Annotated in this window: 43 protein-coding genes, 1 tRNA gene, 1 pseudogene and 2 other annotated features (1 of these 47 running past the window's edge); of the genes and pseudogenes, 18 read left to right on the forward strand and 27 right to left on the reverse strand. The window is 41.7% G+C overall.

Annotation, left to right across the window (positions count from 1 at the left end; genetic code table 11):
• The 5 genes from AAEY80_RS09995 to AAEY80_RS10015 all read right to left on the reverse strand — a co-directional run.
• Nucleotides 1-209: helix-turn-helix domain-containing protein (locus AAEY80_RS09995; RefSeq protein ID WP_350542242.1), on the reverse strand; the 209-nt coding region annotated here is incomplete at its 3' end.
• Between the two features lie 520 nt (nt 210-729).
• The gene (locus AAEY80_RS10000; protein ID WP_156915677.1) at nt 730-1,473 is read right to left on the reverse strand and encodes a hypothetical protein; all 744 of its coding nucleotides are present in this window, start codon (nt 1,471-1,473) and stop codon (nt 730-732) included.
• The gene (locus AAEY80_RS10005) at nt 1,430-3,955 is read right to left on the reverse strand and encodes a M15 family metallopeptidase domain-containing protein (RefSeq protein ID WP_025653317.1); all 2,526 of its coding nucleotides are present in this window, start codon (nt 3,953-3,955) and stop codon (nt 1,430-1,432) included. Before AAEY80_RS10005 ends, AAEY80_RS10000 begins: the two co-directional genes overlap by 44 nt.
• A gap of 1 nt (nt 3,956) precedes the next feature.
• Nucleotides 3,957-4,703 (reverse strand): hypothetical protein, encoded by a 747-nt coding sequence (locus AAEY80_RS10010; protein WP_025653316.1) that lies wholly within the window; start codon nt 4,701-4,703, stop codon nt 3,957-3,959.
• A gap of 32 nt (nt 4,704-4,735) precedes the next feature.
• Nucleotides 4,736-7,732: a contractile injection system protein, VgrG/Pvc8 family gene (locus tag AAEY80_RS10015; RefSeq protein WP_350588259.1), complete on the reverse strand. Its 2,997-nt coding sequence runs from the start codon at nt 7,730-7,732 to the stop codon at nt 4,736-4,738.
• A gap of 219 nt (nt 7,733-7,951) precedes the next feature.
• Here AAEY80_RS10015 and AAEY80_RS10020 point away from each other — a divergent pair, with 219 nt between their 5' ends.
• Nucleotides 7,952-12,607: a PDDEXK-like endonuclease domain-containing protein gene (locus AAEY80_RS10020; RefSeq protein WP_201576555.1), complete on the forward strand. Its 4,656-nt coding sequence runs from the start codon at nt 7,952-7,954 to the stop codon at nt 12,605-12,607.
• 118 nt (nt 12,608-12,725) lie between these two features.
• Here the strand turns inward: AAEY80_RS10020 and AAEY80_RS10025 are convergent, their stop codons facing one another.
• On the reverse strand, nt 12,726-13,682 hold the full coding sequence (locus AAEY80_RS10025) for a WG repeat-containing protein (protein WP_201576554.1): 957 nt from the start codon (nt 13,680-13,682) through the stop codon (nt 12,726-12,728).
• 44 nt (nt 13,683-13,726) lie between these two features.
• The gene (locus tag AAEY80_RS10030; RefSeq protein ID WP_350588260.1) at nt 13,727-15,907 is read right to left on the reverse strand and encodes an ATP-dependent helicase; all 2,181 of its coding nucleotides are present in this window, start codon (nt 15,905-15,907) and stop codon (nt 13,727-13,729) included.
• Between the two features lie 372 nt (nt 15,908-16,279).
• Between AAEY80_RS10030 and ychF the strand changes: the two genes are divergently transcribed.
• The 3 genes from ychF (at nt 16,280) to AAEY80_RS10045 (ending at nt 19,766) form a co-directional block, all read left to right on the forward strand.
• Entirely contained in the window at nt 16,280-17,371 is a 1,092-nt protein-coding gene (gene ychF / locus AAEY80_RS10035) for a redox-regulated ATPase YchF (RefSeq protein WP_101210872.1), read from the forward strand.
• 172 nt (nt 17,372-17,543) lie between these two features.
• Complete coding sequence (locus AAEY80_RS10040) at nt 17,544-18,965, forward strand: deoxyguanosinetriphosphate triphosphohydrolase (protein ID WP_350588261.1); 1,422 nt, start codon at nt 17,544-17,546, stop codon at nt 18,963-18,965.
• Between the two features lie 117 nt (nt 18,966-19,082).
• On the forward strand, nt 19,083-19,766 hold the full coding sequence (locus AAEY80_RS10045) for a TetR/AcrR family transcriptional regulator (protein ID WP_025650818.1): 684 nt from the start codon (nt 19,083-19,085) through the stop codon (nt 19,764-19,766).
• Between the two features lie 149 nt (nt 19,767-19,915).
• On the opposite strand, the gene gspK is transcribed toward AAEY80_RS10045, so the two are convergent.
• The 6 genes from gspK to AAEY80_RS10075 form a co-directional block, all read right to left on the reverse strand.
• The gene (gene gspK, locus AAEY80_RS10050) at nt 19,916-21,007 is read right to left on the reverse strand and encodes a type II secretion system minor pseudopilin GspK (protein WP_101210893.1); all 1,092 of its coding nucleotides are present in this window, start codon (nt 21,005-21,007) and stop codon (nt 19,916-19,918) included.
• Between the two features lie 18 nt (nt 21,008-21,025).
• Nucleotides 21,026-21,901, reverse strand: a complete 876-nt coding sequence (gspJ, locus tag AAEY80_RS10055) for a type II secretion system minor pseudopilin GspJ (protein WP_101210874.1) — start codon at nt 21,899-21,901, stop codon at nt 21,026-21,028.
• Entirely contained in the window at nt 21,898-22,413 is a 516-nt protein-coding gene (gspI, locus tag AAEY80_RS10060; RefSeq protein WP_101210875.1) for a type II secretion system minor pseudopilin GspI, read from the reverse strand. The genes gspJ and gspI overlap by 4 nt, the downstream gene beginning before the upstream one ends.
• Before the next feature lie 3 nt (nt 22,414-22,416).
• Nucleotides 22,417-23,124: a prepilin-type N-terminal cleavage/methylation domain-containing protein gene (locus AAEY80_RS10065; protein WP_101210876.1), complete on the reverse strand. Its 708-nt coding sequence runs from the start codon at nt 23,122-23,124 to the stop codon at nt 22,417-22,419.
• A 204-nt stretch (nt 23,125-23,328) separates the two neighbouring features.
• The gene (locus AAEY80_RS10070) at nt 23,329-24,012 is read right to left on the reverse strand and encodes a TetR/AcrR family transcriptional regulator (RefSeq protein WP_025650823.1); all 684 of its coding nucleotides are present in this window, start codon (nt 24,010-24,012) and stop codon (nt 23,329-23,331) included.
• Nucleotides 24,013-24,245: 233 nt separating this feature from the next.
• On the reverse strand, nt 24,246-25,034 hold the full coding sequence (locus tag AAEY80_RS10075; RefSeq protein WP_025650824.1) for a TatD family hydrolase: 789 nt from the start codon (nt 25,032-25,034) through the stop codon (nt 24,246-24,248).
• Between the two features lie 189 nt (nt 25,035-25,223).
• Here AAEY80_RS10075 and AAEY80_RS10080 point away from each other — a divergent pair, with 189 nt between their 5' ends.
• The gene (locus AAEY80_RS10080; protein ID WP_101210877.1) at nt 25,224-25,889 is read left to right on the forward strand and encodes an acyltransferase; all 666 of its coding nucleotides are present in this window, start codon (nt 25,224-25,226) and stop codon (nt 25,887-25,889) included.
• Between the two features lie 51 nt (nt 25,890-25,940).
• On the opposite strand, the gene tfpB is transcribed toward AAEY80_RS10080, so the two are convergent.
• Nucleotides 25,941-27,743 carry a type IV pilus assembly ATPase TfpB gene (tfpB, locus tag AAEY80_RS10085; protein ID WP_101210878.1) on the reverse strand — a complete coding sequence of 601 codons (1,803 nt, stop codon included), beginning with the start codon at nt 27,741-27,743 and terminating at the stop codon, nt 25,941-25,943.
• A 104-nt stretch (nt 27,744-27,847) separates the two neighbouring features.
• Entirely contained in the window at nt 27,848-28,732 is an 885-nt protein-coding gene (locus AAEY80_RS10090; protein WP_101210879.1) for a tRNA (N6-threonylcarbamoyladenosine(37)-N6)-methyltransferase TrmO, read from the reverse strand.
• Between the two features lie 456 nt (nt 28,733-29,188).
• Between AAEY80_RS10090 and AAEY80_RS10095 the strand changes: the two genes are divergently transcribed.
• The 3 genes from AAEY80_RS10095 to AAEY80_RS10105 all read left to right on the forward strand — a co-directional run bounded on the left by AAEY80_RS10095 (nt 29,189) and on the right by AAEY80_RS10105 (nt 31,648).
• Complete coding sequence (locus AAEY80_RS10095; protein ID WP_201567614.1) at nt 29,189-29,962, forward strand: ferredoxin--NADP reductase; 774 nt, start codon at nt 29,189-29,191, stop codon at nt 29,960-29,962.
• Nucleotides 29,963-30,101: 139 nt separating this feature from the next.
• Nucleotides 30,102-30,188 (forward strand) — tRNA-Leu (locus AAEY80_RS10100).
• 182 nt (nt 30,189-30,370) lie between these two features.
• Nucleotides 30,371-31,648: a site-specific integrase gene (locus AAEY80_RS10105; RefSeq protein WP_025645715.1), complete on the forward strand. Its 1,278-nt coding sequence runs from the start codon at nt 30,371-30,373 to the stop codon at nt 31,646-31,648.
• A 491-nt stretch (nt 31,649-32,139) separates the two neighbouring features.
• On the opposite strand, the gene AAEY80_RS10110 is transcribed toward AAEY80_RS10105, so the two are convergent.
• Both AAEY80_RS10110 and AAEY80_RS10115 read right to left on the reverse strand, forming a co-directional pair.
• Complete coding sequence (locus AAEY80_RS10110; RefSeq protein ID WP_025650830.1) at nt 32,140-33,354, reverse strand: competence protein CoiA; 1,215 nt, start codon at nt 33,352-33,354, stop codon at nt 32,140-32,142.
• A gap of 191 nt (nt 33,355-33,545) precedes the next feature.
• Nucleotides 33,546-34,765, reverse strand: a protein-coding gene (locus AAEY80_RS10115) for an IS3 family transposase (protein ID WP_413771506.1) whose coding sequence is annotated in 2 segments (ribosomal slippage) — nt 33,546-34,480 and nt 34,480-34,765 — 1,221 coding nt in all. Because the reading frame shifts where the segments join, the coding sequence is not laid out codon by codon here.
• Nucleotides 34,374-34,490 (reverse strand) — a sequence feature (AL1L pseudoknot). (Overlaps the previous gene by 117 nt.)
• A 358-nt stretch (nt 34,766-35,123) precedes the next feature.
• On the opposite strand from AAEY80_RS10115, the gene AAEY80_RS10120 reads away from it, so the two are divergent.
• Nucleotides 35,124-37,379 carry a DUF262 domain-containing protein gene (locus tag AAEY80_RS10120; RefSeq protein ID WP_025653067.1) on the forward strand — a complete coding sequence of 752 codons (2,256 nt, stop codon included), beginning with the start codon at nt 35,124-35,126 and terminating at the stop codon, nt 37,377-37,379.
• Between the two features lie 327 nt (nt 37,380-37,706).
• Here the strand turns inward: AAEY80_RS10120 and AAEY80_RS10125 are convergent.
• Nucleotides 37,707-38,926, reverse strand: a protein-coding gene (locus tag AAEY80_RS10125; RefSeq protein ID WP_392397033.1) for an IS3 family transposase whose coding sequence is annotated in 2 segments (ribosomal slippage) — nt 37,707-38,650 and nt 38,650-38,926 — 1,221 coding nt in all. Because the reading frame shifts where the segments join, the coding sequence is not laid out codon by codon here.
• Nucleotides 38,535-38,651 (reverse strand) — a sequence feature (AL1L pseudoknot). Its footprint overlaps the gene before it by 117 nt.
• A gap of 82 nt (nt 38,927-39,008) precedes the next feature.
• Here AAEY80_RS10125 and AAEY80_RS10130 point away from each other — a divergent pair.
• The 5 genes from AAEY80_RS10130 to AAEY80_RS10150 all read left to right on the forward strand — a co-directional run bounded on the left by AAEY80_RS10130 (nt 39,009) and on the right by AAEY80_RS10150 (nt 44,251).
• Nucleotides 39,009-39,095: a DUF45 domain-containing protein gene (locus AAEY80_RS10130; RefSeq protein ID WP_240990549.1), complete on the forward strand. Its 87-nt coding sequence runs from the start codon at nt 39,009-39,011 to the stop codon at nt 39,093-39,095.
• Between the two features lie 526 nt (nt 39,096-39,621).
• Entirely contained in the window at nt 39,622-40,473 is an 852-nt protein-coding gene (locus AAEY80_RS10135) for a thermostable hemolysin (protein ID WP_025653052.1), read from the forward strand.
• Nucleotides 40,474-40,536: 63 nt separating this feature from the next.
• Nucleotides 40,537-42,189: an AMP-binding protein gene (locus tag AAEY80_RS10140; RefSeq protein ID WP_025653053.1), complete on the forward strand. Its 1,653-nt coding sequence runs from the start codon at nt 40,537-40,539 to the stop codon at nt 42,187-42,189.
• A 173-nt stretch (nt 42,190-42,362) separates the two neighbouring features.
• Entirely contained in the window at nt 42,363-43,319 is a 957-nt protein-coding gene (locus AAEY80_RS10145; RefSeq protein WP_025653054.1) for a TauD/TfdA family dioxygenase, read from the forward strand.
• 77 nt (nt 43,320-43,396) lie between these two features.
• The gene (locus AAEY80_RS10150) at nt 43,397-44,251 is read left to right on the forward strand and encodes an SDR family oxidoreductase (protein ID WP_025653055.1); all 855 of its coding nucleotides are present in this window, start codon (nt 43,397-43,399) and stop codon (nt 44,249-44,251) included.
• A gap of 31 nt (nt 44,252-44,282) precedes the next feature.
• Here AAEY80_RS10150 and AAEY80_RS10155 read toward each other — a convergent pair whose 3' ends face one another.
• The 8 genes from AAEY80_RS10155 to AAEY80_RS10190 form a co-directional block, all read right to left on the reverse strand.
• Nucleotides 44,283-44,984 (reverse strand): VIT1/CCC1 transporter family protein, encoded by a 702-nt coding sequence (locus tag AAEY80_RS10155; protein WP_025653056.1) that lies wholly within the window; start codon nt 44,982-44,984, stop codon nt 44,283-44,285.
• A 136-nt stretch (nt 44,985-45,120) separates the two neighbouring features.
• The gene (locus AAEY80_RS10160) at nt 45,121-45,804 is read right to left on the reverse strand and encodes a DUF8596 domain-containing protein (RefSeq protein ID WP_025653057.1); all 684 of its coding nucleotides are present in this window, start codon (nt 45,802-45,804) and stop codon (nt 45,121-45,123) included.
• 63 nt (nt 45,805-45,867) lie between these two features.
• Nucleotides 45,868-46,977: an FAD:protein FMN transferase gene (locus AAEY80_RS10165; protein ID WP_084212341.1), complete on the reverse strand. Its 1,110-nt coding sequence runs from the start codon at nt 46,975-46,977 to the stop codon at nt 45,868-45,870.
• Between the two features lie 74 nt (nt 46,978-47,051).
• Nucleotides 47,052-47,381 (reverse strand): hypothetical protein, encoded by a 330-nt coding sequence (locus AAEY80_RS10170; RefSeq protein WP_227502415.1) that lies wholly within the window; start codon nt 47,379-47,381, stop codon nt 47,052-47,054.
• Nucleotides 47,371-47,928, reverse strand: a complete 558-nt coding sequence (locus AAEY80_RS10175) for a PepSY domain-containing protein (RefSeq protein ID WP_160022935.1) — start codon at nt 47,926-47,928, stop codon at nt 47,371-47,373. The genes AAEY80_RS10170 and AAEY80_RS10175 overlap by 11 nt, the downstream gene beginning before the upstream one ends.
• A gap of 89 nt (nt 47,929-48,017) precedes the next feature.
• Nucleotides 48,018-49,559 (reverse strand): ATP-binding protein, encoded by a 1,542-nt coding sequence (locus AAEY80_RS10180; RefSeq protein ID WP_298980016.1) that lies wholly within the window; start codon nt 49,557-49,559, stop codon nt 48,018-48,020.
• 49 nt (nt 49,560-49,608) lie between these two features.
• Nucleotides 49,609-50,280 carry a response regulator gene (locus AAEY80_RS10185; RefSeq protein ID WP_025653062.1) on the reverse strand — a complete coding sequence of 224 codons (672 nt, stop codon included), beginning with the start codon at nt 50,278-50,280 and terminating at the stop codon, nt 49,609-49,611.
• 24 nt (nt 50,281-50,304) lie between these two features.
• Complete coding sequence (locus AAEY80_RS10190) at nt 50,305-50,907, reverse strand: cytochrome b/b6 domain-containing protein (protein ID WP_160022933.1); 603 nt, start codon at nt 50,905-50,907, stop codon at nt 50,305-50,307.
• A gap of 541 nt (nt 50,908-51,448) precedes the next feature.
• On the opposite strand from AAEY80_RS10190, the gene AAEY80_RS10195 reads away from it, so the two are divergent.
• A protein-coding gene (locus AAEY80_RS10195; RefSeq protein WP_167514317.1) for an integrase core domain-containing protein occupies nt 51,449-52,479 on the forward strand; the annotation gives its coding sequence in 2 pieces (nt 51,449-51,701 and nt 51,701-52,479; 1,032 coding nt in all).
• A 494-nt stretch (nt 52,480-52,973) separates the two neighbouring features.
• Here the strand turns inward: AAEY80_RS10195 and AAEY80_RS10200 are convergent.
• Nucleotides 52,974-53,162 (reverse strand): annotated as a pseudogene (locus AAEY80_RS10200) (IS3 family transposase); the annotation flags it as partial.
• A gap of 728 nt (nt 53,163-53,890) precedes the next feature.
• Between AAEY80_RS10200 and AAEY80_RS10205 the strand changes: the two are divergent.
• The 3 genes from AAEY80_RS10205 to AAEY80_RS10215 form a co-directional block, all read left to right on the forward strand.
• A complete protein-coding gene (locus AAEY80_RS10205; RefSeq protein WP_201567588.1) occupies nt 53,891-55,573 on the forward strand; it encodes a phosphoethanolamine transferase in 1,683 nt (560 codons plus the stop codon).
• A gap of 44 nt (nt 55,574-55,617) precedes the next feature.
• Nucleotides 55,618-56,304: a response regulator transcription factor gene (locus AAEY80_RS10210; RefSeq protein WP_025651489.1), complete on the forward strand. Its 687-nt coding sequence runs from the start codon at nt 55,618-55,620 to the stop codon at nt 56,302-56,304.
• A 98-nt stretch (nt 56,305-56,402) separates the two neighbouring features.
• On the forward strand, nt 56,403-57,671 hold the 5' portion of the coding sequence (locus AAEY80_RS10215) for a sensor histidine kinase (RefSeq protein ID WP_025651488.1). The gene runs 78 nt beyond the window's last position; the window shows 1,269 of its 1,347 coding nt (coding positions 1-1,269); its start codon is at nt 56,403-56,405; its stop codon lies off the right edge, out of view.

Genomic DNA, 57,671 nt, shown 5'->3' on the forward strand with positions numbered 1-57,671 from the left:
TCATCAGGATGTTCTTTGACATCATTAAGTAGCACATCATCTGGTATTTTATAGGGTTTGGTTTGCCTGGTTGTTTTACTATGAACACGCCGCTTCCAGTTTTGTATGGTGGTTGGGCTCAGATTATAAAACTCAGCTGCCTCGGCAAAGGTCATACCCTCGTCTAAGCTTTTTAGTACTTGTTTGCGAAAATCTAGCGAGTAAGTCATGGTCTTTATAATAACAATTGAATTTGATAATTAGTTTATAACACTTTTAGGTGGGATTGACTATATATTAATTAATCTAAGCTCTACACTTTCTGTAACATCAGAATTTACTTCAAAGTAGGCATTTTCGTACGATCGATTGGTAGGATCCGACTTTTTTATATTCTCGATTGAAGAGCTAACGATATCGTAAGTGAAAGATATTAACAACATGAAACCTAATAAAAGGATAACTCTCATAGTCATAAAGTCAGTTCCTTTTATTATGGATTGACTATATCTGTATCTGCTTTTAACGATGATTGAGTAGTATTCGTCCCTAACTTTGAGTTTATGTCATTGCCATTATGGACATCAGTTACAGGAAGTTGAACAGTAGGATCGCTACAAGCTTGTAGAGCCAATATAACTAGTATTTTTTTCATAAAATATAAATTTCTATCCAATATAATCTTCCAAGGCTTTAAAACGAAGCCCTATGCTTACTTATAATAGGCATAGTACTAATTTTAATAAAAAATCACTCTATATCAAGATAATCAATATCTTCACATGTTTCGATAAGATCTGCATCTATGCGTCGATACGCATAAGCTAATCTAGCCTGCTTTAACTCATTATCCCAAATACTTAGATGCTCAGACTCTATGCTTGAACAAGTATTTAAATAATCAGATTTGTTATCAGAATTTAGATCTAATCCAATCATTTTGCCGTTTTCAGTAAAAATCTTGATATCTTCATTTTTAAACACATAACCGTTTACCGTATATTGAAAATTCTCTGAAAATACCGCTGTATGCGTGTATTCTTGAGTATTAAAATATTCATTACATAAATTTATCTGATCTGGATTAACTTCAATACTTTGAAGTTTGATTATAGGCACTTCTGATGTATCTAAATCTAGAAAAAATCCTTTTTTTATATTTTCAGGATAGTTAATGCAAGCAAGCGTTTTATCATTCTCTTCTATTCCTATAGTATTGAAGCTCCCACCAATTGCATAGCTTTCACTATCTTTAAGTACAATAGTTTCCTTATTCAAGTTTTCTGGTAATACAGCAGTTTCTTCATTTACTTCTTCTTTTAACAATAAATCTGACTCCTTATCTACTGCTTCTAGTGTAATAGTTTCCTTATCTACTTCTTCTAACTGTGTGCAACCTATTATTAGACTTAATAACAATAATTTAACTACTACATATTTAAGCTTCATATTATCTTCCAGTTTGTGACCAATGCGGCTTGTCTTTACTTCCATACCAAATAACGGATACTTTCTTCCCAGCAGCAACTAAATCATTAAATTCATTTATCTTATATTTGTTACCATTTAAACTAATTGTCTTACCTGAATAGTTAGTGACTGTCATATCTACTGCAAGGCCTACATTATGGTTAGAATTAGATGGTTTTCCAACAGGGTTGCCTCCAATACCATAAGAAGCATGCATAGCTCTAGCAGCTTCAACAGCTTTACTCTTATTTCCACCATGAGTCCAATCAATATTGACACCAGGCCATGGAGGAACTTTTTCTGGACTAATTTTGCCTCTTTTTATATTAGTTGAATAGTACATTAGATAAGATCTTGCATCAGGACGATATGTAGTAGAAATACGAACTGAGATGTTAGCAGCTTTCAATGCACTAATAAATTTCTTAGCATTAGATTTAAACGGTTCTGATAAATCATCTAAACTTGTACTTGCTTTAAACCTGCTATGCCAATGTGCACCACTTGGATCTAACTTAGGCTTTTTAGCCTTATAAACATAAGCAACACCGTTTTTATCACTATTAGCGATGATAGTACCTTTCTTAATTTCCTTACCATTCTCGTTAACTATCACCGCAATGCTGATACCCACATCTGAATCATGCGTACGACCTCTTGTGCCATCACTACCAGTAGTAGAAGCATTTTTGCCATACTTAGTAGATTGAGTCCAATAAGTTAATCCTGATAAAGGCTTATCTGTTGCTTCATCTAAAAACTTAATCGTGATCTTTGCTTGTTTCGTCCTAACTTCATGTGTTGGGCCTTGTTGTGTTACTTTGTCATCGCGTATGACAGTGCCTTTATTAACTTCACTTGAAGTACTAGGTTTTGTAGAGCTGGGCTTTTGAGAGGGCGGCGTAGTTGAGGGCGCATTACTAGTGGAAGCAGAGCCTGTTGAACTGCTATTATTTTCAATCAGTTTATCAGTGCTGTATGTCCATTCAGTTGAGCCATCAGTGACAATATTACTGGTAAATTTATTTGCGGCTACATGAATGACTTTTAGTTGCTGTCCCGCCAGTGCTTTAACAGTGGCTATGCCTCTTGCATTGGCTTTTCTAATCTCAGAGGTACGCCCACGGTAGACGGTTTTAAACTCGTAATTAGGTACAGGCTTTTTGTTTTTATCAATGAATATAAGTTGTAGGGTTACGACAGGAACTTTAAGTACTTTGGTCTGTCCGTTCAAGTCTCCTGTCACTGGAAATGCCATGCTGTAGATTGATTGCTTTTTACCGCCGTCATCATCAAGATAAACACTGATAGATTGGCTAATATCAGCTTTTATACCTGACTCAATACCTGAGCTGTCAGTTCGATGCGGTTTGATATTGTTTTTATACTCAAGGTGGTAGGTTGCTTTTGGCAATGGTTTGCCCGTGTCTGCTTCTACTAGTTTTATGTTAAAGGTGACTTCATCAATTTTCTCATTATTATCGCTACCTTCACTGTGTTGATTTGATCCAATTGGTTCAACGCTATTGGTACTGCTATCGGTATCTTTACTTTCTTTAGTAGTTTGTAATTTTTCATGTTTTGATAGTTTGGAAGAATACTTGCTTTCACCTAGATATAATATCTCATAACCTTGTAGCTGATCTGCTTTTTGAATTATTGTTTCAACAAGATTGGCATCTATTTTTAACTGAATTTTTGCTTCTGGATGTCTGACTATTATGGGTAAATTACCATCTTTGTCTGTTTTATGAGTAACTACTATTTTACCCAAATTAAATGTACCCTTAAATTCAGAGCTGATTTCAACTTCTTTGTTAGGAATGCCAACTTTTTTAGCATCTACAATTTTCACGTATACTTTTCGTTTACAACAAGTTTGAAGGTTATAATGAGCAAATAGACTCATATATTTACCAACACTGGTTTTATTACCGTCAACTTTGTTAATTTTTCCATTTGATGTCAGAAAATCTACTACAGCATCATCACCTTTTAGGTGTCTAGCTGCAATGACTCCCGATTCTGTTACTTCAAAAGGATCAAGATCTTTCGCTTCTGTAATAGTTTTACCATAAAATTCATTTGCATTTATATTTCTCATATAGTTGCATAAGCGGTCAATCCAATATTGGATTGCTTTCAATTGTATTTCACCACTATTTCTAAAGACATCAAATGATGAAGCACCGTACTTATTAGTCCAATATTTATCTTTTTTGTTTCCCCAATCCTGATGTTCACCATTTCTAGTTTTGTCTTTTTTATAACAACCTACATCTTCTAGTGCTATCTCAGAAAATTGGAATAGCCCTACATAGTCCCAAGGGTTCAGCCTTCTAACAGATGCTGGATTGTCTACATACCCGCCTTCTTTGTTTTTACCCTTATAAGTATAAGAATAGCGTAGATCTGAGGATGATTCTTGTCTAGAAACCGCTCTAATGTAGCCGACTCTATCAGGAGTATAAGTAACATCTTTAACTGGTTTTACTAGTGAGCTCATATTACTTTTCCCCCGTTATTGATAACTGTTTTTTACAAGCATTAGGAGCGTAGCTATGATTTAGAGGATCTTGTTTATCAATATATTTTCGTAATAGCTCTTTAGTACGCTGCTCATTACCCGTTATATTATCTTTGATAAATGAACAACCATCGTATAGCATACCTGTCATATTATAATTGGTTGGATTAAAGATATAGAATACTTGCCCTATAGCACACTTATTATCGAAGCAAATCTCGTTGAATACATACTTTTTATTAGTGCTTATATCTTGTATATATACTCCTGCATTTTGAGAACCCAGTGCATAAAGTTCTTTTTTAGCAAGATCTATAGGGTTGACGAGTTTGGAAATCATTTTTTGAAAGGCTTTGTCGTATCTTTTATCATAATTAGGATTACTACCTTCTATCGTTGGCAATTTCTCATTCACCAGTTCAAATGGATAAGTAGTGAATTTCCCATCGCTATACTCATAATCTACATACCGAAAAGGAACTTCATCGATTGCCAGTTCTTTATTTAGTTTATCGATATAGCTCACTGAATCTGGTTCATTGGTTTGGTTGAAAGATTCGTTTACTTCTTCTTTTGGATTAGGAATCATCTTAAGCTGAACGCGTGGTATGCTATCTAAATAATTTTGATAATCTTCTTCGTTTGTGGTTTGAGCTACACTGATGAATGGTATAGTAAAGAGGAATATCGAAAAGAAGCATAGATTTTTATTGCTTAATAAGTACATAGGTTATCCTATAAATTTACTCTGTAAGAGGTCTAACAGCCAAAGTCGTCTTCATCATGTGCATGATTATCGCCACAATCTTCAAATAGGTCTTCAATAGAGCAATTATTGCACTCCATCTGATCTGATACATCAGTGACCTTAATCTCTCCTTTATGGTTCACGTTGCCAAGAATCTCTAGCTCAACCTTCTCAGCTTTATCTCCAAATACTCTTAATGTCTGACCCTCTTCATCAAGTTTACCCTCAAACTCTGTTCCTTTAGAGTGATTAATTAGCTTGTAACTGATGCCTTGGTCTATTAAATCTTGTGGCAGTAATTTTTTAAGATCAAATGCTTTACTAAACAACCCCGAAGTCGGCAAAGCAATTACTGGCGCATTAACCTTACCACCCATTACCAAACTCTTCTTCACCGCCTGAACCTTAATCTCCCCCGGACACACCAGCTTAATCCCGCTCTCATCAATCGTTAAGGACGCCCCGGCGCTGGTCTGAAACTGAATGCGTTTGGGGCTTGCGATGTTCACCTGTCCTGACTCGCTACCGATGGTCATGGATTGCTGGCTGTGCAGTTGCAGCTCACCGCCCTGTGCTTGTATCGCTAGTGGCTTTGTGTTGGCACTGATATGTAAACCCGATAACTGAGCTTGACCACCCACCCCTGCTAATGACTCAATACTATCTGCGGTGAGCGTATAGTTTCCTGCGACTACATCCGACTGCGTGCTGCCTGATTGGCGGACGATGGTCTTTGCGGTGGTTAGGGTGTTGCTGGCTGAGGTCAGAATACTGTCTTTACTCACTATCGATACATCGGGTGCACCCAGCACTTCGGTGTTCATACTCTCGTCGATGACTTGCGCTGCCTTTTCAAACGCTTTTATAGAATCGTTAGCACTACTTATCTCTTTCGTCGATTGCAGGTGTGCTTGTTTGGCCTCTGCTAAGGTCTCATTCAGCTCAGCACCGAGTTTTAACTGTCGTTGTCCTGCATCATTCACCCAAGCCGACTCGTGCTCGCTTTGCGTGTGTCTGATACCAAAGGTGGAGAGCAAGACTCCGCTATCCGCTGTGGCTTGTAGTCCATGGTCAGTGGCAAGGTTGATGCCTTGTCCGCTGGTGGTCGATTGATGATTGCTGTAGCGATGACGGAGCACGCCTAATTCTAGGATGTGCTCATCAGGAGCAAAGGTCGCTTTGTCTGTTATCGTTGGGTTTTGCGCATTGGCACGACTAGCGGTATTGACCGCCCACTGCAGGCCACTCTTATTTGGAGTGTCATCAAAGCTTAGTGCAACCTCAGAGTTAGAAGTCAGTCCGTATTGAGCAATACCGGATAGCCAGCCACTATGAGTATCATCCTCACAGATTTGCGAGTGACCAAGGCCACCACCATGCCATCTTGGCGAGGATCCGCCTTGTAGGTTATGTCTGTTGGATAGTCCGGCATCACGGCTAGTGATGTCATTGTCGTCACTATCGCCCATGCCGATACCGTCATAGAGGGCGCGGCTGATCACGGGGCTGTCGATATCGCCATACCAGTAGTTTAAAAGGACGGATTGTCCAAGCCTTGGGGCAAACTGCCAACCATGAGTGGCGCCTGAGGACAGTTGTAATGAGCGCAGCGGTGGTGTCACCCCGTTATCATGCGGACTGATACCTGAGAAGACTGGAGTGGTGATGGTTTGTTGTAGACCCTCATCTGTGACACTAGAGTCGTAACTTGGCGAGGATGAAGTGCTGGTATCGCCGGTACGAGCTTGGGTCAGACCTGTATAGGTGCTGCTCACAAAAGATTGCTGGCTTGGATAGGGACAGTAAGGAATAGCAGCATCTAGTAAGGTGGCGGTTACCCAGATACCAGTATCTCGAGCGATGTCGTAGCCATGCTCGGGTATGGCGCTAAGTGCTGTTTGCGTTACTTGCTTTGCGGTACGCGCTATCCAGTCTTTTATCAGCACTTGGTTGTGGTAGGAGACGCTGTCACTATCAGGCTCAATACCAACGAGGGTCATGCTGGTACAGTATGTAGATAAATGGCCAATAGAAGGTAGGTTGTTGATGCTAACCCTGCTACCGATACTTAGGCCACGCATGGCACCTGTGGCGCTATAATATTCTCTATTGCAGCCATTGGCGCGTACCCATTGCTCAGCTAAGCGGGTAGCAGATTCGTCGCTATATACCCGAGATGGTGCCCCTAATAAGACAGCAGTATCATCTAGTGCCAGCTGAGAGTCGTCATCTGCTACGCCTTCATAGATAGTATCAGCGGCGAGTCCATCGGCGCGTACCACCACTGTGCGAGTGCCTAACTGCTTGGCGATCATCTGTAGCTCGTCAACAGAGTCTGTACCAGACTGTACTGAAGACTTCTCGTAGCTATAGTCAAGTGGTGATAACTCATTCTCGTCTAGCGCACTGACTAAAGACCAATAGCCAAGCTCATCCACTGAGTCACCTGATACCCAATAGGTGGTGACCCCAATATCGGCAAGCAAGCCGGTAATAAAGTCATAATCGCTGACATCAGACTGCATACGCATAGCGAGCTGTGTGGTTAGTGGCTCTGATGAGAGTAGTTGCTCTGAGAGCTGCCAGTTAAAGTCGTAATCGCTAAGGATGCTGGTGATGATATCTAGGGTGGATTGATGGGTAAAGCTGCGAGTATGGATGGACTGGGTCAATTGCCAGTTAGGAGTGACAACATCAAGGGTGTAAAAGTGCATGGCCCCATCAGAATGTTGATAACGAATTGCCTGAATGACGCCTGTCCGACAAGTAGGCATCCGATCTGCAGATAGTGTGGTTAAACAGACAGTTGTGCTGATTAAAGATAGACATGCGTCGATATCTAAAAAACCATAACTGAACATTAGTATGTGACTAAAGGAGCTTTGATTGAGGCTACTTGTCCAGAAAAAGGCACTTGGATAAAGGAAGGTAGTTGCTAAAATGTCACTGCCAACGCTGAGTTGGTGTAGACGGGCAGTTTGTGAGGGCATAAAAGGGATTCTCATCATTACGACATTAAAAGCAAAACCGATAGATTACCAACAAAAGTTACTAGACTATCCTATGAAAAAAGTATAGGGTTTATTGAAATATTGTCAAGTATTAGTAACTATTGATACACTTATTAGGACATAAAAGTTTGATTTTAATTTCTATGCTATAGTTTGGTCTTTGTGTTTTCAGTGAAGTAATCGCTAATATTTTTGATGATTTGGAAGATTTAATAAATGAGTATTTACGCACAAAGACTGGCCTCTCAAATTGAATTCATTAAACAATGTGCTTTAATGAAAAAAGCGCCTACTCAAGATTTTGCTAAACACAGTGATTTCACTTGTACTGAAGAACAAACGATAGGCTTGCCAGGTATCAATCTGAACATCACCGACGATACCTCCGATGACGTTTGGCTTCGTTTAGAGCGATTGCGTGAAAACTCAGCACCTAAACCCAACAGCTCACTATTAGCACATTGGTTAACATTTCCAATAAAATTTGGCGATCAGCCTTTATTGAAAGAAAAAATCTATGTAAAAAACTTAATAGATGATGGTGTTATCGCTTATGAAGAAGCATTCACCCCGTTTGAAGTCGAGGACAACTATCAGGATGAGACATTAGAATTAGAAGTAGAAGTAGAATTATCAGAAAAAGAAGTTCATTTAAAAGATTTTTCTGAAAGAGAATCTTTACAAGATGAATTTAATGATTATCTCAAAAACATTTGGAAGCCTTGGCTAGTGCAAGAGAAGCTTGTACGCCAAAGTATTGCTCTATATGCAAAGTTATTTAAGCTCAATCAAATGCTACAAGGCAACCTAGCTGATGAATCGCTTGAGCTGGTTTGGGGTGTCGGTGTTGCTGTAAGAAAAAATACTGATAATGGACAGAATAGCGAGCAAATCAAGTATCCATTACTAACACAATCTGTAGAAATCGACTTAGATCAAAAGACAATGGCTCTACTTATAAAGCCCAACCCCTCTCCTTCTACGCTTGAGACTGAACCCTTCTCCATAGATGAGAATCAAGGTTTGGCCAATCTATTAAAAGACAGTAAAGCGTTTTATGAATCAGAGGATGTTTTATTAAATCCGTTCTTGCCAAGTAGCTATGAGCCTATTTTAAAATCAGCAGTGACCTTGCTTGATGCTTCCGGCGTTTATTGGCCTGACCATACCATTACAGATGAACGAAAAATACCTAAGGCGCAAAATCACCTTATCGTCACTGATACATGGGTCATTATGGCGCGCCCTAGAAGCAATAATATATTTTTGCAAGATTTAGATAAATTCGCCATTCAGCTTGAAAATAGCGATGACCTTCCTTTACCAAATGCTCTTATAGCAATGTTGACCGAGCCTGCTACAGAAAATAAAGAAATCATACTACCCGCTTATCGTGGTCTATCTATGGTCAGCGGCAGTGAAAATTATACAGGCACGCCAGCTGAGCTATATTTTCCTAAAGCATTCAATGATGAACAAGTACAAATCGTACAGCAACTAAATGTCCATGACGGCGTTGTCGTTCAAGGCCCTCCTGGTACAGGCAAGACGCATACTATTGCCAACGTTATTTGTCATTATTTAGCGCTGGGTAAACGCGTGTTAGTCACGTCGATGAAAGATCCTGCATTAAAGGTGCTGCAAGAAAAACTGCCTGAATCCATTCGCCCGCTAGCGGTTAGTCTACTGACCAGTGAAAACGAAGGTTTAAAACAGTTCGAATATACGATTAAAAAAATATCAAGTGAAGTATCTAGTATCAATCAAGATGCCTACAAAAAAGATATCGTCATGCTTGATAACCAAATCGATACCATTCATGCGCAACTGGCCAGTACTGACAATAAGATTACGGCTTGGGCGCGGTTAAATCTTGATGATATCGTTATAGATAGCGAAACCATCAAGCCCATAGATGCAGCGACTGAGGTTGCTCAAAACAGGCAGCTTATCGAAAGCTTTCTAGATACATTAGGCATAGAAGAGACATTTAAGCCTAAATTTACTCATGCCGATATGACTGAACTAGGAAAAATAAGAATAAAGCTCGGAAGCGATTTGGATTATCTTGATAAAGAAATACCTGCTGTTGCAGACTTCCCTTCTATCAATACCATAAAACAACTGCACAAGGATTTGAGTTATCTCAATGAGTCGCAGGAGGCTGAAAAGCAAGGAGCGCTACCAAGCTTAGCAAACGAAAACGATAGCACTATCAGCATGGCTCACGATGCTGCTTCTAATACCTCTCGTTTAATTGATCTTCTTCAAAAGATTGCAGTGGCTGGGCAGGATTGGACGACTCATATTCAGCAGAGCTTAGCTGATGAGACTAAGCAAGACATCATCGCTCATCTAACTGTACTCAACGATGAGATTAAGTCGCTTTTTAATGAGAGAACCATTTATTTAACCAAACCTATCACGATGGCTGATGGTTTTGATAAAAATCCAGAGCTTGTTGACGCGGTCAAAAACTTATCCGAAGGCAAGAAACCATTTGGTATCGCTGGGATTTTTGGTAAGTCTGCTGAGAAGAAAATCCTTGAAGCTATCACGATTGTCTCTTCGCAACCCTCAACTGTAGAAGACTGGCAATATATATCTAGCTATATAGACTTTAGAAAAAAATCTCAGGCGCTAATTATTCGTTGGAATGCATTATCAAATGACTTGTCTTTACCAATATTCGACATAGCACCTGATAACTTATCTAATTTGAATTCAGCCGTTCATTTATATGAAGACATTGTCGGTAGCAACAACCTACAACACATTATTAAACAAGCGTTACATGCTATTTTCTTGGGCTGGGATATCATTTCTACTGCACCTTATAATAAAGATGTTTTAGTTGAGATTGAGGGCGTTCTTAAAAAACACTTAAAGAGACATAAATTGGCAGAAAGTCTCACGCTAAAAGAAAATTTACTGAATAAGCTTACTAACTGTAATGGCGTCATTAGTGGACAAATAACGCTCTTTTTAAATCAGAGAATCGGTAATTTGTCGTTGTTAGATGAGGCATTAAGTACGGAGTGGGAAGAGCTACTCAATGAGCTACAGCGAGTAAATAATCTTGCAACAGACTTACAGACGGTCACTGCCGTTACTCAGCTTATCGAAGACAGTGGTGCGCCACTCTGGGCAAATCAATTACGCCATGAGCCTTGTCTTAATTCTCAAGAGTCATTGTCATCTGATGAACTACTTCCTGATAATTGGCAGCAGATTTGGCGTCTTAGCCGATTGATGGGCTTTATAGACAGTATAGATGGTCGCAAAGAGTTGGTTGATTTAACCAAAACTCGTAGCCACTTAGAGTCAGATTTGGCAAGACTCTATCAAGAAGCAATCACCAAAAGAGCATGGCTAAAAGTCGCTGAGAATGCGACGCCAAACGTTAGGGCGTCTTTAGAGAAATACCGCTCTGCCATCATGCGTATTGGTAAAGGGACAGGCAAAGGCGCACATTATTATCGCCGTGAAGCGCGTGAAGCCTCTGCGGGAGCAAGTGCGGCTATCCCTTGTTGGATTATGCCGCATTATCGTATTTCTGAATCCTTGCCAGCAGAGTTCGGAAGTTTTGACTTGGTTATCATTGATGAAGCGTCTCAGTCTGATTTAACAGCGTTACCAGCAATCATGAGAGCAAAGAAAGTTCTAATCGTTGGTGACGATAAGCAAGTGTCACCAGAAGGTGTTGGTCTCGATATCGAAAAAATTCGTAATTTAATGGCACAGTATTTGAGCAATCAAGTGCCTGTCTATCGCTCACAGATGTCACCTGATCGTTCAATATATGATTTATTTAAAGTCGTTTTTGCTGATAGCAGCGTCATGCTAAAAGAGCACTTTCGTAGTGTTGCGGCTATTATTGAGTTCTCAAAGCGTGAATTTTATAATCATGAGCTGATACCGCTGCGCAAAGCCAAACCTTCAGAGCGCTTAGATCCACCACTGATTGATGTATACGTTACCGACGGCTATCGCATTGAAAGCTCTAATATCAACCCTTCAGAAGTCAGGTTTATTGTCGATGAAATCAAAACCATCGTTTCTGACCCAACTTGCAAAGGTAAAACCATCGGTGTTGTCTCATTATTAGGCAATAAGCAAGCGCATAGTATTATGGAGATACTCAATAAAGAATTAGATGAGGCGCTAATGACCGCTTTTGATATTGCCTGCGGTGACGCTAGAACCTTTCAGGGTAAAGAGCGCGATATCATGTTTTTGTCGTTGGTAGTGGCACCCGGAGCTGCCCATGCACAAACGAGAGACACTTTCGCCCAGCGGATGAATGTTGCTGCATCGAGGGCGCGCGATAGAATGTATTTGGTACGTAGTATTGAGTTGGATGAGCTTAGCCAAGCTGATCATTATCGAGCGGAGCTTATCAAACATTTTCAAGCACCATTCATGCAAGATGAAGAACAGGTCGCTGATTTGCGCGATAAGTGTGAGTCGCCTTTTGAAACAGAGGTCTTTGACATTCTCATTGAGAGAGGCTATCGAGTTATTCCGCAGGTTAAAGCTGGCGCCTATCGAATTGATATGGTTGTTGAAGGTGAAGAGGACAATAGCTTAGCTATCGAATGTGATGGTGATAGATATCATGGGCCTGATAAATGGGATAGTGATATGCAGCGCCAGCGTATTCTTGAACGTGCTGGCTGGAAATTCTGGCGCTGCTTTGCGTCCACTTTTGTCACTCGTAAAAAAGAAGTCATCCAAGATTTATTAGCAGAATTGGAATGCTTAGAGATTTATCCAATCACTACCGACACGGCACATAGCAGCTCGTATGTCGAATCTAGAATCGTCAATACGGTTGAAGAACCCATACTCGATATTGAAGCTGAGACCTAGACATTTATAGCCTGCTAGATACTCAGTTCATAGCGACTATCATAATTATCTTAAGAAAAATCCGTCTTTTATCAAAGCACGGATTTTTCTGTTCTTAACTATACTTAAACTTAAAGAATCACCATTCACTACAAGCCACTATTTTACCTAGCTTATTAATACAGACAGACGTACCATCACTTTTCTCTTCTATCTGCGCTGTACCATTATTAAAATTGAAATACGTTGCACCAAAAGAAGTAACGCTCATCCTCTGTACTTTATCGTCCGAGAACTTGAAAGGAATGACAGTTCTATTGGCACCATCTATGAAGCCCCAACGATTACCTTTACGCACGCCAGCGAGCTGCTCACTAAAAGGTCTTATTTCATCATAAATGAAAGGGACAGCAACAGCTCCCGTCTTGGTAACAAATCCCCATTTATCATCTTTAATTACACCGAGCAGACCTTCATGAAAACCATAGTGCCCACCCAAATGACCATCCAGACCGTCGTATTGCGGGGCAACAACTTCTTTACCGTTAGTGTCTATAAGACCCCATAACTCCGTATTAAAGTCATAAACAGGAGCCCTATCATTGCTAAAAGAATCCATCATGGCGTAGTTATTTTCAAAACTGAGAATAACTTTATTGTTAGTATCGATGACACCATATGCATCATCTTTTACAACGACAATTTTACCTTGATAAACAGGGTTTGCCCAAACCTCATTATATTTATCATTAGGATCTATTAAGTTGTCGTAAATAGTAGGTACGACCAGTTTACCTTGTTCGTTGATATAGCCGACTTGATCGTTTTTTAAAACAGGAAAAAATCCATCGCTGTACAACCACGCCTCAACTTTATCAAAATCTTTGAGACTAGCTGTTACTTTACCTTTTATATTGAGTAACGCTTGTGGGCGATAATTGTCATCATAGGCAACAAATAGATGCGTATTATCAGTACATTGAATATTTCTATAGTTACTCTTCGGCGGCATACAGTCCTCAGCAGCTAAAGCAGGCAAACTACTTATTGAAGCAATAATTGGGACTAATAAAGCTTTAGTTATTTGCTTATACAAAACCTAATACCTCGAAATACTATTACCGTGAATTTAATCGAACACTACCACCACACTGGATCATCATTCTCCTCTCTCACCTGTTTAGAAGCTTCGACGGTGACCTCATCGGCAGACAGCTCCGCGATAAATCTTGATGGCTTGTCAAAATACCCTGAATAACTGGCGAAGTAATCAGGCGCAGTCAGATACAGTCTGGTCTTGGCACGACTACAGGCGACATAAAATAATTTTCGTTCCTCTTCTAACTCCTCAAAGTCATCTAAAGAGCGATGATGCGGCGTGATGCCATCAACGAGTGAATTGACAAACACCACTGGCCACTCTAGCCCTTTAGCACTATGAATGGTCGAAATCGTCACTTTGTCTTTATCGTTTTCCTCAGGCTGACTGGTCGTTGCCACTGAGTCATTGGGCGGATCGAGCGCCAGATTTTCTAAGAAATTATCAAGACTGCTGTACTCTGTTGCTAAGTTTTTAAGCACACGAAAATCCTCGCTACGCTCACGCCAGTTCTCTTCAATCGTTTTTAAGACAGGAATATAAAACTCTAAAATACGCTCAATAATAGTCTCGACTGATTCTTCCTGACTTGCCTTAGTCAGAGTATGATACAAAGGCTCAAGTTGCTCACTTTTTTTGGCAAACTTTGCCGTCAGCAATGGTTCAAAAGAATTATTATCAGCATTAATCGCTTGAGTCAAACGCGTCGCAGTGACTGCCCCAACTCCTTGGAACAAGGTCAAAATTCGGTGCCATGCAATCGTATCATTGGGGTTATAAAGAATTTTTATAAAAGCTAAGACATCCTTGATATGGCGGCGCTCAACGAACTTAATACCCCCTACCACGATAAATGGAATATGACGCTCCATAAATTCTAACTGTACATAATTGGACTGAAAAGACGTACGGCACAGTACCGCAAAATCATTGTAATCCTGATCTGGCTTTAACTCGATAATCTTATCAGCAATAAACTTAGCTTCTTTCGTTTCATCACTCAGGCGGCTAAATATCGGTTTTTCGCCCGTTATAGTAGCGTTTGAATAGAGCTGTTTTTGATACCCCAAGGTGATTTGTGCGGACAAGGCATTGATATAATTTAAAACAGCAGGTGTACTGCGATAGTTTTGCTCCAGCTTAATGAGACTCGCCTCAGGATAGGTCTCACCGAACAGTAGAATATTTTCGTAATTTGCGCCGCGAAAAGCATAAATACTTTGGTTGTCATCCCCGACCACCATCAGCGATACTGACTTAGGCTCACAAATCAAATCTATCAGCTGCTTTTGCGGGATATTAGTATCTTGATATTCATCGACCATGATGTAGCGATATTGGTTTTGTAGTAATTGTCTAAATGTGTCATTGGTCTTTAAATGGCGCACGACTTGGCTAATGATGTCATCAAAATCATAGAGATGATTGGCGCGTTTATACTCGTGAAAGTCGACAGCCAACTGCTCGATAATGGGAATATGAATAGCGATATCAGGATAATTATCTTCGATCAAATTACGAATAGGAATGCGCCGATTTCTAGAGGTTGAAAAGATATTTTGTAAGGTCTTCTTGCGTGGAAAAGCTTGGCTTTTGGTTTGCGCAGGATACTTTTTTTCTTTATGAATTAAATCGATCGCATCCTCGCTATCGCCTGTATCCAAGATAGTAAATCGTGGGTTGATACCGAGCAGCCCTGAATACTGACGCAATAGCATATTGCAGAATGAGTGAAAGGTACCACTAGTGATGTCGTTTAGCGCTTTGCTGGTCGGTAGTATATCTTCTGATAATTCATCATCAGACAAAGTATTATTTAGCAGTGTCTTAGCTCGACTCTTAATCTCATTCGCCGCTTTACGAGTAAAGGTCAGTAGCAAAATGCTTTTGGGTGTCACTCCGTTTTCTAGTAAATAGCTGGTACGATACGTCAATGTTTTGGTCTTACCAGAGCCAGCACCGGCGATGACCAATACCTTACCATCGATAGTAGTGGCTGCTAACAATTGATCCGGATTCAGCTCACTGGCGTAATCTACTTTTAAGCCTAAATCACTATTTAACCTTTGCTTCAGCAGCGCAACATTGGCAGCATCGTCGGCGTCGATTAGATTTGCCTCTAGCTTTTTAATCGCTTTTTCAAGACGCGCAAGTTTAGGCTTAATCTCCATAAAGTTCTGCGGATAGTGATAGCGGTGCGTGTCAAAAATAGTGGATGTCATTATAGGAATTTGCCTTTCATTTTATGTTAGCCGCTTTTATCTGTATAAAGCACCTAATACGCAGCAGTTCAGAGATGTAGCTAAGGGATTTTAGTGTTAATAGTTAAGATTGTTAGTAAAGTTTAGCGAGTTATAGGTACTCACCTTCAATGCGCTTGTCAGCTAAATTATTATTTTATAGTACAGCTTACCATAATTGATAAAACAGCAAAATTGCTGGCGATGACTCTGAAAGACTCGGACAAAATCTCAGTATACCGCACAACAACCTCACCCCTATTCCGGTAAATTTGCTACAATATGCCCAATTTTGATTTATCATTTAACCAAACTTTATACCAACTGATTTTATTCATATATTGAGAGCATGTTATGGGTTTTAATTGCGGCATCGTCGGCCTACCAAACGTGGGTAAATCTACCTTGTTTAACGCCTTGACCAAAGCGGGTATCGCCGCTGAAAACTTTCCGTTTTGTACCAAAGATCCCAACACGGGTATCGTGCCAGTACCAGACCCACGCCTAAAGAAATTGGCTGACATCGTCAATCCTGAACGCGTACTACCGACGACGATGGAGTTTGTGGATATCGCGGGTCTAGTTGCAGGCGCGTCAAAAGGCGAAGGCATGGGTAACCAGTTCCTAGCCAACATTCGTGAGACCGATGCGATTGCGCACGTAGTACGCTGCTTTGATGATGACAACGTCGTCCACGTCGATGGTCGCGTCAGCCCTATTGATGACATCGAAACCATCAATACTGAATTAGCTTTGGCGGATTTAGAAGCAGTGGAACGTGCCATTCACAACCAGACTAAAAAGGCTAAAGGCGGTGATAAAGATGCGCAGGCCCTACTTGATATATTCAAAAAGGTTGAACCTTTGCTAGCAGAAGGGAAAGCGGCTCGCGCGGCCAATCTTGACGCGGATGAGAAAAAACTCATCAGAAGCTATGGTTTAATTACCCTAAAACCAACCATGTATATCGCTAACGTCTCTGAGGATGGTTTTGAAAACAATCCTTATCTAGATGCAGTACGCAACTACGCGACTGGCGAAGATTCCATCGTTATTGCGCTATGCAACCAAATCGAATCTGAAATTGCCCAGCTTGATGAAGATGATAAAAAAGACTTCCTAGCTGAGATGGACATGGAAGAAGCTGGCCTTGACCAAGTCATTCGTGGCGGTTATGACCTGCTCGATATGCAGACTTACTTCACTGCGGGCGTCAAAGAAGTTCGCGCTTGGACAGTCGCTGTTGGTGCAACCGCGCCACAAGCCGCTGGTGTGATTCATACCGACTTTGAACGTGGCTTTATCCGCGCTGAAGTGATTGCGTATGACGACTTTATCGAGTATGGCGGTGAAAAAGGTGCCGCGGCGGCTGGTAAGTCGCGCTTGGAAGGCAAAACCTACATCGTGCAAGATGGCGATGTGATGCATTTCCGTTTTAACGTCTAACTTTCAAAGTTCAATAAAGCAAATGGCGTGTTTACACAGTCTTAGTACAGAACAACCAAAAGTCAGCCTTTGTGCTGGCTTTTTTTATTATAATAACGTCTGTTATCTGCAAAAAGCAGCAAATCCGCTGAAAGCATTTAAAAATAATGATAAAAATAACGGACTATAAATTATGACGGCTTATGTTAAACAACCGCTTAATCCTAGTACACATTGGGCAAAATTATTTAGTGCGCAGCGGCTGGGCAGCCATAAAAAAGCACCTGCACAAGACAGCGTGCGCTCCTCTTTTCACAAAGACTATGACCGACTGGTGTTTTCGCACTCATTTCGGCAGCTCAATCAAAAAACTCAAGTCCATCCATTAACCAATCAGCTCGGTATTCATACGCGTCTAACCCATTCGCTTGAGGTCTCTTGTATTGGACGCTCATTAGGAATGATGGCAGCAGAAAAACTGCATGACAAACTAGCCAATGGTCTACCAGCAGGCGTGTTACCAGCCGATGTCGGTGTCATTGTTCAAGCAGCTTGCCTCGCTCACGATATTGGTAATCCGCCTTTTGGGCATGCAGGAGAATACGCCATTCGTGATTGGTTTATGCATCCTGACCGTCAGGCTATTTTGCAAAACCTCAGTAATAATGAGCAATTAGACTTATTGGCATACGAAGGCAATGCACAAGGATTTCGGCTACTCGCCCGCAATGAGCATCATCCCGATAAGGGCGGTATGCGCTTAACTTGTGCGACGTTGGGTGCTTTTATGAAATACCCTTGGCTAGCAACACACAGCAATCATTTCTCTGAAAGCACTTCCCCAAGTAATTCGCTCACCAATGTACAAAAATTTGGCTGCTTTTATAGTGAAGCCTCTCAGTTAGAAGAATTGGCAGCGTGTCTGAGCCTACCACGGTCGCAGCAACATGATGGTTTTGCGCGCCATCCCCTCGCCTATTTATTGGAGGCTGCAGATGATATCTGCTACGCGCTGATAGATTTGGAGGATGGTATCAATCTGAATATGCTAACCTATAGCGAGGTCGCCACGATATTTTATGAGTTGATTGGTGAGCGTCCTAGTAGCGTGAGCTTGCCAGCGCATATGTCTGTCAGGCAAAGCCTAGCATCATTGCGAGCACGTGCTATGATGCGCTTGGTCAACACTGTCACCGACGCTTTTGTCGCTAATAGCGAGGCCTTGCTGGCTGGTACACTGCAAGGCAGCCTATTTGCACATTGTGATGCAAATGTGCAAAATGGTATTAATCAAGCCAAACAATTGGCCCGTGAGCAAATATTCAATCACCCAAGCAAAGTGCGAATGGAATTGATGGCGAACCAATGCTTGCATCGTCTATTAGATGCCTTTATACCCTTGGCTTGGACAAACGCAAAAACTGCGCCAATATCCTTTGAGCAGCAGCGCCTACAAAAACTGCTACAACCGTATCTCGACGAGCATCAACGGGTATTATCAGATAATATCTATCACAATATTTTAAATATATTGGACTTTATTACTGGCATGAATGACCATGAGGCGTATAGATTGGCGCAGGAACTACAAGGTCACTGGGGCAAAATGGTTTAGACTAAGGGTTTAAAAGACCAGTGCAGGTCTAGTAAATTTACACTCATTGCCTATTTCAGTCGTATTCTTGCGCTGAAATGAGTATGATAAACCTCTATTGGATAATTTTGAAATATTATGAGTAGTCGCGAACAAAAGAAGCTTCAAACTCGGCACGCCTTTTTTAATGCGGTGCTCGATCTCTGTATGACAGGGCAGTCTTTTAGCTCCATCAGTCTCAGGCAGGTGACACGCGAGGTTGGTGTCGTACCGACGGCATTTTATCGGCATTTCGATGATATGGAATCGCTTGGACGGGCCTTGGTGGTTGAAGAGTTGGGCGGGACGCTCGCCACCTTAAGCGAAAGCCTGCAAATTGGCCGTAAGCGAAGTTTTGATCGGCAAATCGCTAAGAGTATTCAGCTGTTTTTATATATGGTCAGCGAGCAGCCTTGCTATTGGCAGTTTTTGGTCAGTGAACGCTATGGTGGTTCAGAAGCTGTGCGCAAAGCAATCAATGAATTAATTAAAAAGCATGGTCAAAGCTTAGCAGAAGATTTGGCTTTACAGCCAGCATTTACGCATATTAACGCCTACGATAGACGCTTGCTGGCTGAAGCGGGGGTCAATATGTTCTTCTCTTGGATTATCGATTGGCTAGAGCTGACCTATTCTGAGGATCATGATGATGAGGCTGACTTGGCTGAAATTGAAAAAAAGAAACACCTGATGCTGCATAACTGTACTCGCCAAGCACAAATGTTATTTTATGGCGCATACAACTGGAAGTCTACCGAAGAGACTCGTCTGAGCGACGACTAAGCAATCTATGCAACCTTTGAGTGCTAAGCCGTGTCTTCATTGCAAAAATAGTCATAAAAATGAGATAAATTGCCGTCAAAAATTTCACTGCGTATTGTCTAAAAAATAGCTACTGCCAGTACCATATTTAAATGTTAAACAGACCCTAGCTAAAAACTCGGCCGAAATGCCCACAGACGCTGCGTAATAACTTTAATTGACTTCGCTTTTTTGCTCTTATTGTCATTGCCTATACTGTTGGCATCATTGCCATTTTTATCGTTACTATTATCGCTGCTATTATTAGCATCGCTACTGTTTTTAGCCTCACCATCATCAGTGGTGGTTTTGCTAATCAAGACGGTTGCAAAACGTTGCTTTGTTTGACCTGTATTGGCACTGTCTGTTGCCGTGATAAGCGCCGTAAAAGCCTGACTATCAACGGCTAACAGTGGCGTTAGTGCTGCCCGCTGCTCTTCATTCAAACCGCCCAATATTGGCAATTGCCACAATTCATCGATAGATGGCAATACTTGCTTGCGCCTCATCTCGGTCAACCCACGCATCTGCTCGCTAGTCACACCGTCCATCAGAGACGCCAGCAGTTCAGGACTGGCAGTATTGACATTGATAGGCACATAATAAGGAACGGCGCTAAGGTAAGGGCGCAGTGCTGCTAACACTTCAGCGCTGACTCCTCGAACGTCTTGTAACTGATCGATGCTAATAAATGGCTGGTTTGGTAATATCCCCTCTACTGCCCCGCTGCGCTGCTGCGAATATACCACGCTCTCATCACCGCCATCTTGATAGACCTCACCATCTGCATCTTGATAGTCCAGTACCGCAATGGCGATATCAGGCTCTAGATTTAATTGTGTTAAGAGTCTTTGAAAGACCATTAACGCAGCGGTATTAACCGCACCATTTTGATATAAGTTATTAATATTAAAACGACTGGCTTCGTCGCGCAATTCGATGTTGATGCTGTGATTATCTAGAGCATAGGGTGGTATCGGCTGCGCCCAAATATCTTGCTCGCTGTCCGTATCGTTTAGCTTATTATCAGCGCGAATCACAGTCATAGCCAATTGCTGACCGGCGTCAATGTCTTGTAGTAGTTGATCTTGATCAAACAACAAGCCACTACGCCTGATGGCAATCTTTTGACTAGCAAGCATTGCCCCGGCGACCACCGTAATACTGACCACCAATAGCAGGATAGTCAGCAGTGCTACCCCGCGCTGAGAATGCGCTGTCATGGACATAAACGGCCTCTATTATTGAGCCAATGGCACATTGTCAATACCTTGTAAATTAGCATTTCCCACACCAGCGTTCGCAGTATCGCTACCATTAGTATTATTACTGTTGCCCTCATTACTGCCATTATCGTTGCTGTTATCGCTCTTGCTATTTGGTGCATTTTGCATACTACCACGTGGAGACGGCTGCGGGGCAAGTGCCCACTGCCACGTGATAGGCATATCTTGATACGTAAAGCTAACGGCAATACCTTTTGGCAATAATTGCACCTCAGCTTGGCTATTCGCTGTATCAGCCGTCTGCCCAAAGGCTCTAGTCGTATTGTTGTTATTGCTACTGCTGTTTTCGTCAGGAAATTTGGTCGCAATTTCTGGTAAATAGGCCTGCCAGCGTGCTGCGGTCACCCCTTCTAGCAGTACGCTATCCAAGCTAACGCTATCATCTCCAGCGGCAAGACTGGTATATTGACGGCGAATTAAGCGCTCATCGGCAAAAATATATTCAATGTGCTGCACACTGGCACTACTTTGGTAGCGTGGATCAGGATCTGCGAAGCGTACAAATCTAATATGCTCGCCATCTAAGCTCATAAAAGGCTCAGACTCTATAATATTGGCTTGAGTGCTGTCACTGTTAGTAGTGTTCGTTGAGACACTGATATCTCGCGTACTGGGCGTACTGGGTGCTTGGTAAGGAATGATTTGTCCTATGTCTTGCTGTAGTTGTAGATAGGTATATTGCAAGACAGCCAAATTATCAGCATGAAATTGCGCACGCTCACGGGCGCGGTTCACGCTATCAAACACTTGCCAACCCGCCACTGCCAGCATCGCAAATATTGCCATGGCGACCATCAGCTCAAGTAGGGTAAAGCCACGCTGCTGCCTCACAGGCTGCCTCCACTTGAATTTGGGCTCGCCAAATCAAGGCTACCCATATCCTGTTCTGGATTACTCAAGACCACCTTAATATCGGTCACTGTGCTGCCTGTCTGTCCATCGATAATAGGTGCGACAGCGATAGTCACCTGCTTTAAGGCGGGGCTAATGGTATCGCCGACTGTCATCATCACCTGCCAATCCCGACCTTGCGCATTAAGCGTTTGGCTGCGATTGGCGGTTAGCCATGTCTCTTGGATTTGTAAATCGGCAGCCGCGTTTTGGGCAACGAAATGAGCCAGCGTACGGGTACGCAACACATCAACCGAGCTGAGATACGCACTGCTGGCACGGCTAGCAGCGACAGCGACGACGGCTAAAATCGCTAAGGCGACCATCACTTCAATCAGGGTAAAACCGCTTTCGCGTATCGATTTCAACGATGACTTTTCTGATGATTCAGATGAAATGGCTTTGCTGGCTTTATTAACAGAACTAACAGGCGAATTAGGTAATTTAATCATCCATTACAGTCCTTGTCCTAGCGACATACTACCATCAGGCATGATGGTAATCACCTCACCCACCAAGCGCGATTCATGACGCACTTCAATCGTTACCGGTGTCGCTTGCCCAGTACCAAACCATAATATTTGCGGTACCGTTTGATCGGTAAACCAAGGTTGTAGCGTTTGAGTCTGCCCAGCATTTGCAGCAGCGTTACCAGCATCTAAGCTTTGCACACTCAAACTCACTCCAGCAGGCAGTTCAGGTAAGGTAACTTCGGGTTCAATCTCCCAACTTGGCGTTGCTACGTCCCCATTCACACCTGACATCCCAGACAAATCGGTAGACAACTCCATGGCATTTTTAGCACGACTGTCCGTACGATCTGAAGCGGCTTCAGCCGTTTGATAGGCAATATAAGGATTTGATAAAGTGACAATAACGGGGTTTACTTGACCTTGTTTATCCGCTTGTAAGCTTAAGCCCATCGGCTGCATACGCTCAGCGGATAATAGCCTAACGTAGCTCAGCGAATCGGTAAGGTGTTCATAAAAGGCACGGTTTTTTCGAGACTCACTACTACCAACTGATAAGCTCATCATGCCAGCAAAAATAGACAGAATGACCACAACCACTACAATTTCGACAAGGGTAAAGCCCGCTTGCCCGATATGCCTAGGCGCGTGAAGAGCTGGTATTGAAGATATCGAGGAAGTCGGTTTTGACATACAGAAGTCATCTAGAATGGCGTCATCCTACTAAAAAATAACGCTATATTGAATGGTATAAACAAGACGAAAGACGTGACGAGTTATAAAAACTATAAATCTGTACACATATTAAAAAATAAATTTAACGTGCTGCCATACAGAATATAACAACACAGATTTTTATAAAAGAATAGCTGCTTATGTTCAAAACATAATAACAAGCTAGTAATTGGTATTACGATGCTCTTCGGACTCAGTATCGATCTGCTCCACCAGCTCTTGCATATCCTCATCCATCACCTCATCATCGTCGGCAGGATAATGGCTAGGCAACTCGAGCATTTGCTGAACGAAAGCATAACGCAAGGTATCACGGCGACCCAAGTAGCGCTGATAAAAACTTGAGTTCAATAATCCTGCGCCGCCCTGACCCATCGCCCAAATCGAGGACAAGTAATCACGCGTACTTAAATTGCTGTGCTGCTCCTGTAAATACGCACTGATAATATCAATCAAACGCTTCATACGCTGACGGCGAATATCGTACAACTCACCAAACAAGCGATTGAGACCTGTCACTGATGCTGCCAAACGCTCTTCGATTTGATTGAGGAGCATGGCTTTTTGTGGATTGAATAATTGCTGAAAAATCATACGGGCCACACCAGCCGATGGGCAGTCATCAATTCGATTGATCTCAAACAGCTGCTCTTCATAACGAATAATAATACGCAAGTAAAGCTCATCTTTACTGGAGAAATGCTTATATAAGGTGCCTTTAGCCAAATCAAGCTGGTCTGCCAAACTGTCTAAAGTGATATCACCATCGCCTGACTCAAGTAACAGTTGCTCTGCCATCGCTAAGATATTCTCTTCTCGTGCCTTGAACTGATGCTGACGACTCATAATCTCTCCTAAAACCTGACAAGATTAAGCATATGACCATCGTATAGATTAGTGCGTCGGCAACAAGAGTATGAGGCTATACAAAGTCTGCTCGAAGACTACCAAGGGGAATATGCTTATGTTTGCTAAATAGTCATTGATAATCATATGCTTACGTTTGAGATAACAACTAAAAATAACGTAAAGCAATAACACTATCTAATAAATGACTGAGTGGTCATAGCATAACCATTTTAATGATACTGTGCCAGTAAATTTTCAAAGTTTTTTGCAGTCATTGCACCAACGTCATCGCTACTACAGCCATACATCTCCGCCAGACAACTCGCAACGTAAGGTACATAAGCGGGCTCATTAGGTCTACCACGTTTAGGAACAGGCGCTAAATAAGGACTGTCGGTTTCGATAAGCAATCGGTCTCTAGGCATATTTTTTGCTGCATCTTTGATATTTTGCGCGCTTTTAAAGCTAACAATACCCGAGAATGAGATATAAAACCCTAAGTCTAGCGCCTGCTTCGCGGTCTCCCAATCTTCGGTAAAGCAATGAATGATGCCGTGTTCCGCCCCTTCCGCCTTTAGGATATCAATGGTATCTTCTTTGGCATCACGCATGTGTATGACCAGTGGTTTTTTCAAGCTTTGGCTGGCATGAATATGGCGCGCAAGGCTGGCTTGCTGCTCTTTTTTGTTCTCCGTCGACCAATAATAATCTAACCCCGTCTCCCCTATGGCCCACACATGCTCGGCATCGGCAGTTTCTATCAGACGTTCGACCGTCGCTGATTGTAATACGCTGATATCTTCACAAGGGTGGATACCGACGCTCATGCCGAGATTTAACGTTTCATCACCATAAGTGCTGACGATTTTAGCAATTTCATCATATTCAGCAAAATCACACATAATGGCCATTGCTCGGGTGACATTAGCTTCTTTCATGGCAGCAATCGCGCCGGATAATTGACCATCGTACTTGGTCAAATCCAAACGGTTAAGATGGCAGTGGCTATCAGTAAACATAAACAATCTCGTTAATAAAATAGAAAAATTAGGTTTGAAACGTTAAATGAATAGGGTTATTTATTGCTCTAAAGCGAGCTGTTTTCAAGTAAGGTTTAACGATACACTATCAGATAGTTAATAAATCATAAAAGCGGTTTGTTAGCAAAAACATTGCGTCATCTACTCACTCTTCATAAGCCCTTTATTATGAACCATAAAAAAACCATCAGCCTCTCCCCCATCATAAAAACCCTATTACCCAAACAACTATACAAAAAGCGGTTTTTGTTACAAGACAAAGGGCACAACAATCATATCAAGATTGCTAAAGACGTACGCATCATTGGCAATTCAGCCATTACCATTCGTAAAGGTCATGGCAATCACATCACTATCGGTAAGGGCGGCAAATTTAATCAGTTAAAAATCGACATTAACGGCAGTCACAATCAAGTCACGATTGGAGAAAAAGTTAAGTTCTCAGGGCAATTATTGATCGTTGGCAACCATTTGCATATTTATATCGGTGAGCATACTACCGCCATCGACTGCTATATTCTGGCACGTGATAAAAGTGTGACCATTGGTAAATCTTGCATGATATCGCGCGGTATTGAAATTCGAGCGACTGACGTCCACAAGGTTTACGATATAGACTCTAATAAGAGGTTAAATCCTGCTCACTCTAACGTCATTTTGGGCGATCATATTTGGATTGCTGCCAATGTAACTGTCTCTAAAAACGTTACTATCGCTAGCGGTTGTATCATTGCAGCCGGTGCATTTGTCAATAAACCAGTGACCACACCAAATTGTATGGTGGCGGGCGCGCCTGCAAAAATCATTCGCCAAAATGTACGCTGGGAGCGTTAAAGACTCAGGGTATAAGGCTAGTTTTACCATGCCAAACTTTGCTATTTAAAATTAATGTAACGGCACCACACGCATCACCTCTTCTAAGGTCGTCACCCCTTCACTGATACGCTTCGCACCCGATAAGCGTAGCGGCTGTACGCCTTCACGGTAGGCTTGTTGTTTCAATACATCCAAATTGGCATCAGCTGCCACCAGTTTTTTTAGCTCATTCGATAACGGCATAATCTCATATAGACCAACGCGACCTTGATAGCCGGTATGGCGACAGTGCTCACAACCCTGCGCTATATAAATTTGTGCTGGTACAGCAGCGCGCCAAGGCTGTACCAGCTCTTGCCACTGTATCGCAATTTCACTGTCTGGCGTAACATCGACTGCTTTTTTACAATGCGGACATAACGTACGTAGCAAGCGCTGCGCCATTACGCCTAATATCGTCGCTGAGGTCAAAAACGGCTGAATGCCCAAATCATGCAAGCGAGTGAGTGAACTGGGTGCATCATTGGTATGCAACGTCGAGAGCACCAAATGTCCCGTCAGCGATGCTTGCACGGCCATATTAGCAGTCTCAGCATCACGAATCTCACCGACCATAATAATGTCTGGGTCTTGGCGCATCAAAGAGCGAATGCCGTCAGCGAAGTGCAAATCAACACCCGGATTAACCTGCATTTGGTTAAAAGCGGGCTCAATCATCTCGATAGGATCTTCAATGGTGCAGACGTTGACTTGTTCTGTGGCTAGCTGCTTAAGCGTACTGTATAAAGTGGTCGTTTTACCTGAACCGGTCGGGCCGGTGACCAAAATAATGCCGTTTGGATGCGCGGTCAACTCGTGCCATGTCTCAAGCTGCTTGCCAGACAAACCAAGCTGAGCAAACGAGCGCACCAATACTTCGGGGTCAAATACCCGCATGACCAGCTTTTCACCAAAAGCAGTCGGCATGGTAGAGAGACGTAGCTCAGTCTCTAACCCTTTTGGCGTACGGGTTTTTAGCCGGCCGTCTTGCGGTTTGCGCTTCTCTGCGACATTTAAACGGCCCAAGATTTTAATCCGTGCTGTCACCGCGACGATAATCGCCAGCGGCATCTCATAAACGGTGTGTAATACGCCATCAATACGAAAGCGCACTTTTCCGGTCTCGCGACGTGGCTCCAAATGAATATCACTGGCGCGTTGCTCAAAGGCATACTGCAACAACCAATCGACAACCCTGACGATGTGTTGGTCATTGGCATCGGGATTGGTATTGTCGCCAAGCTGTAACAACGCCTCGACATTGGTGACATCAGCCGCCGCACGCTTATGTAGAGAGTTTGCCCCAGCAATCGCTTGCGTGACTTGATAAAACTCCTGTCGATAGCGATTGATCTGTTCAGGATTGATATAGACCGTACGATAGCTTTTGGACTTAATTAACTTTTCTATATTAGAGTGCCAGTCTGTATAAAACGGCTGATCGGTACCGATGACCACTTCATTTAACGTGACCTCAATCGGCAAAATATGCTGCGAGCGCGCATATTCGAACGACATCAGCTGCGTGACGGCTGGCACATCAACTTTCAGCGGATCAATACGCACAAGTGGCATGTCTGCTTTGGCCGCTAGCCATTGATTGAGCCATGCTATCGTTAATTTACTCTCAGCATGACCATCAAGCGCATGATCATCAAACGCATGATCATTAGGCAACCCAAACTCACTAATCGTCAGAAGCGGATGCTGCGCCTTGTCACGGCGACTGGTTATCACCAGATTATAGCCGCGCTGATCAATTACTCTATCTGCTAGTAATTCATCAAGACACCAACGTAAATCAATCACGATCGAATATTTTTGAGCAGACATATTTTTCTTCTTTTATTGGTCAATAAATATTTCACAAATCAGCAGTTTATAGCTTTCACTTTCATGGCTTTGATAAAGCATAAATACAGTGCGCCAATTTCATGCTAAGAAGTCACTGCTACAACGGCCGTTATTTGCAACTGTCCCGATTCTATCAGCTGAAAGCTGACATCAACAGATTTATAGCGCATGGTAAAACGCTTATTTAACTCGGTGCGCCGATAGGCAGGACGTGGATCTTGGGCGATTAAGGCTTTGATAGTGTCTAGATCAGCCATCATTAACTGTTTTTGAGTTTTATCAATGACTGCTTTAACTGATGATTGCTTATTTTGAGCATTTTCTACCGCTGCATTTTGCGCACTTTGATTGGCGACAATTTGCAAAAACTGCTCATAAGCCAGCTCGATAATCGTCACATCCAACAAGTGCGGCGCAGTTTGCGCAAAACCACTTTTTGCATGACTCAATGCATCACTATAAGCCACATAAGGTTTGATATCGATAATGGGCGTCCCATCTATCATATCAGCACCGCTGATGATAATTAATACCCGACCTTGTATCACCTCAATACGCTCAAGTTTCACCACAGACAATCCCAAAGCGGATGGTCGATACATACTACGACTGGCAAACACGCCTATTTTTTGATTACCACCAAGCCTTGGCGGTCGAACTTGTGGTCGAAAACCGCTACCTGTGGTATCAAGTTGGTCGTTTTGATGTTCCTGTTCGTTTTTGTGATTCTGATTGTCTTTATATAAATAGTTGTGATGAAACTGCCAGCTGATCCAAATATGGCTAAAAGTGTCTAAGCCAATGAATGCCGCTGGCGTATCGTAAGGCGCTAGCATCTCAATCACACTAGTCAGCGCCACCAAATTCGGTTGTCTTGGCGCACCAAACTTCTGTGAGAGCGGCGCACGATGGTAGCCAATGATTGGTGCTCGATGCTGGTCATTCAACAAAGCATTATCGCCAGACATATGGTCACTCCACTGATAACAAACGGTCTTTATCGAGCCAATTGGCTCAAGCATACAAAATTACTCACTAACGATATTCCATTTTATCATGGTACATCGTGGCTGCTAGACAGATTTTTATTTTAAAGTTTGGTATTATGAGCGTGAAATTTATTGAGAATGGCTTGCATTCATACAATACCTATAGTGCTTATGAGGACAAAAACCTTATGACTAGCCTACGATTCCTTGTATAAATGTAAAAAAAATGCTTTGTAACTTGCTTCATACATTCACAATATTATTGGTTTTTGGCTAAAAAATATTTCAAAGCATGAGCATTTATAGTCATTTTAATATTTTAATAATAATTACCCGCTTATATATGATTAGCGTCCAACAGCTATCATTGAAAATTCTAATTTCATACTCATTTACACTTAACGATAAAAATAGCGACTTATTAACGAGGACTTTATGTCAAAACTTCGCACCGAAACGGTTACAGAGGTTCATCATTGGAATGATGCCTTATTTAGCATCAAAACCACACGTGACGATGGCTTACGCTTTCGCAATGGCGAGTTTGCGATGATTGGTCTCGCTGTCGATGGCAGACCACTGCTACGCGCTTATTCGATTGCTAGCCCTAACTATGAAGACCATCTAGAGTTCTTTTCTATCAAGGTTCAAGACGGCCCTTTGACCTCACGCCTACAACATATCAAAGTCGGCGATGAGCTATTGGTCAGCAAAAAGCCCACCGGCACGCTAGTCTTAGACGATCTACTACCCGGTAAACACCTTTATATGTTGTCCACTGGTACGGGGCTTGCGCCATTTTTGGCCTTGGCACGTGACCCTGAGGTTTATGAGCGCTTTGATAAAATCATCTTGGTGCATGGCGTTCGTTATGCAGATGATTTGGCGTATCGTAACATGTTCGAAAATGAGCTGCCCAACGATGAAATCTTTGGCGAATGGTTCCGCGAGAAGTTTATCTACTATCCAACGGTTACTCGCGAAGAATTTAGAAATCAAGGCCGTGTAACCGACTTAATGAAATCAGGCAAACTTTTTGAAGATATTGGTTTGCCACCGATGAATAAAGACGATGACCGTGTCATGATCTGTGGCAGCATGCCATTCAATGCGGAAGTCTCTGAGATTTTAGATGGTTTTGGTCTCACTGTGTCGCCACGCATGGGCGTGCAAGCGGACTATGCGGTTGAGCGCGCCTTTGTCGGTTAAGATTAATGTGATTAAAAGCACAATTATTATAAATAATTCTTGACGCTAAAAAATAGGCTGCTATAATACGCAGCCTATACAGAGAACACTGTAGCCCAATTCGATAAGGTTTGGCACAATAGACTTTATCACCTAACATGCCAGTGTGATGGAATTGGTAGACATGACGGATTCAAAATCCGTTGCCTTTAAAAGCGTGTCGGTTCGAGTCCGACCACTGGTACCACTATACGAAACCCTTACAGTCTATAGATTGTGAGGGTTTTTTATTGCGTGAATTATTTATAAATTGGTCGAGTAATAACAGCGTAAAATAAAATTTTGATACTATCTTGATACTTTAATACATCTGCATGTTCACGTATTATAGTGCTATTAATATAATAACTGCGGCGTGACGGATGAATTATGAAAGTTAAGCTTAGTAAGAAGTTTATCGATTCAGTTGCATATGCTTCAAATGGTACAGACATCTACATGGATGAAGTATTAACGGGTTTTGCACTTCGTGTGGGTAAGCAATCTAAGAGATACACGCTTCATAAACGCATCAATGGTAAGCTCTATCGTGACGAAGTTGAAGAAACACATCTAATCACTTTGACTGAAGCTCGTGAAAAAGCGAGCACGATGATGGTCAACATAAAAAAGGGACTTGATGTTTACGATGGTTATCACGCTACTCCAAAGTTAAAAGACATTCAAGATTCTGATATACCAACACTTAATGAAGCATATACCTACTTTAAATCTATGAAGCCAAATCTTGCCAGCCGTACTATTGAAACTTATGATCAGCAAATACTTGGTCGACTCGATGACTGGCTTGATATATCGTTAAACGATATAACTAAAACTATGATAAGTGAAAAACATAAGGAAATCAGCAAATCTAGTCCAGCTCAAGCGAATGCTACTATGCGAGCTCTTCGATCAGTATGGAATTATTGTCAAGATAGCTTCTTAGATGACGATGAGGAGTACATAATAAAGGATCAACCCATTCGAATACTGAATGCCAAAAATGATTGGAACAAAATTAAACCTCGTACTCGTCATGTTGAAGAAGAGTATTTAGGAGTATATTTTAGAACTTTGATTGAACACCGTGACGGTAGTTCTTTCAAACAAGCATCTTATAGCAATAATGCTCGTGATCTTTTACTGCTTTTTATGTTTGCTGGAGTTCGCTTAAATGAAGCGCAGACACTAAGATGGGAAGATGTAGATCTTGACGCTGCTCGTATCGTTTTTAAAGCCACTAAAAATGGTTCTGATTACCATATGCCTACTGGAAAAATACTTCAAGCCATACTTAGTGAACGCTATAGATTGAGCAATGGAGAGCGTTGGGTATTTCCGAGTGATTTGAAAAGAAATAGCGACCACGTTAAAGATTTGAGCGGTAGTTATCATTCAATATCAAACAAAGCTGGCTTGCACATTACGCCTCACGATTTGCGTCGTACATTTGGCACTGTCGCTAATGGTCTTAATGTAACCTATCCAGTGTTAAAGAGACTGCTCAATCATCGTGAGGCTAAATCTAGTGATGATGTGACACTACATTACATACAGGTATCACAGCGACAATTACGTGAAGCTTTAGATGAGATTGAAGCTTTTTATTGCAAGCATATAGGAATGACTCAAGATGAGGTGATTAAGAGTCTCTTACAGACATAACTTCATATAATTTTTTAAAGTTCTGTACAACTAACTAATCGATAGAACATGTAATGACATTTTGATTAGGAGACATACTATGGGTATCAAACTTGAATTTGGTATGACACAGAATAGTAGAGATCAAAAAATCTGTGTTGATTATTGAGCATATGATCATAAGGAGGATTATCTTGAACATGTACAAATGCTATGTCAGAAATATAGAATCAGCTCAAATCTATTGTTTGAGACGATTGCTCAATGTTACGCTTGTTTAGATGATATGCTCTGTGAGTACTGTGCAAGTGCTTGCCCGGTAGAGATGCCAGCAGATATCCTATATATGCGTGCTCAAGATAGTTGGTGTTGTATGGTTTGCAAAAACGCAGTATGGCAAAAGGATTACGTTTGATCGCTTTCAAACTTATATAGTAATTATTGCAAAATCTACAGTAGTAAATTACATTATATGATTTTTTATAAACAATCATATATGCCAATTATTCTGATTAAACTGGTTCACTATCTCTAGTAACCCATTTACCAAACTCAAAACTCTCGTTATATTTGATTTTGAAACTGTTGTTTACAAGGTAAACACATTCCGTATTAAGAGTTGTATTCGAAGTATAGAATTTTTCTGTATTAAGACCTAAATGCTTTATAAAAAGCGGCTTAGTGAAAAATTTTTTTAAATAGGTACTATATTGACCATCTCTATCTATGACAAAACCACATTCAACACAAGTGTTGACTATAAAAACTTTGTTAAGTATTTCACTACGCACCTTTTTTATGGGTGAAAAAACATAATTCTTAGAAAAATGTGTATTAATAATTCTAAGCTCTTTATCGCTACAATCTTTTATTTTCTTAGAACGTACTTTATAGTCTTCTTTATATCTCACCTCAGAAATTATCGGATTGGAGTAACCACATTTAGCGCAAGAGTCTTTACTCACCCCTAAAGTCATCTCAGTGATACCGTTGGATTTAAATCTAAACTTTGTAGAGGTGAATCGCTCATAAGGTATAAAAACTAGGCCCTGTGAAACCAATCTTTGTATAAAATTCTCTAATGGTAGTGTAATAGGCTTAAATGAACGGTGGTTGTACCGACTACTGTTGCTGTCTAGCTTATTCACGTTATAAATCATATAAGCTTGATTGCCCTGCGTCTTATTTCTATAAATAGAGAATACAGGTATGTCTTTCGTACTATAGGCATAATCGCCTGTAATTGCGTTGGTATCTTTAATTGAGCCACTTCTAAGCAACCACGCACACCTTACACCTGATTGAGCATATTTTTCTTGTCTGCGTTTTGTTTCTATAAAAGTTTGAGGGCTCCATTGCACTTCAATTGCAATCTTAGCTTTACCTTTTTCTACGTAGATATCTGCTATCCATTCCTCCCCACTAGGGGTAACCCCTCTTTTTTCGACTTCTACATTCCAACCGTTTCTATCTAATTCTTTCATAACAAGATATTTGATATGCATGTGTTCGGCAGTTTCACCACCAGTCGAGCAGTTAGAGTCTTTAGGTTTTGCCTTATGAGCGAAGAACTGCGTACCTAGCTTACTTGTCTTTAGTATTGCCTGATTACCACAGCAAGCCATATTGAAACTGGACGCTTTATCTTCTTTTAAAGCTATCCAATCTTTTAAGCTATATATAAAACTATAGATTTTTTCATCGTTTTTTGTGCAAATAAAAGCCATATTGACCCTTAGTTATTTTGACTTTTGATCTAGCAATACATTCTTATATATATTCATGCTTTATAAGATGATCGCGCATAATTAGGGTTTACCTTCTCCTATGCCTTTACCTTCGTATCCAGTAAAAACCGCGTGAATTGACTCAAGCGCTTTGAACCGCCCCGACTATATCGGAGACTTGATTGCTTGAGTCAGGCAGCTTTGTCTGACTCAATAAAACTATCATAGTATCGTCTCTCAAACTCAAAAGGCGACACATAGCCAATCGTACTATGAATGCGAGTTTTGTTAAACCAATCGACCCATTCAAGGGTTGCTAATTCAACATCACTCACACCTTGCCACTGCTGTTTTAAATATTCAATCACCTCCGTTTTATAAAGTCCGTTAACCGTTTCAGCCAACGCATTATCGTATGAATCACCTGTCGTGCCAACAGATGCAATGACGCCAGAATCAGCCATCTTATCAGTATAGCGAATTGATAAGTACTGAACGCCGCGATCACTATGATGAATGACATCTTTAGGATGGTTTCTGTCTGCAATGGCTTGGTTTAGTGCTGCCATCACCATATCAGTGTTCATACGATCTGATACTTTCCAGCCAACGATAGCGCGAGCAAATACATCAATGATAAAGGCGGTATATACCCAGCCACTCAGTGTCTTTATATAGGTAAAATCAGCAACCCATAGTTGGTTAGGGCGATGGGCATTAAAGTTACGATTAACCAAATCATCAGCACGCTTTTGATCGTCACGAGACTTAGTCGTTATCTTACCTTTACCTCGCCAAATACCCTGCATTCCATGCTGACGCATTAAACGCTCTACAGTGCAGCGTGCAGGATGTATACCCTCTGCTTTCAACTGTTTCCAGACTTTACGAGTACCATAACGGCATTTGCTGTCCTGCCAGATACGTTTAATCTCATTAAGATAGAAATCGTCATGCTGACTACGCTGTGAACGCTTCTCCGGATTGTCGTTTAAGTCTTTGGTACGATAGTATATGGATGGGGCAATCGGCAAGACTCTACAAATAGCTAGAATGCCATAAATAGATTTATTCTCGTCGATGAATTGAACCATCACTAAGGTTTGCGGTCTATTTCCGCCTGGGCGAAAAAAGCGGCTGCTTTCCTTATGATCTCATTGGCTTGTTTTAATTCTTTGTTCTCACGTTCAAGCTCTTTGATGCGCTCGGCTTGGCTTTGAGCTTGAATCTTTGCAGGAATGGTTTTATCAATGTGCTTTTTATGCCATGATCGTAGGGTCTCAGGCGTGCAACCTATCTTTGGCGCTATGGCTTTGATGGCTGACCAGGTGGATGGGTAATCGTCTTTAGCTTCAATTAGCATACGGACGGCGCGCTCTTTCATTTCAGGAGTGTAGGTTTGTCTTTTCATTGTCGTATTCTCTCAGAATGTTAAGTCTCCGACAATACCGGGGCGGTTCAATGTGTGTGCTAAGTTATTCTCCAATAATAATCTTATCAGGAATCCACACTGTCATTATTAATGAGGATTTGATGAATTTCTACGAGCGAAATCATAATTTGTTAGATGTCAAAAACTCAACTATTGAGGGGCTATAAATCTTACTTCATGGTATATATGCGCTTATATTTTGTGCATTTGAGACATTAAAAAAGGCTACTAACACTATGCTATATATAGCGTTAGTAGCCTTCGTTTAAATTGATATTTTACTCAGGTGAGGTTGTTAATATTAGGGTTTGACTGATAAATAGAGAAAAATAAAATTATGAAAAACTATAATCCGAGCGCAACCGAGCAAGTGATACTACTAACACCAAAGGGGCTGCTTAACGGCACCGAGCACTATCTGATTCCGATGTATCAGCGTAATTATGCTTGGGGCAATAGTGAGATTGAACAGCTTATTGTCGATATTATGGACGCTCAAATTGATGCGAAAAGTTCAAAGGAACATAAGAACTATTATCTAGGTACACTGGTAGTATTTGAAAGACCACAACTATCTTCAAAACGTACAGTGTTTGAAGTTATTGACGGTCAACAACGCTTTACTACTCTGAGCTTATTAATCATATATCTAAAGAATTACTTTACAACTATAGATAGCGACTATGATATGTCATGGTATACAGAACAAAACATTGAGTTTGAAAGCCGTCCGAAATCTACTCAGACGTTAGAGTTACTACTGAATGACAATCTAGAAACCTATGAGCACCTTCATGAAGCTAAGCTAAATCCCGCTATTATCAACGGCTATACGTCTATTAGAGAAGTAATGGAAAGTAAATTTATTTCCCCTAATAATGATAACCAACAACCCACTACAACCCTTCAAGAGTTTTGTGATTATCTATTTCAATATGTACAGATTGCTCGTGTACCTGTGCCTGACGAAACGGATTTAAATCATTATTTCGAAGTTATGAATAACCGAGGTGAGCAATTAGAGAAGCATGAAATTATTAAAGCACGTTTGTTGTCAGTCATTGAAAAGGCAAACGAAAGTGAGATAGCGCTTGCGGACAAACAACCAGTTAAAGCTTTGATTCATGATGTTTGGGAAGCCTGTGCCAATATGAATAAATACGTACAGTATGGCTTCAATACTACTTTACGCTTTAAGTTGTTTTCAGAGAATTTAACTCTTTTGCGGCCTAAAGATTTTGATGAACTGCTTAGGATATATAAAGACTCTGATAATCCTAACAATTCCCAGCCAGATAATGAACAGTATTCTGACTGTAACAATGATGCTCAAAACAATAAATTGAAGCCACTTCCTTCTCTTTTCCACATCCTTGAAAATGGTTTTGCCAGTCCACCTAACCCTAGCAATACCGCGGATAAAGAAGAAGATGACGGTAATAGTGAGACTTACTATAGCTTAGTGAATTTCTCAAGCTTTCTTTTACATGCTTTGAGAATCATGGTTAACGTGCAGTCCTCATATAAAAAAGACATCGCACTTGATGACAAACAGCTGCTAACCCAGTTTGAAACCTTTATCTTAAAACCATCCAACTTAGAAAATGCTCACACTTCAAATACTGAGCAAAGTATAGAAACTAACAATCAGATAACGCCTTTGTCTCAAGTAAAGACCTTTATATACTCATTACTTAAAAGCAAATTTATCTTTGATCACTTTATAATAAAGCGCAACACTCAAGACAGTAAAGGACAATGGACGCTTAATAAGCTAATCAAGAATGAAGATAAAAAAAACAGCTACTACAAAAATAGCTTTGAGACTGACACTGACAAACTAGTGATGTTGCAAAGTGCTTTTCATGTCTCAACTCCTACTACGAACTATAAGCACTGGCTTAATGCCGTTTTATATTATGCTTGTAAGCATTATAAACATGATGAAATGGGGCTTAATAGCGTAGCGTATCTTGACCATTTAGAAGAGATAGCTCGCGCCTTTATGTTAAAGCGTTATTTGACTGATGAACCTGATGATTATCATAAAATCATTTATCAAACCTCAGACTTCAATAAGCTATTGACTGAACATACCCATGACAACTTGAGTACTGATAATCTACGTATACAAATTAAGCAGTATCTCAGGTATGGCAATATCCGCAACATTTTTGTATTTAATTATTTAGATTATCTGCTTTGGTTAAACGGTAACTATCCTAAGTTTACCTTTACCGCTAGAAGCTCTGTAGAACACTTTTATCCACAAAATAAGCGAAACGACAGTATATTTTTGGAAGATAAAGACGCAAAAGATTCACTGTTGCACTCTTTTGGTAATTTATGTTTGATTAGCCATAGCCTTAATTCACGTGTGAGTAATGATATGCCTGATGTTAAGGTAAAGTATTTCTCACAAAATGGAAATATGCAAAGTGGGCAAATCGATAGCTTAAAGCTACTGAAAATGATTGATTGCATACAAGGTAAACCAGATGCGTGGGATAAAAAAATAATTGCTCAGCATGAAACTGAAATGTTAAATATTATGCTGCAAGGGCTAAATTTAGCAGGTGTATCTTATGAGTAACGTGGACGATATAGAAATATTCACTCAAAACCGTGTCATACGCTTTTTTACCGATACGCTAGGCTATCGCTATCTATGCAACTGGCAGTAAAAACATAGAGCGCGACACCTTGGAGCAATGGTTGAAAAAGTACGATTTTAGTATGCCCTGATCACACGTGCTATCAGTATCTTGAAAAAGGCAACCTTTTTAAGAAGTGGCATCAAGCTTGACCTCTGCTGTCAAATCTGTAGACATTAACTTGAGAGATTTTAATCAATAAATAGTCTGGTCTGGTCAGATCGATGTGAACCGCCCCGACTTTATCGGAGAGTGATTTACTTGAGTCAGGCAGCGATGCCTGACAGGGTTAAATTATCATAATACCGCTTTTCAAACTCAAAGGGTGACACATATCCAATCGTGCCATGTAAACGGGTTTTATTAAACCAGTCCACCCACTCAAGGGTTGCCAGTTCAACATCGTTCACACCAGTCCAGTTCTGCTTTAAATAGTCAATTACTTCAGATTTATAGAGTCCATTGACCGTTTCAGCCAGTGCATTGTCGTATGAATCACCTGTTGTACCAACAGAAGCAATCACGCCGCAGTCCGTCATCTTATCGGTATAGCGAATAGATAAGTACTGAACCCCTCGATCACTGTGATGAATCACATCTTTGGGATTGTTTCTATCTGTTATCGCTTGATTTAATGCTGCCATTACCATATCGGTATTCATACGATTAGATACTTTCCAGCCGACGATAGCGCGAGCAAACACATCAATAACAAAAGCGGTATTCGCCCAGCCGCTTATCGTCTTGATATAGGTAAAGTCTGCCACCCAGAGCTGGTTAGGGCGATGAGCGCTAAAGTTACGATTAACCAAGTCATCAGCACGCTTTTGATCATCACGGCTGTGAGTTGTTATTTTACCCTTACCGCGCCAGACACCTTGTAGGCCATGCTGTCTCATTAAACGCTCTATGGTACAACGAGCAACCTTTAACCCATCAGCTTTCATCTGCTGCCAGACTTTACGCGCACCATAACGGCATTTGCTGTCAGTCCAGATGCGTCTGATTTCACTGATGTAAAAGTCGTCATGCTGACTGCGAAGGGAACGCTTCTCAGGGCAATCCTCCAAGTCTTTAGCACGATAATAAGTTGACGGGGCAATCGGTAATACTCTACAGATCAGCTCGACCCCATAAAGATGTTTATTGTCGTCGATGAATTGAATCATGATTTTAGTCAGCGGTCGAGCTCCGCCTGGGCGAAAAAAGCCGCAGCCTTTCTGATGATTTCATTAGCTTGCTTGAGCTCTTTATTCTCGCGTTCAAGCTCTTTGATGCGTTCTTTGTCGCTTTGCGCTTGCACTGAGGCAGGAATAGTTTGATCGATGTGTTTTTTATGCCATGATCGTAGGGTTTCAGGCGTACAGCCAATCTTAGGGGCAATGGCTTGAATGGCTGACCATGTAGAGGGATAGTCGTTTTCTGCTTCGATCAGCATGCGAACGGCGCGTTCTTTAATCTCAGGAGTGTAGGTTTGTCTTTTCATTGTCGTATTCTCTCAGAATGTTGAGTCTCCGACAATCTCGGGGCGGTTCAATGGGACTGTCTGTGGCTAGCAAGTACAAAAGATGAAAACTAAATGGGGTAGCTGCAATATCGAGCAATGGCGAATATTACTTAATCTTGAATTGGCTAAAAAGCCCTTCCCGGTTTAGAGTATATTATCGTGCATGAGTTATTACACTTTAAGGAACGATAGCACAACGATAGATTTAAAGCATTATTAGATACACACATATCTGACTGGAGATCGAGACGTGACTTACTTGATCGGTTGCCTGTAGGTCAAAATGACTGGCAACAGCGAGAGTAGTATCTTATTGTCTGATCAGATATATAGATTCGCTACTTTTAAGCTAGATATAGGCTGGCTTGAGATTTGTCAGATGCTAACCACCTCATTAGTGCGGTTATAAGAATATCAATATCATAAATTCATATACGATGTGACTGATTTTTATAGAAGTAAAAAAGGTTGCCAACACTATATTGTGCATAGTGTTAGCAACCTTTCTTTAATTGGTATTTTACTTAGTTGATGTGCTTAATATTGGGGTTTGTCAATACCGGGGTTTGATTGTTAAAAACGATACAACCTTAAGGTTCAGTTAAGGTTGCTCCTTTATCATGCTTCCATGATGTTAATCGTGCTAAAAGCTTTTAGCCATTTGGAGACAGCTGATGTCATTATCTATTGATAGCACTCATACCTTGCAGAATGTTCTAAATACGACCTTCTATATTGAAGCCGTTAAGCCAATGTCAATATTGGAGGTGCAAGGAATACCTTCATCCCTATATATACGCGCCAGCACTCAAATTCCAATAGCGACATCGCCTACTTCATATACTCAAAATCAAGATGCCCAAGCATTCATCAAACAAATATATGAGTACATCCATCACGCTAGATTAAGCTACTTTATGCCTATTTTGTTTTCAGGTTTTGCCGATATGCCATCCTATGGCGATTGGTTATCCGCTGACGATGATACTTTGCCCGCGTTTAAAGGCACGAGCGTTGCTATCGGTCTAAAACCTATCTGTGAAGATAAGATATTTTTAGAGCAGTATTTAAACACGCCAATACAAAATGAGATCAGTAGAGTAGCAGGCGAGCTAGTCAATCGTCAGCGCATTTTTGAGATTGGCAATTTAGCATCAGGTTGTGCTGGTAGCGCGCGGCTTATGATAGCATTTTTGGTGTTTTATTTATCTACCCCTACCCTGAATCCTACGACTCATGAATACCAAACCAAAGCAGACTGGGTAGTGTGTACTGGCACCGATGCTGTGCGACATATATTGGCGCATATGGGCATTCGCAGCCATGTTATTGCCAAGGCCACTGCAGAAGCGCTAGAAGACCCTGAGCAAGTATCATCATGGGGCCATTACTATCAGCACAACCCTTTGGTGGTCGCCATCAATGTGGCAGATGCTAAGCGGGTATGCGCCCCTCATTATCGCTATAACGAAACGTTAGAGATGAATTATGCCACTCGTTTGACGCTAAATAAGATAACCGTTTAATACTCATTCATTAGCTTACCATCAACCAATAACACTGCACCACTACAAGACAGTGAGAATAACATGAAACCCATTTATACCGCGATATGTGAGCATGCCCGTCAGTCACCTATGCAAGTGGCGATACAGACGATAGACAATGACAAAACGATCAGTCTGACTTATGGCCAGCTTCAACGCACGTTGTCGGTGCTCCATGAGACATTAGACATATGGCAAGGCAAGCGTGTCGCTTTATATACCCATAATGATATAGATTGGATCATACTCGATTTGGCATTGAGTACCGTCGGCGCGGTCGTTGTGCCAATCCCCTTATTCTTTAGTGCATCACAAATTGCGCACTTACTACAAGATGCGCAGATAGAGACGGTATATGTTGGAGCTAGTTTAACAATGCCAATCATAGACAATATGGATCATTGGGTGATCGCTGATACACCAGAGACAAAAGCCATTAAGTCTGAGCAGGCGACTCATATCAAAGGTAGCTTTTATCAACTTACTGACACTATCATTGACCCTAGCCTTACCTCTCAAAATTCCTCTACTGCCAACGATTTTTGCAAAGTGACTTACACCTCAGGCAGTACTGGTATGCCAAAAGGCGTATGTTTGGGTCAAGATACTTTGATGCGTATTGTTGAGTCGTTATCGGGTGCGCTAGCTGACACCTTGAAAAATGACGCTGCTAACACTTCAGAAGTTACCGAGACCACAAGCAAATTTAGTCATTTGAGCGTGTTGCCTTTTGCCACTTTGTTAGAAAACGTGGCAGGCGTCTACGTGAGCCTATACATGGGCCGTACTTTGGTGACAGGGCAAATTGATCAATTTGGTTTGCTATCCAATCAAGCCTTTGATGCCGAGCGGCTGATAAAAACCGTACGAACCCATGATATCGCCAGTGTTATTTTATTACCACAAATGCTAAAAGCCATTTGCGAGCAAATGGCAGCTAATGAAAAATCCCAAATTTGCACAAGCACTAGTGGCGAGTGTACGCCTAGTATTGCTTTGCCATCCTTAAGATTTATGGCAGTAGGCGGCGGCAAAGTTTCACCCAAATTATTACAAGATGCTAACACCTTAAACTTGCCTGTCTATGAGGGCTATGGCTTGTCTGAATGTGGCTCTGTGGTCAGTCTAAATACGCCTAAAGCAAAGCGCGCAGGCAGCGTGGGCAAACCTATGCCTCATGCATCGGTCAGCATCGCAGCCAGTGGCGAAGTGATGGTCACGGGCAATGCGATGCAAGGCTACCTAAACCATGATAATAGCAACGAAGACCATGGCATCATTGCCACAGGGGATATCGGTCATCTAGATGACGACGGCTATTTATACATCACAGGTCGACGCAAAAACGTGCTTATTAGTAGTTTTGGCCGAAATATCTCGCCTGAATGGGTAGAAGCGCAGCTCTCAACGCAGCCTATTATCTATCAGGTGGCGGTACTCGGAGATGGTGAGCCTCATCTATCTGCGGTGATAGTCGCCAACCCTAACGCGACATCAGCAGATAACAGTGATTTACAATCTGCTATCAAACAAGCACTAAATATCGTAAACCAAACCTTGCCTGACTATGCTCGTATCAAACAGTGGCATCTAGCCGAGCTACCTTTCAGCACTGACAATGGATTATTAACCGATAACGGTAAATTGCGACGACTACAAATTCTTGAGACTTATAAATCAGCACTCGGCTTATAACGGACACTCTCACCAGCAGCACAACAGACTCTATTACTAAGCTTTTAATAAAACATAGTAGGAAAAATGCCGTTGACCGTTTAGATAGTACATAAATAGACCAAACCTAAATAGATCAAAGCTAGCCGTTAGCCTACATATATTTTTACCACTTATCGTTATAGGACAGCATTATGCAAACCACTCTTATGCTAAATGATTTGATAAAAAGTGACGTTATCGAAATTGACACTCCTGAGGTACTAACCTCTCAAGTGTCTGCCAGCGTATCATTACCTAAGACCTCTGATATTTTAACGGCCTTAAAAACCCATGGTTGGATGTTACTTCGAGGTCATCACTACGATGTGGACACGTTTAGTCAGTTGATGAGTCAACTGTGTCAGACCTTAACCTATGATCCTGCCCGTCAAAACATCACTTCTGAAGCCCAAAAAGTGGACGCAGGTGCGCATGCTATTGGACTACATATCGAAAATGGCAATACGCCGATGCCACCTGATGTCATTGCCTTTTTTAGTGAGTTAAGCGCCAAAAAAGGCTCACAAACAACGATATGTGATGGATATGCTGTGTATCAAGCACTATCACCTGAGCTAAAAGCCACTTTTAGTCAGCCGATGCGTATCAGTCGCTATTTACCTCAAGCAATTTGGCAAAATTACGTGGCTACTGCGACCGGCAGAACAGATGCCGCTGATCAAATAAGCTTGGATGATTTAGATAAATTTATCGCTGCGACGACGAGCAAGACGTTAACGCATCATGTAGAGCCTCAGACAGATGGCGGCGTTCGGTACGTGTTACAGGTACCTGCTATCCGAGAGGACAACTTAAGCGGGCAGTTCGCCTTTGCAAACACATTACTTGGGCCATCATTTAACTATGAAAAACCTAAGTTCACCCTAGCGAATAGTCAAAGCGTTGATGATGAGCTAATAGCCAAGCTGACTCGAATCTGTGAAGTGCATACTCAAGAAATTGCGTGGCAAAATGGTGATGTGGTGATACTAGACAACAAACGCATCATGCATGGTCGTCGACAAATTGACGTGCCCTTAGCAGAGCGTAAGCTGTATATTGCGATGGGTCTTGGAATTAAGCATGGCATTAATCACTCAGACGATTAGCAACAGCGCATATCACTACAATCCGTGCTTCAATAATCCATGCTTTAATAATAATTGTTCAACAAGGATGCGATATCATGACACTACCTAATGGTCAATCAGCCCTAATACAGTCTACCCTGCAATACACCATACTAATTGGTGCCACGGGTGGTATCGGACAAGAGATCGCACGGCAATTATGTGCCAATAATCGACCGGTAATCTTGATCGGGCGTAACAATCAAACCTTGACGCATTTAGTGGATGAGTTGACCAAAGACTATCCTGATGTCCCGCTTCTGTCTCATACATGTGACTTAAGCTCGCAGGCGTCGCAATCGCTACTGTTAGAGGGGCTGGGTGAAATGACACAAGGCCATGGAAACGTCATTGATACTGTCATACTCAATGCAGGTATCAATGACTTTGCATTACTCACGGATCAAAGTGATGATACGATCGAACAGATGATGTTGGTCAATGTGGCGTATCCACTACAGCTCATAAAAAGACTACTGCCTATCTTGATAGCACAGCATAGTCCGAGCCAAATAATCAGTGTTGGCTCAACCTTTGGCAGTATTGGCTACCCAGGTTTTAGTGCTTATAGCGCTAGCAAGTTTGCCTTACGCGGCGCAAGTGAAGCGTTAGGCCGCGAGTATGCCGACACCTCAGTGAAGTTTCGATATTTTGCGCCTAGAGCCACCAAGACCACCATGAATAAAGATGCAGTCGTCGCCATGAATGAGGCATTGAAAGTGAAAATGGACTCGCCTAAGACCGTCGCAAAAGCGTTGATTCACTTTATATCAACCAAGCAGGCGCATCAGCATTTGGGGTTTCCCGAGCGTTTTTTTGCATGGCTCAATCGACTGTTTCCCAACATTGTTGGCAATGCCATTGTCAAAGACCTACCCACCATCAAACAATACGCTAAAAAAGGACAGTAACCAGTTAGGTTGTCATGGAGTGAGTATGTTGTTAAATGGCCACGCCAAATAAGCGGCCAATCAATGAGGTTGCTACCATAGCTAGTACCCCCCAAACTACTACTCTAGTAGTAGCAGGAACAACAGGCGCACCGCCCAAACGAGCAGAGATGATCCCAAGTAGCATTAAGCCTACTATCGTCAAAGAGGCCAGTGACCAAACCAGTGTTTCCGCTGGTAATAGTAGTATCCCAATGATCGGTAGTATCGCCCCCGCTATAAATGATAGTCCAGAGGCAACTGATGCATGAATAGGCTTCGCTTCACTAAGATCCGTTAAGCCTATCTCATCACGAGCATGAGCCTCCAGGGCATTGTGCTCAGTCAAGCTTACGGCCACTTGATGTGCCAAATCATGCTCAAGTCCACGCGCTTCATAAATTTTTGTGAGCTCTATTAGCTCACGCTCAGCATTATGCGTCAGCTCATGTCTCTCTTTATCGAGATCCGCCTTTTCGGTATCCGCTTGTGATGAGACAGAAATATACTCGCCAGCCGCCATCGACAACGCACCTGCGGTCAACGCGGCCATGCCAGTCAACAGCAATGTCTGACTGCTTGGGCTGGCAGCCGCTACCCCAACCAATAAACTGGCTGTCGAAATCAAACCATCATTCGCACCCAGCACTGCTGCCCTCAACCAATGATTGCGATTGCTCAAATGTGCTTCGTCATGAATAGAATAATGATGCATAAAATCCTTAAAAGGTATAGACACGGATTGGTATATCCTAGTGTAGCTTATAATATCACTGCAGTTTATACCGCTTGATACTATAACGCTCCATACATAGTCATTTGAACGGTCAATCGAATTGCCAATTAAATAGTCACTTGACTTGTTTCATCATCAATAATCTATAGCTAGTCAATACAAAAACCAATGTCTGACTACTTGCATAAAATAACAGCAACGGTAATGCTCGACTGTCAGATCCCACCATAAACACATGGATGCTAATAAGCATATAAGCTGTAAAGGTCAAAAAGTGTAGCCATCGCCACACTGATTGACCAATATACTTCTTAATATAGAAACTGAATGCACAGATAAATAACAGCCAAAACCCCATCTGTCCCAATGCCACGCCCACCCGATCAGTCTGGAAACCAAAAGGTACTAAAATCTGCCATATATGCAGATTTAGATAGTTATCCGCCAATAAAATACCAGCATGAAAAGCGGCAAAGCCTACCGCTATCAGACTTAAATACTGATGCAAGGCAAATACCCTAGCCGCATTAAAATGCTTTCCTAAGCGTGTACTCAGTAATAAACCAAAAACCACTGCCAGCCAAAATAAAGCATAAGCAATCACACCACTTGCCCGTGATAAATACCAAAAATGCTTATCTGTGGCGGTCAGTAGTTGTGAGACCGTCTCTCCCCACATCAATAGCATGTAGCTGCCGACTCCGATGGCAATACTCAAAATCAATACAATCCACATAACCTGAACAAGAAGCGACGTATTAGAAGTAGCCTGGCTGTGAGTAAGATTGTCTGTATGCATGACGATACTCCTATGAATGCATCTACTTAATATATTGGTATCTGGCGTATAGAGCGTGAGTCGTTAGACGGCAACCAAGTTGGGCTCACTCAAATTTGGCTCAATAGCAATGGACGATATCACGTTGTTATTCGTATCAATTAAGAGCGCCGCAATATGATGCTGGTTCAGCCATGTTATTGCTTCTGTAACGCCGAGGAGCACACAATATTTTGCGTATACCTCTGCTGTTACAGTATCCGCAGCCATGACCGTTGCTGTCAGGACATCACTGATAGCCGGACGGGAATAATGAGGGTGAATTAAATGATGCTGCGGGCGACCTTTATGCCACCAGCGCCGATAATCTTGCCCAGAAGTGGCGACAGCACCAGATCTCAAAGTAAGAATTGCGACATCTTGGTCGTTTTGCATATGCTCGCCATTAGCACAGTAAGGTTTAGCAATTGCCACGCCCCAAACAATTGGACTGTCTATTGCATTATCTAGGGCTTGGCTTCTTGGGACACCGATTGCTATATCACCGCCCATATCTACCAAACAAGGGAGTTGCCAGTCATGACTTCGACTAATCTGCTCAGCTAATTGCATGGCACACCAGCCTTTGACATAACCATTCAAATCAAGTGCTATTCCAGCGGGCAGGTAGATCTGATGCTGACCATCAACCAATCGGCGACACTGAATACTGTCTATTTGCTGATTAGGATTGTTAGCATTGGGTTGAGCTTGTAAGTATGTGGCGGCATTTGAGCCAGAGTTTGAGGTAATTACGGGTATAGATGGCGTAGACATTTTTGGCAAGGTTTCAAATGACTGCCTATAACCAGCAGCCCAGAGCGGTTTGAGTAAGGTTGGGGTTATGAGACCTTGAGTTTCTACAACAAAATATATGGCGCGACCTAAGACCTCAAACAACTCTGCACTTACCTCCCTCCATTGGTCGGTATGATTATTAAGTCTCATGAGCTCACTGGTTTCATCGAAACGACTAAATATATGCTCCCAGCGTGCTAAACGCTGCTGAGTTTCACTTTTTAACAAAGAAATTTGGTGATCTATTATTTCCTGCGAGTGCTGTGTGCCAATCTTGGTAATGTTTAACGTTATTTGAATGTGGCAACCCATCGCCGCCAGTTTCAGAGTCGCCAATTTTGTCGTGTTCTTACTCATCAGAAGACTCCATTTTTTGCGATAGGGTATAAGCTCAATAATTACTCATCTTTGCTTATTTATTGATTTGCTGGTTATTGAGAAGAACGCGTACGGGCGACGACTGTTATTGCCTCTACAGGAGCAGCTTCATTGACCTGCCTCAGCTGTGTGATGTCAACAATGGGTATTGATGCAGCAGCTAGCTCACCACTCCCAGAATCTGTAGTATTTACAGTGACGGCGCTCACAGATGGGCTGTCTGTCTCTTGATTGAGCAAAAATAACCATCCACCCATCGTGCCTGCAATCGATGCAATCATGATACTGCTTTTAAGAAAGGCGAACGGATCAGCTTTTTTACTCGTCTTATTAGCAGGTTTCTTTGGAGTTGCTTGGGCCGTTGATTGTGTATTAGTCATCATAATCATCTTCCTCCTCATGGTGTTTGTAGCTCGTTGCGATTAGATGATCACTCTTTTTGTAATCCTCGTCACGGTATTTGCCGACTTTTTCATTTTCGTCCCTGTCGTCATCATGATGCTCATCTCGATCATCTTCATCGTAGTCTTCATAAAAATTCTCAACACGATAATTATTGGTCGCTACCGGATTTAGAACCGTGCCTAAATTGGCGTCAATATAAGTGGCGCTATTATCTAATAGCACTTCATAAGCGACCTTACCGTTATAGTTGATGAGCTCTGGATTGGCCTGCAATATCGCATTGGGTGCGTCTTGTTTTGCCAGTGCTGTCGCTTGCGCAGGGCTAAGCGCAGCAAGAGGTAACTGCTGCACCGATGAGGATGAGGCGTTAGGTGTGATGTCAGTATTTTGAGTGATAGGATCAGCTACTGATAAAGTACTAGCAGGTTCGGGAGACTGCACGGCTAAGGCAATAACCCCACCAAAGAATACTAAGGAAGTCGCACCGACAGTTAATAATAGTGGTCTTAAGAGCGGTAGGCTCACAGGTTGTACTCCATATAATGTTATTAGGGAATACGAGTAGCATACGCACTGAATATTAACTCAAACTTAAGACAGTATGATTTATTTTTTTACAACGGTTTTGAGAGTGGGCTTTTACTTTTAACTGTTACCACAAAGCCTGTTTCTGGTTGAGAGCGGTTGGCAAACGCTAAGGTGAGGTTGTGCAGCTCGGCGATTCGATTGGCGATTGACAGTCCTAGCCCACTACCTAGTTGGGTTTGACCTGCTGGACGGTAGAAGCGTTCGCTCAGGCGCGCTAGCTGCTCTGGGTCTGCACCCAAGCCATTATCCACCACTTTAATATTATCAACATCTAACTGCAGTTCAATCAGACAGCCCTCTGGGCAATAGCGGATGGCATTGTCTAGTAAATTGCGGATTAATAGCTTAAATAATACTGGATTGATAAGAATGGGCAAAATATCGGCAGGATTGTCACAGTGTACGGTGCGTTTTAATTGAATGTGTTTTTCACGAGCCAAGCGGTTGAAATCACTCAGTACAGAATCTGTGAGCATCAGCCAGTCTGGATGCTCTAATTGCTCAGGAGGCAACTGCTGTTGCGGCTCTATCTTGGCTAAAACCAATAATTGATCGACCAAATGGGTCGCACGCTCAATGCCATCGCTAATCTTTTGTGTGTGATAAAACAACTGATTGTCGTTTTCTATGCCAGACAGTTGTAATAGCTGCTGCTGTAACAAGTCTGCTTGTAGTTTGAGCGCAGCCAGTGGACTACGCAGCTCATGAGAAGCATCAGCGGTAAAGCGTTGTTCACGTGCCAAGGTATCTGCCACTTTTATAAACAAAACGTTTAAAGCGGTCACCAAAGGCTGAATCTCTTTTGGTACGTCTGCTGTGATAGGACTATCATCTTGCAGCTTGCGCTGTTCCACCTCGGCACTGATTTGGCTTAACGGCATCAGTCCGTGTCGTATCAATCCGATAGCCAAAATCATGAAGGAAAATAGCCCAATCAACATAGGCAACACTTGCACAGACATTGCTTCGACAATCATTTCTCGGCGAGAATCAAGGTTTTGACCAACAGCGATCACTCGGCCTTCATGCGTGTCATCGTAGCCATTGTCACCATTATAGTCATCATGCGCATAAAATAACCGCCAGCGTTTGCTAAAAGGGTTTAGGCGCTGATAAGCAGAGTTATATTCTTCTAAAAAACCACGCTGGTCTGGCAGAAAAGAAAATGACTGACCATTTTCATCAGCCACTAATAGATGTCCTTCTTTATCCCAAATGGCAAAGCCCATATAGTCATCTTCAGCATCACCCAGGTCACCTGACAGCTCTTTACTTTTTAAATTATATATTTTGGCAGCGGGCTTTTCGCTCTTTTCTCTATGATGCTCTCCTTTACCTTCCTCTTGGTCGCTGTCTTCTTGTTCTCCAGTTTTTGGATCCCCATCTTGTGAATCACTGTCATCAGCAGATACGCCCATCAAATATCGAACCACTTGAGTGATTTGCGTGTCATTCATCTCATTAATTTCATGCCATAACCGCCAAGCAATAAAGCTCGATGTGATAAGCCATAGTAAGGGTAGACCAATGAGTAAAGAGATTAACAGCCGCTGCTGGATACTTTTCATAAGCTCACATGTTGCTCATATATTAAAAGCCAAATTGAACATAAACACTTTAATGGCTATGTGCTGGATTGAGATAGTAGCCGATGCCGCGTTTGGTTAAAATAAAATCATTGCCCAGTTTTTTGCGTAAATGATGGATATGCACTTCAATAGCATTACTCTCAATATCCTGTTGCCAACCATAGAGCTTGTCCTCTAAGCTGGCTCGACTATGAATCTGTTTAGGATGAGTTAGCATTTGCTCTAGTATGGCCACTTCTTTGATGGTTAGCTCAATGACTTGACCTTGATAAGAGACTTGGTGATTGTGAGGCCAATAAGCGACTTCACCATAACGAATCTCAGGTTGGCTCCGTCCCTGACTACGCCGTATCAATGCTTGCAGACGGGCAACCACTTCATCTAGTGCAAATGGCTTGACTAGATAATCATCTGCGCCTGCATTGAGTCCAGCCACGCGATTGGCAATCGCGTCACGAGCCGTAATAATCAACACCGGTGTGTCTAGCTGTTTATAGCGCCAATTTTGTAGCACAGTCATACCATCACCTTTTGGCAACGTCAGATCGAGCAACACCGCATCAAACATATCCTCTTGCAGTGCCATTTCACCTTGCCTAGCATCACTAAACCAATCGACCATCATGCCATGGCTTTTTAGCCCGACAACAATACCTTCAGCAATATTGCTATCGTCTTCTATTAATAGTATGCGTGCCATGACTGTCCTGTTTCGTTGATTATTTTATCTTGGGCGACGCGTCGTTACCGTTTTATTACCGGTTATCATCGACTTAATCAGATTTTGCCGTTCCCAATAACTCATGACAATCGCAGAGATAATGTGTAACGGGACAAGTGAGTATAAACTATTGGCAAGTATTTCATGAATTTCTTCAAGGATGTCTTTACTACCGAAAATTCTTGCCTCCATCAAATAACCACTCACGCCTAACCCTATAATCACGGCCCATAACAATAGCATCATAATGGCAGCCAATGGGTTATGACCAAGATGCTGCTCATCCATACGGCGAGCACTTAAATCAGATAGGTGACGTTTAATACGAGACGATGTAGGAAAAAAGTCACTGAAGCGTGCATAGCGAGTGCCAACTAAACCCCAAAGCAAACGTACAACCACTAACCCTACCACGGTATAACCGACATATTGATGCAGCTCACTGCCTTCTTCGGTAAAAAGCAAATTAGCAGTGATACCAGCCGCGACGGCCCAGTGAGTCACTCTGACCAAAATATCCCAAACTCGTACTTGTCTGGTTTTAGGAATGTTTGATAACAATATATCAGACTCGTGTGTCGGATTCGTTGTACTGTTTTGGTCCATGGTCATCACTCCCTTAATAGTTCGTTTATTTTTTGACGATATAATTGCTAGACATCAAACCTAGGCGAGATACCGCTAGTAGGCTAGACGTTACATCATCTGCTCTACTGCTATTACAACAAACAAACCTTAAGGCTAGCTTAGGAAGCTAAAAACCAAACACTCATATAGTGAGTAATATGTCATGACATTTCTAGGTGGTGATAAAAAATACCGTTTAAAATACCGTTGCTAGCAACATTATTTTTTAAACGGCACAATATTAGAATAAAAGCTGAGACGAATCCAATAATTAATTTATCGTAGTTCGCCTTTAAAGCGTTTACGCACCTGATGCAAGTACAGAGCCGGTGCGACTCGCTACAGTAAGCTGCCAAGGTGCGAAACAGGTTCAGGCAATATCCAGCGTTTGCGTCGCTGCAAACCTTGATCGATCCGTTCGGCCATCCCTTCAGTACTGCGCATACTCCGGCAATCCTCCCGATAAATAAGAACGCTTAGAAATAGAGATTAACTGCTAAACTATCAGCAGAAGAACCCTATGAAAAAGATCCGCTTTAGCGACAACCAAATCGTCAACATCTTAAAGCAAGCAGAGCAAGGTGTCCCTATCACTGAGCTATGCCGTGACCACAATATTGGACAAAGCACCCTTTATAACTGGCGTTCTAAATACGGCGGTATGGATGCCTCTTTAATCTCACGTCTTAAAGAGCTTGAAATTGAGAACGCTCGACTAAAGAAGATGTATGCCGATGAATGTCTTAAATCTGACATATTACAGAATGTCATGTCAAAAAAATGGTAGCGCCATCAAGGCGCCGTGAGATGGCTTGTCACTACCTTGAAGAGCGTTTTATTAGCATACGCAGGGCTTGCCATATCTTTAACATCAGCGTCACTTGCTACTATCATAAGTCAGTTGCCTCTGATGAAAACAAGCTAATAGCGGATTTATTAATAGATCTGACGCAGAAGAATAAGAATTGGGGCTTTGGATTATGCTTTTTAAGTCTGTATAACTTTCTGGGGTTGCCCTACAACCACAAACGCGTCGTGTATCGCATCTACTGCGATCTTGAATTGAACCTTAGAATCAAGCCCAAGCGCCGTATTAAACGTGACAAACCCATACCTCTAGCAGTACCTGATAGTATCAATCAAAGCTGGAGCATGGACTTTATGCCTGATGCGCTAACCGTTGAGATTGACTTTTCACTACCTGCTCAAAGAGTGATACGCGGTCTGAATCAGCTGATTGAATATCGAGGCAAGCCTGATCAAGTGAGATGTGACAACGGTCCTGAGTACATTAGTAATGCACTCAAAGACTGGGCACTAGAGCAAGATATTGCTATCAGATATATTGAGCCTGGTCATCCACAGCAAAATGCTTATGTAGAGCGCTATAATAGAACGATGCGGTATGATTGGTTAAACCAAGAGCTGTTTACTACTTTAGCTCAAGTCAGAGAACAAGCAGAACACTGGTTGTACCACTACAATAACGAGCGCCCGAACATGGGCAATGGCGGCTTTACGCCAATGCAGAAACTATTTCACGCAGCTTAATTCTATTAGATTAGTGTCTTAGGTTTGGGTGGGTTACCACTTGAATTAAACTTGGAATAGGTATGCCAATAACTAGTTCTGAATGAGCTGGTTCAGGCATTTCTGTTATTCGTGATGTTGAGGCATATTTATTTGATATAAGGCAAGGTACGGTAAAACGTACTATTTAGGCTTGGAAAACTATGGCTGCACCTAAGGTCTATTCATCATCGGATTACTCAGACAGTTGATTAAAAACCTACTCCTACACTAAATATTTGTATTTTTGATCTGTTTCTCAGCGACTGCAATGTACTAGCCAGAACATAACTGCTTAGGTGATGATGACTTCGCTATCGAGGGACTGAAAATCTGATTATAATGAACGTATAAACTTACTTTTAAATATTAAAAACATAAAAAAAGGTTGCCAATGCTATACCAAATATAGCCTCGGTAACCTTTTTTAATTTGGCATTTTACTTAGGTGATATTGTTAATATTGGGGTTTGAGCTTGAATCTTTGCAGGAATGGTTTTATCAATGTGCTTTTTATGCCATGATCGTAGGGTCTCAGGCGTGCAACCTATCTTTGGCGCTATGGCTTTGATGGCTGACCAGGTGGATGGGTAATCGTCTTTAGCTTCAATTAGCATACGGACGGCGCGCTCTTTCATTTCAGGAGTGTAGGTTTGTCTTTTCATTGTCGTATTCTCTCAGAATGTTAAGTCTCCGACAATACCGGGGCGGTTCAATGTGTGTGCTAAGTTATTCTCCAATAATAATCTTATCAGGAATCCACACTGTCATTATTAATGAGGATTTGATGAATTTCTACGAGCGAAATCATAATTTGTTAGATGTCAAAAACTCAACTATTGAGGGGCTATAAATCTTACTTCATGGTATATATGCGCTTATATTTTGTGCATTTGAGACATTAAAAAAGGCTACTAACACTATGCTATATATAGCGTTAGTAGCCTTCGTTTAAATTGATATTTTACTCAGGTGAGGTTGTTAATATTAGGGTTTGATATGGGGGTTTGATATGGGGGTATGAACAAAATGCCACTTTTATCTTTTTTAGTATTGACTGCTTTGGGTTCTAGTGTTTGGACAACTGTACTGACGCTTGCAGGTTACCACTTCGGCAAAAACTACGAGGTTATAGAGACTGCGTTAGCACCCTATTCAAAGATTTTTTTATCGATTGCTATAGTAATTATAATTAGTTGGTTTATTAGGCGTCGACTAACCAGCTAAAGTAGAGGCAATATGCATCCTTAAGCTTATTATCTAACTATTTATTTTTAAGAATATATTATCTTCTTAAAGCATTACTCAACCCAAATATCTTAACGTCTTCTTAACAGGCCTCTTGTTATCGTAAGGAATCAAACTCCTTACCATCCTGTTGAGAAGCCTAGTTATGTCAACCCCTCAAGCACTTAGCACTGAAATCACCAAAGCTCCTACCAAAAAAAGCTATCTAAACAGCATTTTTAATCATGAAATTAATCTTAACTATCTGATTATTATCGTTGCGCTCTATTTAGTCACTACTGCAAATTTTGGTTTTTTCGCGCAAGTGCTTAGCATTTACCCTTTTGGTAATAACGTTGGCTTCATAGTTTCTATCACAGGCTTATTGTTCGGCTTAATGTGGCTACTCATCCAATTATTTTGCTATCGTCCTATTGCTAAACCAGTGCTCATCGCTATGGTAATGATAGCGGCCGTATGTGGCTATTTTACTGACGCTTATGGCACTATTTTCGATACTAATATGCTGATCAATAGTATACAAACCGATCAACGTGAAGCGATGGGGTTGATGTCGCTAAGTTTTTTTACAAGAGTCTTTATACTAGGCATTATACCCGCAGTTATTATTGCTAAAATCCGCATAAAAAGAGTACCTATACGTCGAGCGCTATGGCAAAAAGCGTTAACCTTAACCTCATCTATCGCCTTAATAGCTGTCTGCCTACTGTCTTTTGGCGATCAATACGCCACCTTTTTCCGTCAGCATAAGATAGTCCGCAGTTACGCAAACCCTATTACTCCTATCTACTCGGTTATCAAATTAGGTACCGATTATGTTGAGAAACTTCGTCGTCCTGATACATTGACCCTGCATGCGACAGATGCCAAACGTATAACTCCTACTGCTGGAACTAACGCAGCAAAGCCTAAACTCATGGTATTTGTCGTTGGTGAAACAGTACGTGCTGATCATATCGGTCTTAATGGCTATGAGCGCGACACTATGCCTCTGCTGACTAGCCAACCAGATGTCTATAGCTTTAAAAATGCCACCTCATGTGGCACCTCTACTGCTTACTCCGTTCCCTGTATGTTTAGCTACTCTAATCGAGAGAGTTATGACAATAATATGGCAGACTATAATGAGAACGTATTAGACACACTAAATAAGCAAGGCGTCAATGTTATTTGGCGCGACAATAATTCGAGCTCTAAAGGGGTCGCGGATCGAGTAACTTTTGAAGATTATAAGACGGCTGATGTCAATCCAAATTGTGATGAGGAGTGTCGTGATATCGGTATGCTTGACGGTTTTGATACTTTAATTAAGTCAGATGCACCTGCCAAAGATACGCTTATTTTATTGCATCAAATGGGCAATCATGGTCCCGCTTATTACAAACGTTATCCTAAGGAATTTGAAGAGTACAAACCTGTATGCATGACTAATGAGCTCTCTAAATGCGATGATCAATCCGTCATCAACGCTTATGACAATGCCATTCGTTATACTGATTACTTCTTAAATAACGTGATTAATACGCTCAAAAAGTATGAGCAGGACTATGATGTCATAATGGTATATATTAGCGATCATGGCGAAAGTTTAGGCGAGAATAATATTTACTTGCATGGCATGCCCTACGCTATCGCACCTGATGCGCAAAAGCAGGTGCCTGTCATCATTTGGTCACCTAATAGTAATAATATTGATAAAAGTAGTCTCGTTAGTATGATTGATCAGCCCGTATCACATGACTTTATCACCCCAACTTTACTTAACTTTTTTGGTATTACTACCGATGAGGTAGCAGCAGCGCCAACCTTCTTTAAATCTACCCATTAAGACCTTTATCATAAGCCCTGCTAGCATTTATGCACGAGACCACTATGTACAAGATACTCATCATCGAAGACAATCCCGATATCGTCGCCAATATTTATGCCTTTTTTGAACCAAAAGGTTTTGAGCTGGACAACGCTCATAATGGCATTAGCGGCTTAACACTCGCTGCAAATAATCGCTATGACGTTATTTTATTAGATGTCATGCTGCCGGGTATGGACGGCACCAAGCTATGTAAAAAACTGAGAGAAGAGCTACATAATAAAACCCCTGTATTGATGCTGACGGCTCGTGATACGATTTTGGATAAAGTCGCAGGCTTCGATAGTGGCGCTGATGATTATCTGGTCAAACCCTTCTCACTCATTGAATTAGAATCACGGATTAAAGCGCTTATCCGTCGACACCAAGATGAGCATTTTGAGCACAGCTTAGCTGTCGGACCATTATCCTTAAATGCTAATGAGCACACGATTAGACGAGAAGGTACATCACTAAAACTGACACCAACAGGGTTTAAAATTTTAGAAACATTAATGAATGCGTCGCCACGAGTCGTCAGTAAAAGTGAGCTTGAGGAAAAGGTATGGGGTGAGGATATTCCAAGTAGCGATGCGCTACGGACTCATATGCATAGTGTGCGCGTACAAGTCGACAAGCCATTTGCCAGACCTATGATAATGACGATGCCTGGAGTGGGTTATCAAATTGTTGATCCCGATAAAGTGTAGAATATCTTAGTACGATTTACAGACTCAATCTGATTAAGAGTCGTCCTAGTTATACCTCCTATCCTCTTTCTACTACCTTATACTATGAAGTAAATGCCATGTTCAGCCTCGACTCTATCGCTAATAAATTTCGACTGTCATATTTTTTATTTGCCATATTACTTTGCGCTGCTTTCGTCAGTATTTTTATGTACGCTGAGACAAGGATGGAGCAAGAGTTGGTCAAAGCTCGCTTACTGCAACAGCTAGAGCTTAGTCAAGAAAAGGATGGCGATCAGCCTGTCTACACTGCAGATCCGGGCATAAAAATTTATCGCTATAATCATGCACCTGATAATTTAAAAGCTTTGGCAACCGAGACAGTGCAAGAGATGCCCGTAACCGTGCCCACCAAAGATGGCAATGTTAGAACTAATCTACATTTCTTCATCTATCAGCAAAATAAACAACGCTATGTTTTAACCTATTTAGAAGACACTGAGATGGTAATGGGGAACTACCCTGTCCTTGCCATTTTTGAACACCTAGAAGACATCTTTGCCAATGCCTTAAGAGTTGCCGTTATTTTAAGCTTACTAATTGCCGCAATATTTTCTCAGCTATCCTCTAGGCAAATTACTAAACCTTTATTAGACTTAAAAAAAGCAGTAGAAACCGATCATCAAAACTTAACCGAATTGACCCATTTGCCCTCCGAGGTTGGCGTATTAGCACGCGCTATTGATGAGAAGAATCATAAGTTTGAGCAGTATCTCAAACGTGAGCAGCTATTTACTGGAGATGTTAGCCACGAGCTGCGCACGCCTTTGACGATTATTATGGGTGCATCAGAAGTACTGGCTTCTCAATTAGAAGGCGATAGCCGTTTGAGCGAGTTTACTAATCGTATTAGTACTACAGCTAAAGAGACCTCTGAGATTATCAGCGCGTTATTACTACTCTCGCGTGCTCCTGAAAAACTGGACGCTCCGCAAACCTCTATCAATAGCATTGCTAACAATGAAGTGGAACGCTTAAAGTATTTGCTACGGTATAAGACTGTGACTTATGCAGTAGTCGCTGAACAAGAGTATTTTGCCTACGTACGACCTGAATTACTAAAAATGGCACTAGGCAACTTAATAAAGAATGCCTTTCAATACACGGATGAGGGTGAGGTAGTTATTATTATTGACGATAAAAAAATCACCGTTACCGATACTGGCTTGGGTATTCCTGAAGCGATGATGCCTCTACTCTATGAAAGGTTTGAGCGTTTAGAGCAAAAGAAAAATGATGGGCAATTAACTGATAAGTTCTCGTCAAAAGATTATACGAGCTATAAGGTTGATGGCACAGGGTTAGGTCTAAGTATTGTTCAGCGCATC

The sequence above is a fragment of the Psychrobacter sp. 78a-MNA-CIBAN-0178 genome, assembly GCF_040309625.1.
Classification (GTDB): Bacteria; Pseudomonadota; Gammaproteobacteria; order Pseudomonadales; family Moraxellaceae; genus Psychrobacter; species Psychrobacter okhotskensis.

What these genes read in the sequence shown, in the direction of transcription:
- AAEY80_RS10070 (WP_025650823.1), bottom strand. Translation starts at nt 24,012, where the DNA reads ATGAGTCGTCAGCATCAGTTCAAGGCACGAGAAGAGAATATCTTAGCG.
- AAEY80_RS10120 (WP_025653067.1), top strand. Translation starts at nt 35,124, where the DNA reads ATGAAAAACTATAATCCGAGCGCAACCGAGCAAGTGATACTACTAACA.
- AAEY80_RS10040 (WP_350588261.1), top strand. Translation starts at nt 17,544, where the DNA reads ATGACGGCTTATGTTAAACAACCGCTTAATCCTAGTACACATTGGGCA.
- AAEY80_RS10150 (WP_025653055.1), top strand. Translation starts at nt 43,397, where the DNA reads ATGACACTACCTAATGGTCAATCAGCCCTAATACAGTCTACCCTGCAA.
- AAEY80_RS10105 (WP_025645715.1), top strand. Translation starts at nt 30,371, where the DNA reads ATGAAAGTTAAGCTTAGTAAGAAGTTTATCGATTCAGTTGCATATGCT.
- AAEY80_RS10140 (WP_025653053.1), top strand. Translation starts at nt 40,537, where the DNA reads ATGAAACCCATTTATACCGCGATATGTGAGCATGCCCGTCAGTCACCT.
- AAEY80_RS10205 (WP_201567588.1), top strand. Translation starts at nt 53,891, where the DNA reads ATGTCAACCCCTCAAGCACTTAGCACTGAAATCACCAAAGCTCCTACC.
- AAEY80_RS10130 (WP_240990549.1), top strand. Translation starts at nt 39,009, where the DNA reads ATGAAAACTAAATGGGGTAGCTGCAATATCGAGCAATGGCGAATATTA.
- ychF (WP_101210872.1), top strand. Translation starts at nt 16,280, where the DNA reads ATGGGTTTTAATTGCGGCATCGTCGGCCTACCAAACGTGGGTAAATCT.
- AAEY80_RS10155 (WP_025653056.1), bottom strand. Translation starts at nt 44,984, where the DNA reads ATGCATCATTATTCTATTCATGACGAAGCACATTTGAGCAATCGCAAT.
- gspK (WP_101210893.1), bottom strand. Translation starts at nt 21,007, where the DNA reads ATGACAGCGCATTCTCAGCGCGGGGTAGCACTGCTGACTATCCTGCTA.
- tfpB (WP_101210878.1), bottom strand. Translation starts at nt 27,743, where the DNA reads ATGTCTGCTCAAAAATATTCGATCGTGATTGATTTACGTTGGTGTCTT.
- AAEY80_RS10145 (WP_025653054.1), top strand. Translation starts at nt 42,363, where the DNA reads ATGCAAACCACTCTTATGCTAAATGATTTGATAAAAAGTGACGTTATC.
- AAEY80_RS10030 (WP_350588260.1), bottom strand. Translation starts at nt 15,907, where the DNA reads ATGACATCCACTATTTTTGACACGCACCGCTATCACTATCCGCAGAAC.
- AAEY80_RS10095 (WP_201567614.1), top strand. Translation starts at nt 29,189, where the DNA reads ATGTCAAAACTTCGCACCGAAACGGTTACAGAGGTTCATCATTGGAAT.
- AAEY80_RS10180 (WP_298980016.1), bottom strand. Translation starts at nt 49,559, where the DNA reads ATGAAAAGTATCCAGCAGCGGCTGTTAATCTCTTTACTCATTGGTCTA.
- AAEY80_RS10045 (WP_025650818.1), top strand. Translation starts at nt 19,083, where the DNA reads ATGAGTAGTCGCGAACAAAAGAAGCTTCAAACTCGGCACGCCTTTTTT.
- AAEY80_RS10065 (WP_101210876.1), bottom strand. Translation starts at nt 23,124, where the DNA reads ATGTCAAAACCGACTTCCTCGATATCTTCAATACCAGCTCTTCACGCG.
- AAEY80_RS10075 (WP_025650824.1), bottom strand. Translation starts at nt 25,034, where the DNA reads ATGTTTACTGATAGCCACTGCCATCTTAACCGTTTGGATTTGACCAAG.
- AAEY80_RS10160 (WP_025653057.1), bottom strand. Translation starts at nt 45,804, where the DNA reads ATGCATACAGACAATCTTACTCACAGCCAGGCTACTTCTAATACGTCG.
- AAEY80_RS10080 (WP_101210877.1), top strand. Translation starts at nt 25,224, where the DNA reads ATGAACCATAAAAAAACCATCAGCCTCTCCCCCATCATAAAAACCCTA.
- AAEY80_RS10110 (WP_025650830.1), bottom strand. Translation starts at nt 33,354, where the DNA reads ATGGCTTTTATTTGCACAAAAAACGATGAAAAAATCTATAGTTTTATA.
- AAEY80_RS10020 (WP_201576555.1), top strand. Translation starts at nt 7,952, where the DNA reads ATGAGTATTTACGCACAAAGACTGGCCTCTCAAATTGAATTCATTAAA.
- AAEY80_RS10190 (WP_160022933.1), bottom strand. Translation starts at nt 50,907, where the DNA reads ATGGACCAAAACAGTACAACGAATCCGACACACGAGTCTGATATATTG.
- AAEY80_RS10005 (WP_025653317.1), bottom strand. Translation starts at nt 3,955, where the DNA reads ATGAGCTCACTAGTAAAACCAGTTAAAGATGTTACTTATACTCCTGAT.
- AAEY80_RS10165 (WP_084212341.1), bottom strand. Translation starts at nt 46,977, where the DNA reads ATGAGTAAGAACACGACAAAATTGGCGACTCTGAAACTGGCGGCGATG.
- AAEY80_RS10000 (WP_156915677.1), bottom strand. Translation starts at nt 1,473, where the DNA reads ATGGAAGTAAAGACAAGCCGCATTGGTCACAAACTGGAAGATAATATG.
- AAEY80_RS10170 (WP_227502415.1), bottom strand. Translation starts at nt 47,381, where the DNA reads ATGATGACTAATACACAATCAACGGCCCAAGCAACTCCAAAGAAACCT.
- AAEY80_RS10135 (WP_025653052.1), top strand. Translation starts at nt 39,622, where the DNA reads ATGTCATTATCTATTGATAGCACTCATACCTTGCAGAATGTTCTAAAT.
- AAEY80_RS10010 (WP_025653316.1), bottom strand. Translation starts at nt 4,703, where the DNA reads ATGTACTTATTAAGCAATAAAAATCTATGCTTCTTTTCGATATTCCTC.
- AAEY80_RS10210 (WP_025651489.1), top strand. Translation starts at nt 55,618, where the DNA reads ATGTACAAGATACTCATCATCGAAGACAATCCCGATATCGTCGCCAAT.
- AAEY80_RS10185 (WP_025653062.1), bottom strand. Translation starts at nt 50,280, where the DNA reads ATGGCACGCATACTATTAATAGAAGACGATAGCAATATTGCTGAAGGT.
- gspI (WP_101210875.1), bottom strand. Translation starts at nt 22,413, where the DNA reads ATGATTAAATTACCTAATTCGCCTGTTAGTTCTGTTAATAAAGCCAGC.
- AAEY80_RS10015 (WP_350588259.1), bottom strand. Translation starts at nt 7,732, where the DNA reads ATGATGAGAATCCCTTTTATGCCCTCACAAACTGCCCGTCTACACCAA.
- AAEY80_RS10090 (WP_101210879.1), bottom strand. Translation starts at nt 28,732, where the DNA reads ATGTCTGGCGATAATGCTTTGTTGAATGACCAGCATCGAGCACCAATC.